This window comes from Candidatus Sphingomonas phytovorans, assembly GCA_029202385.1.
Lineage (GTDB): Bacteria > Pseudomonadota > Alphaproteobacteria > Sphingomonadales > Sphingomonadaceae > Sphingomonas > Sphingomonas phytovorans.
This window is the reverse complement of the sequence record CP119314.1, coordinates 60,172-117,842: the sequence shown is the minus strand read 5'-3', so window position 1 is coordinate 117,842 and position 57,671 is coordinate 60,172. Positions and strand designations below refer to the sequence as shown.

At 63.3% G+C, this 57,671-nt stretch carries 46 protein-coding genes and 2 pseudogenes (2 of these 48 only partly in view); 23 read left to right on the top strand and 25 right to left on the bottom strand.

Features of this window, described 5'->3' with window-relative positions; all coding sequences use genetic code 11:
• Positions 1 to 73: the 5' portion of an oleate hydratase gene (locus P0Y59_00490; protein WEK00213.1), read on the bottom strand. 1,703 nt of this gene lie to the left of the window's left edge; the window shows 73 of its 1,776 coding nt (coding positions 1–73); it begins with the start codon at positions 71 to 73; the stop codon falls past the left edge of the window.
• 188 nt (positions 74 to 261) lie between these two features.
• A complete protein-coding gene (locus P0Y59_00485) occupies positions 262 to 960 on the bottom strand; it encodes an alpha/beta hydrolase (protein WEK00212.1) in 699 nt (232 codons plus the stop codon).
• Positions 961 to 1,009: 49 nt separating this feature from the next.
• Between P0Y59_00485 and P0Y59_00480 the strand changes: the two genes are divergently transcribed.
• From P0Y59_00480 to P0Y59_00460, 5 genes are all read left to right on the top strand, one after another.
• Positions 1,010 to 2,056, top strand: a complete 1,047-nt coding sequence (locus tag P0Y59_00480) for a LysR family transcriptional regulator (GenBank protein WEK00211.1) — start codon at positions 1,010 to 1,012, stop codon at positions 2,054 to 2,056.
• A gap of 624 nt (positions 2,057 to 2,680) precedes the next feature.
• Positions 2,681 to 3,808 (top strand): NAD(P) transhydrogenase subunit alpha, encoded by a 1,128-nt coding sequence (locus P0Y59_00475; protein ID WEK00210.1) that lies wholly within the window; start codon positions 2,681 to 2,683, stop codon positions 3,806 to 3,808.
• Between the two features lie 11 nt (positions 3,809 to 3,819).
• Positions 3,820 to 4,119 (top strand): proton-translocating transhydrogenase family protein, encoded by a 300-nt coding sequence (locus P0Y59_00470; protein ID WEK00209.1) that lies wholly within the window; start codon positions 3,820 to 3,822, stop codon positions 4,117 to 4,119.
• 30 nt (positions 4,120 to 4,149) lie between these two features.
• On the top strand, positions 4,150 to 5,562 hold the full coding sequence (locus P0Y59_00465) for an NAD(P)(+) transhydrogenase (Re/Si-specific) subunit beta (GenBank protein ID WEK00208.1): 1,413 nt from the start codon (positions 4,150 to 4,152) through the stop codon (positions 5,560 to 5,562).
• A 343-nt stretch (positions 5,563 to 5,905) separates the two neighbouring features.
• Positions 5,906 to 6,136 (top strand): hypothetical protein, encoded by a 231-nt coding sequence (locus P0Y59_00460; protein WEK00207.1) that lies wholly within the window; start codon positions 5,906 to 5,908, stop codon positions 6,134 to 6,136.
• A 192-nt stretch (positions 6,137 to 6,328) separates the two neighbouring features.
• Here P0Y59_00460 and P0Y59_00455 read toward each other — a convergent pair whose 3' ends face one another.
• A complete protein-coding gene (locus P0Y59_00455) occupies positions 6,329 to 7,768 on the bottom strand; it encodes an integrase (protein WEK00206.1) in 1,440 nt (479 codons plus the stop codon).
• Between the two features lie 640 nt (positions 7,769 to 8,408).
• On the opposite strand from P0Y59_00455, the gene P0Y59_00450 reads away from it, so the two are divergent.
• The 3 genes from P0Y59_00450 to P0Y59_00440 all read left to right on the top strand — a co-directional run bounded on the left by P0Y59_00450 (position 8,409) and on the right by P0Y59_00440 (position 11,250).
• Positions 8,409 to 9,194 (top strand): Fic family protein, encoded by a 786-nt coding sequence (locus P0Y59_00450; protein ID WEK00205.1) that lies wholly within the window; start codon positions 8,409 to 8,411, stop codon positions 9,192 to 9,194.
• Positions 9,195 to 9,222: 28 nt separating this feature from the next.
• The gene (locus tag P0Y59_00445) at positions 9,223 to 10,209 is read left to right on the top strand and encodes a hypothetical protein (protein ID WEK00204.1); all 987 of its coding nucleotides are present in this window, start codon (positions 9,223 to 9,225) and stop codon (positions 10,207 to 10,209) included.
• Positions 10,210 to 10,293: 84 nt separating this feature from the next.
• The gene (locus P0Y59_00440; protein WEK00203.1) at positions 10,294 to 11,250 is read left to right on the top strand and encodes an IS630 family transposase; all 957 of its coding nucleotides are present in this window, start codon (positions 10,294 to 10,296) and stop codon (positions 11,248 to 11,250) included.
• Between the two features lie 131 nt (positions 11,251 to 11,381).
• Here P0Y59_00440 and P0Y59_00435 read toward each other — a convergent pair.
• A pseudogene (locus P0Y59_00435) lies at positions 11,382 to 11,882 on the bottom strand (Ti-type conjugative transfer relaxase TraA).
• A gap of 311 nt (positions 11,883 to 12,193) precedes the next feature.
• Here P0Y59_00435 and P0Y59_00430 point away from each other — a divergent pair.
• From P0Y59_00430 to P0Y59_00415, 4 genes are all read left to right on the top strand, one after another.
• Positions 12,194 to 14,668 (top strand): LuxR C-terminal-related transcriptional regulator, encoded by a 2,475-nt coding sequence (locus P0Y59_00430; GenBank protein WEK00202.1) that lies wholly within the window; start codon positions 12,194 to 12,196, stop codon positions 14,666 to 14,668.
• A gap of 122 nt (positions 14,669 to 14,790) precedes the next feature.
• Positions 14,791 to 16,359 carry a hydantoinase/oxoprolinase family protein gene (locus P0Y59_00425; GenBank protein ID WEK00201.1) on the top strand — a complete coding sequence of 523 codons (1,569 nt, stop codon included), beginning with the start codon at positions 14,791 to 14,793 and terminating at the stop codon, positions 16,357 to 16,359.
• The gene (locus tag P0Y59_00420; GenBank protein ID WEK00200.1) at positions 16,352 to 17,503 is read left to right on the top strand and encodes a DUF917 domain-containing protein; all 1,152 of its coding nucleotides are present in this window, start codon (positions 16,352 to 16,354) and stop codon (positions 17,501 to 17,503) included. The genes P0Y59_00425 and P0Y59_00420 overlap by 8 nt, the downstream gene beginning before the upstream one ends.
• Positions 17,500 to 19,647, top strand: coding sequence for a TonB-dependent receptor (locus tag P0Y59_00415; protein WEK00199.1), 2,148 nt, complete (start codon positions 17,500 to 17,502; stop codon positions 19,645 to 19,647). The genes P0Y59_00420 and P0Y59_00415 overlap by 4 nt, the downstream gene beginning before the upstream one ends.
• Before the next feature lie 542 nt (positions 19,648 to 20,189).
• On the opposite strand, the gene P0Y59_00410 is transcribed toward P0Y59_00415, so the two are convergent.
• Positions 20,190 to 20,555: a hypothetical protein gene (locus P0Y59_00410; GenBank protein ID WEK00198.1), complete on the bottom strand. Its 366-nt coding sequence runs from the start codon at positions 20,553 to 20,555 to the stop codon at positions 20,190 to 20,192.
• Positions 20,556 to 21,070: 515 nt separating this feature from the next.
• Between P0Y59_00410 and P0Y59_00405 the strand changes: the two genes are divergently transcribed.
• Positions 21,071 to 21,394, top strand: coding sequence for a hypothetical protein (locus P0Y59_00405; protein WEK00197.1), 324 nt, complete (start codon positions 21,071 to 21,073; stop codon positions 21,392 to 21,394).
• A gap of 15 nt (positions 21,395 to 21,409) precedes the next feature.
• On the opposite strand, the gene P0Y59_00400 is transcribed toward P0Y59_00405, so the two are convergent.
• The 5 genes from P0Y59_00400 to leuC form a co-directional block, all read right to left on the bottom strand.
• A complete protein-coding gene (locus P0Y59_00400) occupies positions 21,410 to 23,383 on the bottom strand; it encodes a S9 family peptidase (protein ID WEK00196.1) in 1,974 nt (657 codons plus the stop codon).
• Between the two features lie 198 nt (positions 23,384 to 23,581).
• Positions 23,582 to 25,765, bottom strand: a complete 2,184-nt coding sequence (locus P0Y59_00395; GenBank protein ID WEK00195.1) for a TonB-dependent receptor — start codon at positions 25,763 to 25,765, stop codon at positions 23,582 to 23,584.
• A gap of 404 nt (positions 25,766 to 26,169) precedes the next feature.
• Entirely contained in the window at positions 26,170 to 27,063 is an 894-nt protein-coding gene (locus P0Y59_00390; GenBank protein ID WEK00194.1) for an alpha/beta hydrolase, read from the bottom strand.
• Positions 27,060 to 27,677: a 3-isopropylmalate dehydratase small subunit gene (leuD, locus tag P0Y59_00385; protein ID WEK00193.1), complete on the bottom strand. Its 618-nt coding sequence runs from the start codon at positions 27,675 to 27,677 to the stop codon at positions 27,060 to 27,062. Before leuD ends, P0Y59_00390 begins: the two co-directional genes overlap by 4 nt.
• Positions 27,677 to 29,113 (bottom strand): 3-isopropylmalate dehydratase large subunit, encoded by a 1,437-nt coding sequence (leuC, locus tag P0Y59_00380; GenBank protein ID WEK00192.1) that lies wholly within the window; start codon positions 29,111 to 29,113, stop codon positions 27,677 to 27,679. The genes leuD and leuC overlap by 1 nt, the downstream gene beginning before the upstream one ends.
• 101 nt (positions 29,114 to 29,214) lie before the next feature.
• On the opposite strand from leuC, the gene P0Y59_00375 reads away from it, so the two are divergent.
• Entirely contained in the window at positions 29,215 to 30,120 is a 906-nt protein-coding gene (locus P0Y59_00375) for a LysR substrate-binding domain-containing protein (GenBank protein ID WEK00191.1), read from the top strand.
• Between the two features lie 33 nt (positions 30,121 to 30,153).
• On the opposite strand, the gene P0Y59_00370 is transcribed toward P0Y59_00375, so the two are convergent.
• The 5 genes from P0Y59_00370 to P0Y59_00350 form a co-directional block, all read right to left on the bottom strand.
• Positions 30,154 to 32,625, bottom strand: coding sequence for a penicillin acylase family protein (locus P0Y59_00370; protein WEK00190.1), 2,472 nt, complete (start codon positions 32,623 to 32,625; stop codon positions 30,154 to 30,156).
• A gap of 10 nt (positions 32,626 to 32,635) precedes the next feature.
• The gene (locus tag P0Y59_00365) at positions 32,636 to 33,841 is read right to left on the bottom strand and encodes a M20 family metallopeptidase (protein ID WEK00189.1); all 1,206 of its coding nucleotides are present in this window, start codon (positions 33,839 to 33,841) and stop codon (positions 32,636 to 32,638) included.
• 43 nt (positions 33,842 to 33,884) lie between these two features.
• Positions 33,885 to 35,171, bottom strand: a complete 1,287-nt coding sequence (locus P0Y59_00360; GenBank protein WEK00188.1) for an MFS transporter — start codon at positions 35,169 to 35,171, stop codon at positions 33,885 to 33,887.
• Positions 35,172 to 35,312: 141 nt separating this feature from the next.
• Positions 35,313 to 36,026 (bottom strand): SDR family oxidoreductase, encoded by a 714-nt coding sequence (locus tag P0Y59_00355; GenBank protein ID WEK00187.1) that lies wholly within the window; start codon positions 36,024 to 36,026, stop codon positions 35,313 to 35,315.
• 128 nt (positions 36,027 to 36,154) lie between these two features.
• Positions 36,155 to 36,904, bottom strand: a complete 750-nt coding sequence (locus P0Y59_00350) for an SDR family oxidoreductase (protein ID WEK00186.1) — start codon at positions 36,902 to 36,904, stop codon at positions 36,155 to 36,157.
• Between the two features lie 98 nt (positions 36,905 to 37,002).
• Here P0Y59_00350 and P0Y59_00345 point away from each other — a divergent pair, with 98 nt between their 5' ends.
• Positions 37,003 to 37,908 carry an AraC family transcriptional regulator gene (locus tag P0Y59_00345; protein ID WEK00185.1) on the top strand — a complete coding sequence of 302 codons (906 nt, stop codon included), beginning with the start codon at positions 37,003 to 37,005 and terminating at the stop codon, positions 37,906 to 37,908.
• Positions 37,909 to 38,152: 244 nt separating this feature from the next.
• Positions 38,153 to 40,039 (top strand): molecular chaperone HtpG, encoded by a 1,887-nt coding sequence (gene htpG / locus P0Y59_00340; GenBank protein WEK00184.1) that lies wholly within the window; start codon positions 38,153 to 38,155, stop codon positions 40,037 to 40,039.
• Positions 40,040 to 40,140: 101 nt separating this feature from the next.
• Here htpG and bla read toward each other — a convergent pair whose 3' ends face one another.
• The 5 genes and pseudogenes from bla to cysK form a co-directional block, all read right to left on the bottom strand.
• A complete protein-coding gene (gene bla, locus P0Y59_00335; GenBank protein WEK00183.1) occupies positions 40,141 to 41,028 on the bottom strand; it encodes a subclass B3 metallo-beta-lactamase in 888 nt (295 codons plus the stop codon).
• Positions 41,029 to 41,182: 154 nt separating this feature from the next.
• The gene (locus P0Y59_00330; protein WEK00182.1) at positions 41,183 to 41,893 is read right to left on the bottom strand and encodes a gamma-glutamyl-gamma-aminobutyrate hydrolase family protein; all 711 of its coding nucleotides are present in this window, start codon (positions 41,891 to 41,893) and stop codon (positions 41,183 to 41,185) included.
• 127 nt (positions 41,894 to 42,020) lie between these two features.
• A complete protein-coding gene (locus tag P0Y59_00325) occupies positions 42,021 to 42,662 on the bottom strand; it encodes a peroxiredoxin (protein WEK00181.1) in 642 nt (213 codons plus the stop codon).
• A 24-nt stretch (positions 42,663 to 42,686) separates the two neighbouring features.
• Entirely contained in the window at positions 42,687 to 44,027 is a 1,341-nt protein-coding gene (locus P0Y59_00320) for a dicarboxylate/amino acid:cation symporter (protein ID WEK02454.1), read from the bottom strand.
• 210 nt (positions 44,028 to 44,237) lie between these two features.
• Positions 44,238 to 45,146 (bottom strand): annotated as a pseudogene (gene cysK / locus P0Y59_00315) (cysteine synthase A).
• Positions 45,147 to 45,336: 190 nt separating this feature from the next.
• Between cysK and P0Y59_00310 the strand changes: the two are divergent.
• The 5 genes from P0Y59_00310 (at position 45,337) to P0Y59_00290 (ending at position 51,685) form a co-directional block, all read left to right on the top strand.
• The gene (locus P0Y59_00310) at positions 45,337 to 47,739 is read left to right on the top strand and encodes a TonB-dependent receptor (GenBank protein WEK00180.1); all 2,403 of its coding nucleotides are present in this window, start codon (positions 45,337 to 45,339) and stop codon (positions 47,737 to 47,739) included.
• 2 nt (positions 47,740 to 47,741) lie between these two features.
• Positions 47,742 to 49,082, top strand: a complete 1,341-nt coding sequence (locus P0Y59_00305) for an LLM class flavin-dependent oxidoreductase (protein ID WEK00179.1) — start codon at positions 47,742 to 47,744, stop codon at positions 49,080 to 49,082.
• Between the two features lie 93 nt (positions 49,083 to 49,175).
• Positions 49,176 to 50,150: an aliphatic sulfonate ABC transporter substrate-binding protein gene (locus P0Y59_00300; protein WEK00178.1), complete on the top strand. Its 975-nt coding sequence runs from the start codon at positions 49,176 to 49,178 to the stop codon at positions 50,148 to 50,150.
• A complete protein-coding gene (locus tag P0Y59_00295) occupies positions 50,147 to 50,926 on the top strand; it encodes an ABC transporter permease subunit (protein WEK00177.1) in 780 nt (259 codons plus the stop codon). The genes P0Y59_00300 and P0Y59_00295 overlap by 4 nt, the downstream gene beginning before the upstream one ends.
• A 3-nt stretch (positions 50,927 to 50,929) precedes the next feature.
• Complete coding sequence (locus tag P0Y59_00290) at positions 50,930 to 51,685, top strand: ABC transporter ATP-binding protein (protein WEK00176.1); 756 nt, start codon at positions 50,930 to 50,932, stop codon at positions 51,683 to 51,685.
• A gap of 6 nt (positions 51,686 to 51,691) precedes the next feature.
• Here the strand turns inward: P0Y59_00290 and ssuD are convergent, their stop codons facing one another.
• From ssuD to P0Y59_00270, 4 genes are all read right to left on the bottom strand, one after another.
• Positions 51,692 to 52,897, bottom strand: coding sequence for an FMNH2-dependent alkanesulfonate monooxygenase (gene ssuD, locus P0Y59_00285; protein WEK00175.1), 1,206 nt, complete (start codon positions 52,895 to 52,897; stop codon positions 51,692 to 51,694).
• An 85-nt stretch (positions 52,898 to 52,982) separates the two neighbouring features.
• Positions 52,983 to 53,411, bottom strand: a complete 429-nt coding sequence (locus P0Y59_00280; protein ID WEK00174.1) for an Rrf2 family transcriptional regulator — start codon at positions 53,409 to 53,411, stop codon at positions 52,983 to 52,985.
• A gap of 119 nt (positions 53,412 to 53,530) precedes the next feature.
• Positions 53,531 to 54,211, bottom strand: a complete 681-nt coding sequence (locus P0Y59_00275; GenBank protein ID WEK00173.1) for a DOPA 4,5-dioxygenase family protein — start codon at positions 54,209 to 54,211, stop codon at positions 53,531 to 53,533.
• A gap of 13 nt (positions 54,212 to 54,224) precedes the next feature.
• Positions 54,225 to 55,190: a serine acetyltransferase gene (locus P0Y59_00270; GenBank protein WEK00172.1), complete on the bottom strand. Its 966-nt coding sequence runs from the start codon at positions 55,188 to 55,190 to the stop codon at positions 54,225 to 54,227.
• A gap of 265 nt (positions 55,191 to 55,455) precedes the next feature.
• Here P0Y59_00270 and P0Y59_00265 point away from each other — a divergent pair, with 265 nt between their 5' ends.
• Both P0Y59_00265 and P0Y59_00260 read left to right on the top strand, forming a co-directional pair.
• Positions 55,456 to 56,241 carry a sulfite exporter TauE/SafE family protein gene (locus tag P0Y59_00265; protein ID WEK00171.1) on the top strand — a complete coding sequence of 262 codons (786 nt, stop codon included), beginning with the start codon at positions 55,456 to 55,458 and terminating at the stop codon, positions 56,239 to 56,241.
• 71 nt (positions 56,242 to 56,312) lie between these two features.
• Complete coding sequence (locus P0Y59_00260) at positions 56,313 to 57,248, top strand: formylglycine-generating enzyme family protein (GenBank protein ID WEK02453.1); 936 nt, start codon at positions 56,313 to 56,315, stop codon at positions 57,246 to 57,248.
• A 29-nt stretch (positions 57,249 to 57,277) separates the two neighbouring features.
• Here the strand turns inward: P0Y59_00260 and P0Y59_00255 are convergent, their stop codons facing one another.
• Positions 57,278 to 57,671, bottom strand: the 3' portion of a protein-coding gene (locus tag P0Y59_00255; GenBank protein ID WEK00170.1) for an arylsulfatase. Its footprint extends 1,964 nt past the window's final position; only the last 394 of its 2,358 coding nucleotides appear in the window; its start codon lies off the right edge, out of view; its stop codon occupies positions 57,278 to 57,280.

The window sequence follows — 57,671 nt, the reverse complement described above, 5'->3', positions numbered from 1 at the left end:
CCCGGCGGCCGTCGATACCCTCCGGCTTGAGAGGCCGGGCAAAGGCCTCGAAATTGCCGCTGGACCTGTACATGACAAAACCCCTTCGCAAGATCGACCATGTTCAACGCAAGATGGTTCTAGCACGAATCCGTGATGGAACGGCCCATCGATCGAGTGCCTGACAGCGAAACCACTCTCCGCAACCGAGCCCGCGGGCAGGCACACCAATCCTCCGGACGCTTTCGCATCCGGAGGGCTGGTTCGCCGGGATAGTCGGGCTTAGTCGGTCACGCCGCGCGCCGCGCTGTCGATGAAGTCAGCGACGACATCAGGCTGCGAGACATAGACCGCATGGCTGCCGGCCTGATCGATCGTCTTCGCACCGGCGCGGTTCGCCATCATGCGCTGGGCGGGAACGGGGATCATGTGATCGTCGGTCGCGACCAGATACCAGGAGGGCTTGGTCTTCCAGGCGGCCGTGGTCACCTCGCCGTTGAGGGCATCAAGGCCCCATGGCACTTGCGACTTCGCCATGAAATCCGCCTGTTCCGGTTCCACGTCGGCGGCGAACGAGGCCGCGAACTTGTCCTGATCAAGCATGAGGAAGCCATCGACCGGCGGCAGGATCGGCGGCACGGGCGCGCCCGGCGCAGGGTTGGCGATCAGCTTGCCGACGGATTCGCCGGCGTCGAGCGCAAAGGCGGTGACATAGACCAGCCCGGCGACCTTCGGATGATTGCCAGCCTCGGTGATGACCGCGCCGCCATAGGAATGGCCGACCAGGATCACGTCGCCATCGGCGGCGTCGATCACCCGCTTCGTCACGGCGACATCGTCATCGAGGGAAATGGTGGGGTTCTGAACGATGCTGACCTTGTAGCCCTTGCTGGTCAGGGCACGGTAGGTTCCTTCCCAGCCCGAGCCGTCGACGAAACCGCCATGGACCAGGACGACCGACTTGATTGCTTTGTTCGACATCTGAAATCTCCTTCGTGGTAGCGTTCTTCAACTCCCGCCAGCGCCCTGATTGACCGCCAGTGTGTTGCTGCCTCACCGAGATACGGCTGCGCACCGGTTCGCGGAAATTTCGATTTCCCATACCTTCATTCACGGTATGAATGACGACATGAAGGCCAATGCCGACCTGCGAAATATCGACCTCAACCTCCTGCTCGTGTTCGACGTGCTTCATCGCACCCGGAATACGACGCGAGCGGCCGAGCAATTGCATCTCACCCAGCCCGCGGTGAGCAACGCGCTCAAACGGCTGCGGGATCTGTTTGACGATGTGCTGTTCGTAAAGACCGCGACCGGTATGCAACCGACGCCGAGGGCGGACAGCATTGCGGCATTTCTCGACGAGGGCCTTGCCTCGATCCGCCTGGCGGTGAAGGCTGGCGAGGCATTCGATCCCGCCACCGCGACGCGCACCTTCCACTTGTACGTCAGCGACATCGGGCAATCCGTTTTCATACCCCCGCTTGCCGCCAGGCTCAGGACGGTCGCCCCCCACATCCATCTGTCCACGCACTACGTACCGCTCGAGACGGCACAGCAGATGATGAAACTCGGCCAGATAGACCTGGCCATCGGCAATTTCACGGGGCTCCACGGGGACTTCGTTCAACAAAAGCTGTTCGATGAAACCTATGCGGTGCTCGTCCGGGCGGACCATCCGGTGATCGGCGCTACGCTATCCATCGATCAATTTTTCGCCGTGGAGCATATCGACTATACACCCACCGTCGGCAGCCACGCGCGTTTCGAATCGGAACTTGAAGCGCTTTCGACCAAGTCTGGAAAGACCCGTAACGTAGCGCTGCGGCTGGCACACTCCTTCGGCATCGGCCGTATCGTGGCATCGAGCGATCTGATCGCCAGTGTCCCAAGCCGTGTCGCGAGCGCCCTTGCCAATTCGGAGGATGTTCGCGCCGTGGCCTTCCCGGTTGACATACCAACCGTCGATATCTCGCAATTCTGGCATGAACGATGCCATCGCGACGACGGGCACCAATGGCTGCGCTCGCTCATCTACGAAATATTCAACGACAAGCGGCCGAGCTCGATTCAGTAACTCGAACGCATTTGCAGGGTTCGATGCTCACTCACATCGAGGAGCGATCGCTTGTCGGATTATCCACCTTCGCCAACGCCGACAGTGACTGCCGCGTAACCACCGACAAGGACAAAAAAACGATCATGCTTCAGCGTCGATCACAGTCTCTTTATAACATCCGCTTACGACACCACCAACCGATCGGCGAAACGAGCCACGATGGCAACGTGCATACACGCGAACCCTTTTGAACGTGAGGATCGCCAATGCCCGATGTCATATCGTCGGGACCCATCAGCCACGCGCCTGAATAGGCCAGCGACGCGTATTGGCCTTCCCGCGCGTCAGCGCTCAATACGCCCTCCTGATAGGGGAAGGCTCGATCGTGCGGGATCGTAGAAACATCAGTACCAGCGGGGCATTCGTCGCGATGCAAATCGACAAGGAGGGCGTCACCAGCCGCACGCCCTTCCCGCAACCAGCTGTTCTGCCCGCTTACCAACCGCTTGCCTCGACGGGCGTGCCGGAAGCGTTTGATACGATAGCTGCGCTAACCTAGCCGCTCTTCGGTATCCCCCCGGACGACCGATCAACTACGCGCCCGCGCTTCCCACGCGGCACTCGCTCAGGGTTCTTTGAACGATGACTTTACGTATTGCTGTGCTCAAGGAGACCGCCGCCGGCGAGCGGCGTGTTTCCGCCACACCGGAAACGGTCAAGAAGTTCGCCGCGCTGGGCGCCACTATCGCGGTCGAAGCAGGTGCGGGCGACGACGCCAGCTTCCCCGATTCCGATTACGCCAATGCCGGCGCGACGTTGGGCGACCGCGCCGCGACGCTGAAGAGCGCGGATATCGTCCTCGGCGTGCAGGGGCCAGATCCGGCCGAGTTGAAGGACGCCGCCAAGGGCGTCTGGCTGGTAGCGGGCCTCAACCCATTCGGTGAGCGCGCCCGCGTCGATGCTTATGCCGCGGCCGGGATCGAGGCGCTGGCGATGGAATTCATGCCGCGCATCACGCGCGCGCAGTCGATGGACATCCTATCCAGCCAGGCGAACCTCGCCGGGTACAAGGCGGTGCTGGACGCCGCAGCCGAATATGGCCGGGCCTTCCCGATGATGATGACCGCGGCGGGCACGGTAAGCGCCGCCAGAGCGTTCGTGATGGGCGTTGGTGTCGCCGGCTTGCAAGCGATCGCCACCGCGCGGCGGCTCGGCGCCCAGGTCTCGGCAACCGATGTGCGTTCGGCGACGAAGGAGCAGATCCAGTCGCTCGGCGCCAAGCCGATCTTCGTCGAGAATGTCGTCGGCATCGAGGGCGAAGGCTCGGGCGGCTATGCGACCGAGATGTCGCCCGAATATCAGAAGGCGCAGGCCGAGTTGGTATCGTCGCACATCGCCAAGCAGGACATCGTCATCACCACGGCGCTGATCCCGGGGCGCCCCGCACCCCGACTGATCAGCGACGCGCAGATCGCGACGATGAAGCCGGGCAGCGTGATCGTCGATCTCGCGGTTGAAAGCGGCGGCAATGTCGAGGGCGCGGTCGCCGGCGAGGTGATCAAGCGCCACAACGTCAAGATCGTCGGCCACCGTAACGTCGCCAGCCGCTTGGCCTCCGACGCCTCGGCCTTGTTCGCGCGCAATCTCTATAATTTCCTGTCGACCTTCTGGGACAAGGACGCAGGTGGCCCGGTGCTCGACCAAGAGATCGGCGACGCGGTGCGGCTGACCAGGGATGGCAAGGTCGTGCAACAGCGATTGCTGGGCTGAGAAGACAGCACATGGACTTCATCTCGATCCTGTCGATTTTCGTCATGGCCTGTTTCGTGGGCTATTATGTCGTCTGGTCGGTCACGCCCGCGCTGCACACGCCGCTGATGGCGGTGACTAACGCGATTTCGTCGGTCATCATCGTCGGCGCGCTGATCGCGAGTTCGGCGGCGGCGGGCGGATCGGCCTCGTCGAAATGGCTGGGGCTGCTCGCGGTGGTGCTGGCCAGCGTGAACATCTTCGGCGGGTTCGCCGTCACCGAGCGCATGCTCGCCATGTACAAGAAGAAGGAAAAGCCCGTCGCGAAGTGAGCGGCGCGAGGCTTTTTGGGGGTTTAGCACATGCATGAAGCAGCACCGGTCAATCCCTGGGTAGCGCTGGCGTACCTGATTTCGGGCGTCTGCTTTATCCTGGCGCTACGCGGGCTGTCGTCACCGGCGAGTTCGCGGCGCGGCAATCGTTATGGCATGATCGGCATGGCGCTGGCGGTGGGCACGACGCTGTTCATCCATGAGATCGCGTCGCTGCCCGAGATATTGATCGCGATCACGATCGGTGCCGCGATCGGCCTTGTCACCGCGCGGAAGATCGCGATGACCGATATGCCGCAGCTCGTCGCCGCGTTCCATTCGCTGGTCGGCATGGCCGCGGTGCTGGTCGGCGTGGCGGCGTTCCTCAATCCCGAGGCGTTCGGGATCATGGGGGCGGACGGGGAGATCCTTACCGTCAGCCGGATCGAGATGGGGCTGGGCGTCGCGATCGGCGCGATCACTTTCTCCGGCTCGGTCATCGCCTTCCTCAAGCTCAACGGCAATATGGGCGGCAAACCGATCATGCTGCCGGGACGCCATGTCATCAATCTCGGGGTGCTGGCCGGCATCCTCGGGCTGATCGCCTGGTTCACCCAGGACCAGAGCCCGTGGATCTTCTGGACCGTGACGCTGCTCAGCTTCGCGATAGGTTTCCTGCTGATCATCCCGATCGGCGGCGCTGACATGCCGGTCGTGGTGTCGATGCTCAACAGCTATTCGGGCTGGGCGGCGGCGGCGATGGGCTTCACGCTGCACAACACTGCGATGATCATCACCGGCGCGCTGGTCGGATCGTCGGGCGCGATCCTCAGCTACATCATGTGCCGCGCGATGAACCGCAGCTTCATCAGCGTGATCGCGGGCGGCTTTGGCGGCGACAGTTCGGCCGCCGGCGCGGCGGCGGCGACCGACCGGCCGTGGAAGCGCGGCTCGGCCGAGGACGCGGCCTTCCTGATGCAGCAGGCGGAGCAGGTCATCATCGTGCCCGGTTACGGCATGGCGGTCGCCCAGGCGCAGCACGTGCTGCGCGAGATGGGCGACAAGCTGAAGGAGCACGGCGTGCGCGTGAAATACGCGATCCACCCGGTCGCGGGGCGCATGCCGGGCCATATGAACGTGCTGCTCGCCGAGGCGAACGTGCCTTATGACGAGGTGTTCGAGCTCGAGGACATCAACAGCGAGTTCGCCCAGACCGATGTCGCGTTCATCATTGGCGCCAACGACGTGGTCAATCCGGCAGCCAAGACCGACAAGTCCTCGCCGATCTACGGCATGCCGGTGTTCGACGTGAACAAGGCCAAGACCGTGCTGTTCATCAAGCGCTCGATGGGCGGTGTCGGCTATGCGGGCGTCGATAACGATGTCTTCTACCAGGACAACACGATGATGCTGCTGGCTGACGCGAAGAAGATGGTCGAGGAGATCGTCAAGGCGCTCGATTGATCCGGAGCCCGGCAGAATCTGAATTTGACGCGCCGTCCCCTGCCCATCGGGCCCGATGCAGTTGCACTGCATCACTGTCTCTCGCCGCGGTTAGACTTCCAGCTCCGCCACGATCTGGCGCAGGCACCTGACAGACTGCACGCACCCCCAGGCGAAGCGGATCGATTGCGTCCGCCTGTCGGCTGGCCCAGCCTAGCCAGCTGGCAAGATCGTCAGCGGTATCTCCCAATCCGAATGCGCCGGCCACGGCCGCGATATAGGCGCGAAGCCTTTGAGCACGCTCCCAGGCAATCGCATCCGCCTCCAACCTCTCAACCGCCTTGCGTTCGGCCACCGCCCGCGCATGTGCGTCTCGCTGCTCGTCTTCGAAGGCGTGTCGACGTTGCTTCTTCACCGCCGCTCGATGCCGCGCTTCCGCCAGATCATCCGCCCGCGTACGAACGGCGACCCAATTCGACGACTCTCCGGCGAGGTTGGCATCATGAAGCGGGAGACTCGTGCCTGGGTCAGCCAGAAGGCAAAAATCGATTCTGCTGTTCCCGGCATCGTTCGGCAAAAGAGTCGAAGTGGGTGACTTTCCGGCTTCGAGCTGCTGCCAATAGCCTCGCCCCGGAACCGGCACCGCATGACGCGCACATTTTTTGCGCAACGCGACATCGGTAATCCCAAACCTGGCTGCGATCCTCGTCATCGGCTCGCTCCACACCATTGCATGGAGTTGTTCTCGTGACAGGGACAAGATCCTCGTGTCCTGCGTCATTGGAAGTCAGGCGGCATGCGACAGGAGCGGAACGATAGCTTGAGCACCAAGCTCCTCAAGTCCGTCAGCAATCCAACGCGAATAATGCTTCTCGATCATCGCCACGCTCGTGTCGTGCATCGCCGCGACGAGCCGGATAGGGAGACCCGCCGCGATACCACGGACAATCGATGAGTGACGGAGGGAATAGGGTACGACGCTGATACCGGCGATTTCACAGATATCGCCCCAAGGCCTCAGCATCTCCGCCGACGACGTCCATGCACCCCGCCGGTCGCGTCGCCAAACCCCCGGACCGACCTGAACATGCCGCCACCGGCACAGCAGCGGTTCGTCGGGCTGGCGCCCGCGGACCGCGTTGTCGAGAGCATCGATAACGTCCATGCCCACCCGAACAGGCGTAAATCCGGCCACTTTGTTACGCCCCTTCCGGCTGCGCGGGATGAGCAGACGCCGCAGTGGAATCTGGGCGTCGCACACCTTCATCCGCTTCAACTGGGAAAACCGCGCGCCGGTTGCTGCGAGGAGCAGGACCAATAACCCGAAATCCTCGTCGACCCCGTAAGCTGCGTCGATGACGGATCGGACAGTCGCGTCATCGAGTATCTGGTTCTCGCGGGCAACCTCGGTCGGCTCGATGCCGACCTTCTCGACATCCAGCCCCAATAGAATGGTATCCCCAAGATCGGCAGGCAGGCGTCGGCGTTCGCGCCGCAATGTAGCGTTCAACGCGGCCTTGAGGTCGTTCATGATCCGGCGTTTTGTCGTTCCCTTGAGACTTGGGTCGAGCGACTGGCGCCACGCCTCGAGATCCCCTTCCGTCAACGCGTCGAGCCTGACCGAGAGGAAGCATTCGTCGTTGCGCACATGCCGGTTGAGCGTGCTGTTGGCATCGCAGCACACTTCGCGCCCTTCGCGCTCGGATTGTCTGGCGTTGCGGGCCGCAAGATAGGTTTCGAGCGCCAATCCAACGGTAAGAACCGGACCTATGGCATCGGCCGCGCGCCTTTGCCTTGCCTTGACGACCACCTCTTTCGCGACCTTGACCGCCGCTGCATAGTCGAGCGTGCCTTCGTCGACGACATCGTCGGCAACACCCAGATCGAAGCGCTGATAGCAACGATCCTCTTGAATGTACCACCGAACCAGCCAGGTGCCTCCCCGGCGTCCCTTGCGGTATCCGAGATGGATGCCGGTATCGACACCTCGCCAGTGCACGCCCTTCTTCAACGCCGCGCGGGAGGCACGCGTCGTAATCGGGCTCTCGACTAATGTCCGAGCCATGCTATAGTTATTCCATACCGTGATCGTACGCGTGACAGCTCTTGCCGAAGCAAGGAAATATTCGCGCAATAAGCACCCACGTACGATCGAAGACGACGATGGAATGATATTAAGAAAATAGAGCATTTTCAATGGCAGCGACGAACGCCAGTAAACGTCCATAGAACGAATTTACTTAGCCTATATTGCTCTCACGGCGAAAACACGAGTTCGATTCTCGTAGGGGTCACCAGTCAAGCGATTTATCGAATTGATTTTCAGTAGAAAAATCTAAAACTCGCTGATCTGGCACCACAAATGTTCCCACATCTTGCGTGGGACGGGGTGGAATGATTCGAACCTCAACGGGACGCGTTCCTGCAAAACCTCGCCTGTCGCCCAAGCCTGCCAAACTTGGAAAATAAGAAATTTGGATATGAGGACAGCTATAAAAGCGCTAACAGACCGAGTTGAAGCCGTTCGAGCGTGGCCCCTAACCTCGCCAGCATGAGCGCGAGCGCGCGGGGCCTTGCCTTGGCCGTCCCTCGTCAAGCATCGCGCTTCAACTGCCCATTTGATGGCAGGGCGCTCGGATAGGTAGATTGGGCGATAAGGCATGCTATATCCGCCCCGAACTCGATCCCTTGGTTGACTTATGGGCATTTTCAAGCTGCCGGGCAGAACGTAGCGGACCTCCCGGAATTGAGAGACGCCCTCACACCGTGATTGCGGCAGTACCGGTGTTGCTCTAGTTCTTGCTGGTATGCTCACTCATCACGGCGAATGCAGCGCACTTTCGAGCGCCTCCAAATAGAGAAGTGCTATGGCCGCAAAATTCCAAATAGATCATAACAAGCTTATTCGAATCAACACTCTCAATCTTCCCAATTTTTCCGATCTCCCTGAAAGCGCGAAATTCGACTATCGCTATATAGACAACGCATTCGAAAAATGTGGCAATGACGACGCCATTTTGCGTCAGCTCAGGTCGGTCGCGAGTCTGCAAAATGATCAAGTTCCACCTGAAATGCAGCCTTTACGACACCGACTTTCGAATCATTTCCTCCGACTAAATGAGCATCACTCCTACGAACAGAACCGGAGCGCTCTTGAAGAGCGGGCATGCCTTGCTTTGGAGGCTTATCGAACTCCAACGTCGGGAATTCTGCGCCAGCCAGCAACGCTCGCGTCAGTGTCGATCGACGATACCCCCCTCACGTGGCGCACAACCGACATCTTCATCGGCGGCGACGCTGGAGGTTATCGAGCCAAGTACCCACCGCATGAGCAAATTCAGGATAGCATCGAACGTCTGTCAGTCGCGCTCGACGACGCGATTCTGTATTCTCCCAGCTTTGGGGCGGCCTTAGCCTTCTGCGGCGTGGTCACCGCTCACCCGTTTCGCGATGGCAATGGCCGTGTTGCGCGCGTGCTCTTCAACCATGTCTTGCGAACGCACTTCGGCTCCCAATTCTATTTGCCGATTTACGAATTAGGAGCAGCTTCCGCGGGAGGGTGGCTCGTCGCGCAACGACGAGTCCAACTCGATGGAGATTGGAGCGCGCTGTCGGAATTCCTGCGCAACTGCGTTATTCTCTTCGCACGGTGAGAAGGCTTTGCCGAGCATGGATGTGAACATGAAGGCGACGAAATCCGCTATCGCCCGGTTGGCTTGGTGCGTTTTGCTCTTTCTATCGAGCGTAGCAACTCTGCCTGCGCTGGCCGCATCAACAACGGCACCAGCGAGTCCGGTAGGAACCTGGGTACTTAGGGCCGGCGGGAAATCAATCTTCCGACTTCAAATCAAAACAGCCTCAACTGGTTGGTCGGCCCTTTGGAGTCGCCCCGATCACTATGATGTTGATGGAGACTCGTTCAAGAAAGTGAGCGGTCCGACCATTACCCTCGCTTCGATATCCGGATCCGAATATCAGGGATGGATTGAATTCCGCTTTCGAACCTCATCGGAACGCGTACCAACCGAAATCTTCCGCATCCACCTGACCGATAGCGGCACTGCGGAGGTTCACTATAACGGACAGCGACTAGGCCCCCTCTATTTCGAAAGAGACTCCACAAAAGGCGTATTCGGTGGCTGGAATCCCGAAGCCGTCTATAGATACAACCGATCTCAACATATCGCTGACGATCCCTCAATGACGTTGATATTTGACGCCGATGCCAGTGCGAGATCCACCGGCATCGCGAACAACCCATCCATCAGAGAAGATGATGAAAAGCGCCGCACGCTTACGAAAGCCCTCATCGACGCGGGGAAGCTGTCGAGCGGAAACGATTTCTTCCATGCCGCCATCATCTTTCAGCATGGCTCCAGCCCCCAAGATTTTTTGCTGGCGCATATCCTTGCAAGCGCGAGCGTGGCGCGTGGGAATTCCGATGCGATTTGGATCGTAGCGGCATCCCTCGATCGCTATCTGCAAAGCATCGGACAGCCACAGGTACTGGGAACCCAATTTCGTGGTATCGGCGGCCAACCCACTCAGGAGCCATTCGACAAGGACCTGATATCGGACGCGTTACGCGCCGCCTTGCATGTGCCGTCGCTGGTGGAGCAAGAGGAGCAGCGCCAGGTGCTGGAAGACTCGACCAAATCGGCGAAGTGAGCACTACAGCATCGGGCTGATTGTTGTGAATCGGAGGATTCCCAATGTCCGCGGATTGTGATCCAACCTCGTTGGAGGTGGATCATGGGCGTATGTCGATCTGACGATTTGCGGCTTCGGGTGATTGAGGCGGTGGCGGCCGGGAGTTCGCGCCGCGCGGCGGCGGCGCGATTTTCGGTGAGCGCGAGTTCGGCGATCCGGTGGAGCGACCGGGCGGCGAAGGAGGGCAGCCCCAAGCCGCGCAAGCAGGGTCGGCCGGCGGGCAAGGGGCCGCTGGTTGAGCATCTGGAGTATCTGATAGAAGTTGTCGAAGCCGAGCCGGACATCACCATGCCGGAGCTGACGGCACGACTTCATGTCGACCGGGGTGTGACCGCGGCCCCAGCCTCGCTCTCGAAGCTGCTTTGCCGGGCGGGGTTCACATATAAAAAACAACTGATGGCATCGGAATGCGCACGCGCTGACGTAGCCGAGCGGCGCAGGGTCTGGGTCAATCACCGACAACCCTATATGCGCCGCGATCCGGGGCGACTGGTGTTCATCGATGAGACTTCGGTGAACACCAAGATGACGCGCCTGCGTGGACGGGCGGCGCGAGGAAAACGCCTCAAGGCGCGCGCGCCGTTTGGCAGATGGGGGACGCAGACCTTCATCGCAGGCCTGCGGCACGATGCGCTGACGGCGCCCTGGGTCATCCCTGGCGCGATGGATCGAGACGCCTTCAACACCTACATCGAAACCCAACTCGCCCCGACGCTGGCGCCAGGCGATATCGTGATCCTCGACAATCTGTCCGTTCACAAAAGCGCACACGCGGAGGCCGCTGTCCGCGCACGCGGCGCATGGATGCTCTTCCTGCCCCAATACTCGCCCGATCTGAACCCCATCGAAATGGCCTTTGCTAAACTCAAGGCGCATCTCAGAAAGGCCGCTGCGCGAACCTTCGACGCCCTCATCAAGACAATCGGCGACATCTGCCGACTCTTCGACCCAGACGAATGCTCACATTACTTCTTTAAGGCTGGATATGGATCATATTAACGGCACAATGCTCTAGCCGCGCACGACTGCCTGTGCGGCAAACTTATAATCGACAGGCAATCTGTCTTCCGAATTCAATTTGTCACTGAAGGAGATTGCGGCATCCCGGCCTCGGCAATGTGCCGTTGCGATCCGTCGAACATCGCCCGCACCTTCTCGGGTACGATCTTGCGGACAGCATCGACCAGACGCTCGCGGAACGTGATCCCGCGCCGCTCCGCAAATGCCTGCTCGCTGTTGTCGCGGTCCCCATAGTCGCTCGCCATATCCTTGCCGCGCTCGGGGGACAGCGTGCGCATCAGCCTGCCCTGGTCGGCAAAGTCATCCTGGCCGTAGTGCAGTTCGACACGATCGCGATGCCGGGACAGCGCGACATAGGCCGAGTGGCTGTCCATGCCAGGAGTGGCCAGCACGAACGCGCGATCGACCGTCATCCCCTGCGCCTTGTGGATCGTAGCGGCATAGCCGTGATCGATCTGGCTGTAATCCTTCACATCGAACGCGACCAAGCTGCCATCGTCGAGTTGCACAGCCATGCGAACCCGGCTGACGGTGTCGATCGTACCGAGCGTACCGTTTTTCACCCCAAGTTCTCGCTCGTTCTTGAGGAACATCACCCGGTCGCCTGCGGCGAGCGTCACGAAGCAGCAGCGCGAACGACTGGCGCGCGCTGGCTGCGCTTGGCGACGGAGGCGCGAGCGTTCAAACTGCTCTCGCAAGACCAGCGACGATCGGCACCACCGCGCTGGCAACGAGTTCGACGAGGCCTTCGGCAATGTAGCGCGAATAGTGCCGGTCAATCATCGCGACCAAGGTGACGCGAAGGGCGGCAACCAGCCGGATCGGCAGCTTGATTGAGCGCCGACTCTATTCATGTAACAGGATCATAATGACTGTGCCGTCGCATAAACCGACCTGGATCCGATGGCAGGAACGGCCGGCATTGCAGACTGGCGAATTGAGTCCCCCCTCCACGGGCGTAAGCATGCGTCTCTGCGCCCCGCCCCCCGTCACGGTCCTTCATGCCCCCGCCGGCTTCGGCAAGACCTGCGCGATGGTCAGTGAATTCGAGCGACTGCGCGAGAATGGCGTCAGGGTCGCCTGGATCGCCGGAGAGGCCCTGTCCGTTTCCGGACTGTCCAGCGTCGAGGCACTGGCAGCCATCCAGGCCCTGGTGGAAGATGCGGATGCGGTCTTTTTCGACGACGCCGATCATGTCACCCCGGCCATCCTCGCCGGGGTCGCGACAACGATACTATATTCGTCTCCCCGGAAGCGCCTGTTGGTTGGTGCTCGCAGGATAGAAGATCTTCAGATCGCGCGCCGGATCGCCCAGGGCGCGGCGGAAATCATTCCAGGCGATTTGCTCGCATTTCAGCGCCAGCGCTTGAACACGATGTGGCATCGGACCCTTGGCGCACCGCAGATTCGCGCCATTCACCACCTTGCCGAAGGATGGCCGGCACCGAGCCAGATGCTCGCGCGCTGGCTTGCCGGTGGCAACGTCCTGGACGATGCCGGGCTCTTCATCTCGCGCAGCCAAGTCGGAGATTATATCGACCAGGAGGTGCTGGGCCCGTTCCCGGGGGAAACGCATATAGCCCTCTCCGCCAGCTCATTGCATCATGAGTTTGATCAGGAACTGCTCGACAGGCTTTCCCCTGCCCGGCCGATCCAGCAACAGGACATCGCCGCGAACCTTTCGAGCCTTGTCGGCAACGGATCCGGGCCGAGCTTCCGAAGATACAATTCATTGCTCCGTCGGCACCTGCGCTGCCGTTTCGACCAGCTGCCGCGAAACCAGCGTATCGCCCTGCTGGGCCTTGTCTCGGACTGGGCGGCGGATCGTGGTGATGTGGTAAGCGCGGCCCATCTGGCATCCATTGCCGGGGATGAGACGCGTATAGTAAAAGTCATCGTTCAGGCCGGCGGGCTCAGCCTCTGGCTGGACAAGGGTTATGACAATATCCGGGCGCTGGTGGAGGTCGCCGGCGAGGCTCTCATCCGCTCGGAACCACGCCTTCAGTTGCTCCAGTGCGTCGTGCTGATGAAGGACGGGCGGGTCGGCGAGGCCGACCGCCTCTATCGCGAGACGGCAAAGTCCCTGCCCCTCGACGTGGCGATGGAGCGCGATGCCGCGCTCGTGAAGGCAACGCTTCTGATCTACGGATGCCGGGCAGCGACCATCCAGGACGATGAGCTCTTCAACCGGCTCGCTGAACTGTGCGGCGCTTCCGCCTTCAAGCCTTTCCTGCCATCCATTCAAGCGATCCGCCATTCCCAGCAGGCCGAGTTTGGTGCTGCCACGGCCGCGATCCTCGAAGGCATCAACCATGCCCGCGCTGCCGGCTCGAGCTACCCTATCCTGTTCCTTGATTTCCATACAGCCGGCATAGCGCTGGCGCAGGGCGAACTGGCTGACGCCGCGAAGATATTGTCGCGCGCACGGCGCCGGTGGCAGGCCGATTTCGCCGAGGACAAAGGCGCGGAAACGGTCATGTCAGCACTATGGGCACAGCTTGATTTCGAACGCGGCCGGACGCGGCAAGCGGCTCGACACCTGAAGCTGTCAGCACATCGCCTGCCGGATTCCGAAGCGTGGCTGGACATCTATGTCGCTGGTTTCGAGCCGATGATCCGGCTGCTCAGCGACGAGCATGGCATCACGACAGCGACGGCGGCAATCGATCGATCGCGTCAGCAACTGCGCGCGCAGAGCCTGAACAGGATCGCCGATCTGCTGACCTGTCTTGGCATGTGCATAGAGGGAGAGGCGTGGCTGTTCGGGCAGGCGGCACGCCCGGAGGGCGCCCGGATTGTCGACCTGCCGCACTCGACCGGCGAACTGGCAACATGGCAGGAACGCGAATTCGGCACGCTGGCGACTGCCTATCAGGCGCTGATCGCCGGTGACGTCGAGGCGGCACGCCGCGCGCTGGACGAACTGGTCTTCTACGCGCGAGACCATGGCCTGCGCCGCACCCTCCAACGGGGCCTGCTGCTGCGAACGGCAACCCTCGACCGCGTCGACGATCCTGTCGCAGCACAGCAGGATTTTGACGAAGCAGTCGCGATCGCGCGAAGCACGGGCTTGAGACGCGCCTTTTGCGAGTTCGGTGGCCCGAGCGTCGCAGATCGGCTGGCCGCGCTTCAGGCGCGATCGGGCGAAACGGCCGCGGACACGTTTCTCAAGGGCCTCGCACCCTCCCGGCGCGCCGCGTCGGCGTCGCCCCGACGCACCCTGACGAAGCGGGAGCGTCAAATTCTCGGCGAGCTCGCGGCCGGTGGGTCGGACAAGATCATCGCGCGGCGTCTCGACGTCACCGAACATGCCGTCCGATTCCACCTCAAGAACATCTATGTCAAACTGGGAGTCCATGATCGCGCCGGCGCGATAGAAGCATATCCTGCCGAATGATGACGGCAGAAAAAACCTACTAGATAGGAGAACCACCCTACCCAACCCGCCTGATTGCCGCAATCGAGCACCTGACCGATCCTCGCAAGGCATCACCCAACTCGGGTGAGCCTGAGAGGGGAATGAATTTGCGGATCGGGGTCGATGTCGGAGGAACCAACACGGATGCCGTGATTCTAGACGGAAAGCGGGTGCGCGCTTCGATCAAGCGACCGACTTCCGCGGATGTCAGCAGCGGTATCCGGGTCGCTATCGCCGATCTTCTTGCCCAGGCCGACCTGGCGCCCGACGCGATTGACTCGGTCATGATCGGTACGACGCACTTCACCAATGCGTTCGTGCAAGCTTCCGGCCTCGCCAGGGTGGCCGCCATCCGCATCGGCTTTCCGGCCAGCCGCAGCATTCCACCATTCGCCTCATGGCCGGCACGCCTGCGCGACAATGTTCGCGGTTTCGCGGCGATGATCGGCGGCGGTTTCCAGTTCGATGGCCGCACGCTCGGGTCTCTCGACGAGGCGGGGCTGCGCAGCCTCGCGCGTGAGATCAGCGATGCGGGCATCAGCGAGATCGCGGTCTCCTCCGTGTTCGCACAGGTCAACGCCGAACACGAACAGCGTGCAGCGGCGATTCTCCGCGAAGAAATTCCGGGCGCCAGCATCACACTCTCAAGCGAGGTCGGGCGTATCGGCCTGATCGAGCGCGAGAATGCAGCGATCATGAACGCCAGCCTCAGGCCGCTGGCGACGCGGGTTGCCGCCGCCTTCGCATCGGCCCTGGCGACACTTGGTATCGATGCGCCGTTTTTCGTCAGCCAGAATGACGGGACGCTGATGAACGCATCGCTGATGCAGCGCTTTCCGGTGCTGACCTTCGCTGCTGGTCCGACCAACTCGCTGCGCGGTGCCTATTTCCTGACCGGGCTCGGCAATGCGCTGGTTGTCGATATTGGCGGCACCACCAGCGACATCGGCGTCCTCACGGATGGTTTTCCGCGACAGTCGTCGATGCAAGTCGATATCGGTGGCATCCGCACCAATTTCCGTACCCCCGATATTCTGTCGATCGGTCTTGGCGGCGGCAGCCGGGTGCGCGCGCTTGACGGCCATGTCTCGATCGGTCCCGATTCGGTCGGCTTCCGGCTTCTCGAAGAAGCCCTCGTCTTCGGGGGCCGCACGCTGACCGCGACGGATGTGGCGGTGGCGGCCGGCTATGCCGCGATTGGCGACAGAGGCGCCGTCGCGGACCTCGATCCGGGGCTCCTCCAATCGGCTTCGTCGGAGATCCACCGGCTGCTGGCCGACGGGATCGACCGGATGAAGACCAGCGCCGCGCCGGTTCCACTCATCCTGGTCGGCGGCGGCGCGGCGCTGATCAACCAGCCGCTGCCCGGCACCAGCGAGACGATCCGGCCGGACGATGCCGGCGTCGCGAATGCGGTTGGCGCAGCGATCGGCCAGGTCGGCGGCGAAGTGGACCGAATCTTCCATTGCGGCGAAGGCGGGCGCGACCGGGCGCTGGACGATGCCCGAAGCCTGGCGATCGACGCCGCGATCGACGCCGGCGCCGCGCCGGACAGCATCACCATCGTCACTCTCGAGGATCTGCCACTGCAATATCTCCCGGGGGGTGCGCGTCGCATCGTCTGCCGGGCCGTTGGCGACCTCGCAACCATCGGAGGCCACCGTGGCTGACTATATCACTGTCGAGATGATCGACGACCTGGCGGCGGGCGCGGCCTTTCTCGGCACCGGCGGCGGCGGGGATCCCTTTATCGGCGCCTTGCTCTGCCGCGAGGCGCTTGAACGCTTCGGGCCGGTACGGTTGCTGCCTCTCTCCGAGGTCGAGGATGATGCTGCGATCTTCACAGCGGCGGCCATGGGCGCTCCCACCATCCTGATCGAGAAGCTGCTTTCGCTTGAAGACGCCGACAGCGCGGTGCGAGCGCTCGAGCGCCACCTGGGGAGAATCGCGACTGCTATCATCGCGGCCGAGATCGGTGGCATCAATTCGACATTGCCGATCGCCTATGCGGCAATGCGCGGGCTGCCGATCGTCGATGCCGACGGGATGGGTCGGGCATTCCCGTCTCTCCAGATGACGGCCTTCAATGCCGCCGGCGTGGCCTGCGCCCCGATCGCGCTCGCCGACGAGTTCGGCAATCGCGCGATCATCGAGACGGACTCCGCCCAGACTGCCGAAGACCTGGCGCGCCCCCTGGTGGCCGCGCTGGGGGCGAGCGCCGCCCTGTCCTGCTATCCAATGAGCGGCACCGAGGCGAAGCGCGGCGCGGTGGCAGGCAGCCTGTCGGCGGCTCTGGAAATCGGCGCGGCGATAAGCGGTCGCGGGACAAGAGGGGAACCGGTCGAACGGTTGCTCTCCGCCCTGCGGCGCCATCCGCTCTATGGCCATGCCTATCGGCTGTTCGACGGCAAGATCACCGGCCTCGAACGCGACACCAGCCGCGGCTGGGTGTTCGGGACCTGCGACTTGACTGGCCTGGAGGATGAGCGGCGCTGCTCGGTAAAATTCCAGAACGAGAATCTCTCGGTGGAAATCGATGGCGCGCTGCACGCGATCGTTCCCGACCTGATCACGATCGTCGATCGCGAGACCGGACACGCCATCCCGACCGAGAGCCTGCGATACGGCCAGCGCGTCGCCGTCATCGGCTGCAGCGCGCCGCCTCAGCTTCGTACGGCCGAAGCGATGAGGATCATGGGACCGAACGCGTTCGGCCTGGCCCAGCTTTACACGCCGATCGAAGCACTCGCGATCAGCATCGACGAACAACGCATCAGCGGCGGATCCAGCCGCGACAAAGGGGAAGAGAAATGAATGTAGCCAAGACCAGAGTCGCCGCGGCCAGGGCGCTGTTGCTGGCGAGTGCGATGACGATGCCAGCCATGGCATTCGCCCAGGCAATTGCCCCACAGACGACCGAGACGCCGCAGCCACAGGACAATGCTACGCCCGGCGATATCGTCGTCACCGCGCAGCGGCGAACCCAGAATTTGCAGGACGTGCCGATCCAGGTCACCGCGATAGGCGCCCAGACCATCGAGAAGGCGGGGATCAGGAACACCGCAGACGCGCTTGTCCTGGTGCCGAACGTCTCGTTCGACGAATCCTTCACTTATCTCAACAGTTTCGTCACGGTGCGCGGCATTTCGCAGATCAACAACGCCGATCCGCCCGTTGCGATTGTCGTTGATGGCGTGCCTCAGAACAATCAGAAACAGGCGCGGATGGACCTGTTCGACATCGAACGCGTCGAAGTACTGAAGGGACCGCAAGGCGGGCTGTACGGCCGCAACGCGCTGGGTGGTGCGATCAATATCGTGACCAAGCAGCCGTCCGACCGCTATGCGGGCTTCATCGAGGGTAGCTATGGCAACGGCAATGCAGTCGATATCAGTGCCGCCTTGTCCGGGCCGCTGGTCAAGGACCAACTGCTGTTTCGGGTGAGCGCGAGTTACAAGCATGACGACGGCCGGATCGGCAGCGCGTTCAACCCCGGCAATGTCGATTTCGTTCACCACGACTATAGCGTGCGTGGGCAACTGAATTATGTCGGCATCGACAATCTGACGCTCGACCTGCGCGGCGACTATCGGAATTTCTCGGCGGGCGGCATCTATGACAGCGTGGTCGCCAGCGGAAACGCCAACGACATCCAGCCCCCTCGCTCCAACATCGAGGGACTCACCTTCGGCCATGTTGCAAATGCCTCGTTCAAATTCGACTATGATGCCGGCCCGGTGACGCTCACGGGCATCACCAGCTATTCGGACATCATCGAGAATTATCGTGGCGACCTCGATTTCTCCAATCCCCGCGACCTTCCCGGCGGTTTTCTTGGCCTGGGCTTCCAGGCCGGCCAGGGCCAGGATCTGTCAGTCAGGCAAATCAGCCAGGAAGTACGTCTTACCTCGAAAGACACGGGACCGTTCCGCTGGATCCTGGGCGCTTATTATCTCCACACCGATCGCGACCTGTGGACCAGGGCCTTTGTTGATCTGAACGGGTCTCGATCGCAGATCGACAATCCGGCGCTGCGCATCATCAACCTGCAGGAAAGCAACAGCAACAACGCCTATGCCGGCTACGGCCAGTTCGACTATGACATCGTCGATGGCCTGACGCTCTCCGGAGCACTCCGCTACGACCGGGACAATCGCGAGCAAACCAACATCCTTACCGGCGCGGTGCGCCGGCGCGGCTTTGACAGCGTGCAACCCAAGGTCACGCTCACCTACAAGATCGATCCCCGCAAACTGATCTACGCCACCTACAGCACGGGATTCCGCTCGGGCGGCTTCAACGCGCCGACTGTCTCGATCCCGCTGTTCAAGGACGAGACCCTCCAGAATTATGAGGCCGGATTCAAGACGAGCTGGCTCAACCGGCGCCTGGTGATCAATGGGGCCCTCTATTTCGAGCGCGACAAAAATTATCAATTCTTCTTCATCGATGTCGCAACCGCATCGCAGGTCATCGGCAATCTAGATCGCGTCAATATCTGGGGTGTCGAACTCGAGGCCGAGGCGCTGGTGACCAAACAGCTTCAGTTGAGTGCCGCAATCGGCACGACCGACACGAACATCCGGCGCAGTGCGCTCTTCCCGGCGGCCATCGGCAACCACACACCCAAGACGACCCCGTGGTCGCTCAATCTTGCTGCGCAATATACGCGCCCCGTAACGAACGACCTTGATCTCGTCCTGCGCGCCGACTTCAAGCACAATGCCCGAAAATATTGGCAGATCGACAATATCGACGTGCAGAAGGCGATCAATCTGGTGAACCTTCGCGCTGGTCTCGATGGCGCGCATTGGTCCCTGTATGGTTTCGGCCGGAACGTCTTCAACGTGAAATATTATGCCGACTATAATCCAGCCAATTTCTCGGGACAGGCCTATGACATCGGCTTCCGCGCGCAGCCGGCAACCTATGGCATTGAAGCCAAGGTGAAGTTCTAGAGCCGAACATGCCAGAAACCGAAGGGTGCCGCCGGATTGTGTCGAAGCGGTCGGCGGCGCCTGTCGAACGATGTTGGTCACGGTAGCGGATGATGGGACATGCCTTCCGTTCAGGCGCCCCTCGCTGGCGCTTTTCTCCCGATCCGGCGCTGGCCACGAATATCACCTGAGGTCCCGGTATCGTGCCAGGCCCGCGGACGCTCCATCACGCCCCCTCTCTCATCCGCACCTTTTTCGGCAGGGATCGCATCGGATAGGGCCGGCATCGGGCGCAGGCCCTTCCTTGCCGCACGAATACGGGCCAGACCTGAATCAACGACCCAGCATCCCCCCAGATCCATGGGCGGCTGGAATCATGCGCTGAGTCGCACGGAGACGGGAAATACCTCAGGCCGGCAACTTGGCTTCGACTGGCGAATTGGCTTCGACTGGCGAATGATCGTCTTCCACCAATCCCGAAGGCTGGCCAGCCGGTTCAATCGGTCGAAGACGATCAGCCGCGCGCTGAAACCGGATTGCACTCTTCTTGGCCTCCGCGGTGCTCAGCGGCTCGCAACCGGGTTTGGAATTCCGGACAGCTTCGTCGACCGTAATTTTTTCAGAGCATCTTTCGCCTCTATGGGCGCTGCCTGCATGAACAGCGCGAAGAGTTCGTCATCGCCCAGTTCATCGATTGCGACTTCGGCGGAAAGCGCGACAGGCTGACGCATTCGCACTCCCCGCTGCGCTTCCAGTACAAGCGTATGCAGCGTCATTCCGGCCGGCAACTGACTTGTCACGGCGTTGAATTCCATGGGCACCGCATTCCGGATGCGAATGCGGCGGTCGGCATTACTCTCAAACCAAGCCGCGTCGCCAAGCGTCGCGAGTTCGATCACCCGCTCATTGATCGGCCGTACTTCAATCATATCGAACTCCTGAAGCGGTGCCCCTGCACGAGACGAGCCATCCTCGACAAGGTCATTGATGTGTGCCGCCGGTCACTTTTCCGAGATGGTCTTGCCTGAAGTCACGCAATCCGCCGCACCAATCTCTGTCGGCGTCGAATGGTCAGGCTCCGGCGCATCGCCACTCAGGTGCTTCGACGGGCTTCAGCGGCGCCGTGGCCGGATAGATCGCTGCCGCATCGGGCCCCGTGCACCCAGCGCCAGCCACTCGAAGCTCAACGCACCGCGCGGCTGAACGGGATCGCGCAACCGCCGGCCGCCCTGGCTTCCTGCGGTGGCCGGCGTTTTCGAAAAGGAGCGGAACATGAAGTCAGCAGCGAACGACGGATGCTATCCCCGCGATCGACCGGATCGAGGCGCAGGGGCATGCCTATCTCGCATGGGCATATCATTACCCGATTCACCTCCAGATCCTGTGGACGCCGTTCGTCATCGACGCCTCCGGCTCGCAATTCATCGCCGATCGCAGCGTCAAGATGCTCGAGAACTGGGAAGCCCTGTTCACGCAAGCGCAGCGCGACGGCGACATCGCAGCGGATCTCGACATCGGGCTCGTCGCCTTCGTGTCCCGCACGCAACTCTACGGTCTGGCGCGCATGTTCACCGACGGCGACTTCCATAGGGCAGAGTTGAAAGCCGATCCGCTGGGCGCAATGAAGCGAGCCTATTCACACCATATCGGACAGATGCGCGCGCGCTTGACGCGTCGCGCGTGCCGATACCACTTACGCCGCCAGGGCCGCGCTCGGGACAACAGCCCGTGCCCCTGGCTAGCCGCGAGCATTTTGCTGACGGTATAACGCGGGCAAACCATATCATGGTTGTCGATCATATCGGTTGAACCATCCGATGATGGCCTCGGCCCTGGCTGCGGACTGACTTGGACGTGCAGCCATTTCGTGGAACGCGTCCGGCACCCTGAGCAGGCCGGTTGCGACACCATGATACTGCAACGCGCCGTAGAATTGCTCGGCTTCCGCGATCGGCGTGCGCACGTCCTTCTCCCCAACGACCACCAGCGTCGGTGTTTTGACATTGGAGATCAGCGACAGCGGCGAATGCTTCCAATAGCTCTCCGGGTCCTCCCAGGGCGCCTTGCCGATCCAGTTGCTCATGACCTTGTAGCCGGCGTCCGAAGTCAGCGCGAGGCTGGTCCAGTTCATCGCGGGGCGCTGGGACGCCGCGGCGCGAAATCGATCCGTCTTGCCCACGATCCAGGCGGTCATGATTCCGCCTCCCGAGCCCCCGGTCACGAACAGGCGATGGGGATCGGCATATCCTTGCGCAACCGCGGCGTCCACGACGCTCATCTGGTCGCTATAGTCGATACCGGGATAGTCGCGATCAATCGCATTGGCGAATGCCTCGCCGTAGGAAGTCGAACCACGCGCATTGGCATATACGACGACGTAGCCGGCCGCTGCATAGAGTTGGTCGTCGGTCGAGAAATAGGGGCCGTAATGCAGGAACGGCCCACCATGAATCTCCAGGATCATGGGATATTGACGCGAGCGGTCGAAGCCCGGCGGCGTCAGTACCCAGGCGTCGATCGGCGTCCCGTCGGATGCGGTCACCTTCAACGGCGCCAACGCGCCCAGCGATCGCTTGTCCAGCAGCCCAGCGTTGAGCCGGGTCAACCGCTCGACCACGCCATCGCGAACGATCGCCACATCGGCCGGGTGATCGGAACCGCCCTGCGGGATGGCAACTGTGCCGTTCCGCGCGACCGAGAACGAGCCACCGCTATAGGGAAGATCGAGCCCGCTATCGGCCAGTCTTTCGGCGACGACGCGCGCGATGCCGCCCGGTTCGAACCGGACTACCTTGTTGACGCCCCGGTCCTCCAGCGCAGCGAAGAGGCTGCGCCCATCCGCTGCCCAGACCGGGGTACTCAGACTGCGGTCGAGATTTTCGTGCGCGACACGAACATGGCTGCCATCGCTATCCATGAGATAGATCTTGCGATTTTCGTACGGACGGCGGCGGCGATCGTCATAGCCGCTAAAGGCGATGGTCCGACCATCAGGCGAGACGGTCGCGGAGGCAGCCGGACCTTCAAGCTGCGTCAATCGTGTCAGTGCCCCGCCGGCAAGCGACACCCGATAAATCGCGCTGCGATAGCTGTCGCTCTCCCAACCCTTGTCGCGGCGGCCGGTGAAGACCAGTGACAGGCCGTCCGGTGTCCATGACACGGCACCGGCGTCATCAAATGGGCCGGTGGTCAGTTGCCGAAGTGTTCCTCCGACCAAGGAGGTAACGAAAACATGATCATAGCCGGGATCGAGATCGCCCTTCCCATCCTTGTGGTACATCGCGCGGGTCGTGAGCGTGATCGGCTTCGCCCAGTCAGCGCCCGCGGGCTTGACCAGGGTCGTTCCGAGCGTCTCGGGCGGCACGGACGCATGCATGATGAAGGCGATCTTCGCGCAGTCCGGCGACCAGGACACGCCCGAGGCGGGGCTGGCCAGCGTGGCGATACGCTCGATCCTGCGCGAGGCCGGCATGTAGGTGAACAAGCCGCGCGCCTGCCCCTTCGGCGTGGCCGTGAATGCCAGCAGCTTGCCGTTCGCGCACCAGCGCGGCTGCGCGCCGCCGGCGGCCGCTACGCCGCCGAGCGGCCGCTGCACGCCAGTTCGGGTGTCGACCAGCCAGATCGATTCCAGCCCCTCATCGGCCATGATATCGTTGGTGATCCGGACATAGGCGACCAGATTGCCGTCAGGGCTGATTTGCGGATCGCTTGCCTGGGTCAGGCGGAAAATGTCCTGGGCCTGGAACCTGGCTGGCACCGCTGGCGCTCCGGCCATCGCCGCCCCCGATACCACAACCAATCCCATCGCAAAGAGGGCGCGAAATACCGCCATCGATCTTCCCCTTGTATGCGGGCGTATGCGGGCAGCCCCCAATCCGAAAATATGACAGCCCGCCGCTATGAACACAGTCGGCTAAGCCCAAGGATCATAGCGATCCCCGGGCTGATTGGCCGTTCACATATCGACCTTGAGCGACAGCGAGTAGACCCGCGGCCGGATGAGATAATAATCAGCGTAACCGTCCGTCCCGCTTCCCGTCGAATAATAGCTATAAGAGGCCTGGGAGATGCCCTTCGAATTGAACAGGTTCGAAACACCCAATCCGACCTCGAAGCGCCCCTTCGACACCTTCGCGCGCAGGTCAGCCGTGGTGTAGGCGGGCAGCATGAGGGCGCTGTCGATCTGCGCCTGACGGCTGCCGGTATAGGACAGCGTGCCGGACAGGCTCAGTTGCGTGCCCGACGGCCCAGCCGTGACGAATTCAGGCTGAAAGCTTGCCTGCAGCTTCGGCGTACCCGGCAGGCGCGTGCCAGCAGGAACCTCGAAATTGCCGGTATAGCCGCCCGCGACGTCCGTGGCGAAGTTGCGTGTACTTTGGAACGGCGCCTTGGTCTTGGCATCGGTGTAGGTCATGCTGCCGTTGAACCGCAACGCCTGGACCGGGCGCCACCGTATTGCGAGTTCCGCTCCCTTTGACACCGCCTTGCCCACGTTCGAGATGATCAGGAAACCGTTCCGATCGGCCGATGTGATCTGCGGATTCTGCCAGTCGATATAAAAGGCGCCGACGTCCACGTTGAGCGTCGAGGTCGGGGCCAGCCGAATACCGGCTTCATAGTTCCAGAGATTGTCGGACTTGTATTCCGCCGCCCCCGGCGCCGTGTTCACCCCGCCGAACCGGAAGCCCTTCGCCGCCAGTGCGTAAAGCACCGTGTTGCCCGGCATCCGATATCGCGCCTCGAACTTAGGCGTAAAGCCGCTCTCGGTATGCGTCAGCGACCGGCTATTGGCGCTGGATGCGAGCGCGGCCGTCCGGACCTGATCGAAGCTGACGCTGGTATGAAAATACCGCCCGCCCGCACCGAGTTCGAGTCCACCGATATCCAGTTCGACTTCACCGAAAACGGCGCGCTCTTTCGCGATGCCCGTGCGCGAGACGTTGAAGTACAGATCGCGATAGACCGGGTCGTTCGCACCGACCAGGAAGACGTTCTGCGTCCGGTGAAAATTCACATCCTGACCGAAGACACCGACCAGCCAGTTGAACGTCCCTTTTTGCGCGGAGGCCACGCGGAATTCCTGCGAGAAGCCGTTGGAGCTTCGGGCCTCGATGTTGCGCGCTTCCTTGACCTGGGGGAACGGCCCGAAGCCCAGAAAGTCCTGTGAAGGAACATCGATGCCGGTGGTGACATCCGGCACGAGCAGTCGGGTGAGATCGCTGTTTGCGTTTCTCGTCTTGCTCTGATGCGCCGTCAACGAGGTCAGCTTCACCGGCCCGAGGAGATAGTTCACCTCGAGCTTCGCCAGGCTGAACCGAGACTCGTAGGACGAGGGGTGGCGCGAATTATAATAACGCACATCCGGCCCCACCGAGGCCGACGTATCGCCCTGATGCGACTCCTGGTAGATATACAGGGCGTCGATCGTCAGCCGATCGTCAGGCCGGTACAGCGCGAGGACGCGACCACCCTTCACCGATCGACCGTTCACGTTCTTCTCGTTCGTCCCGATATTGTCCTGATAACCGGGATCATTCTGATACTGTCCGACGAACCGCAGTGCGAATTTGTCGGTGGCGACCGGGAGATTCAGCGCGGCATAGACCGAGGCCTGGGCTTCGCCGCCCTGCGCGACGTCCCCGGTTACCATCATCGAGCCGCCGATCTTCGCAAGGTCGGGCTTCTTGAACGTGTAGTTGACCGCGCCGCCAAGAGAACCCGAACCATAGAGCGCGCCCTGCGGCCCGCGCAGCACTTTCACCGCATCGAGATCAAACGCCGAAATGTCAGGCGTCGACACATATTGGAACGGGTCGGTGAACGGCACGTCTTCGATATAGATTCCGGTCGGCAACTGCCCGACGCTGGTGTTGTCGGACGACGTGCTGGTGCCGATGCCGCGGATCGACAGCAACGAGCCATCGGCGGATCCCTTGTTGAACTGAACGCCGGGAGTCAGCTTGAAGATATCCTCGGCGTCCTTGGCACCGGTCTTTGCCAGATCCTCTGAGGAAACGATATTGACCGTACCCGCTATATCTCGGACGTTCTGGGCACGCTTGCCGACGACCACGATATCACCCTGCCCGGCCGGGGCTATGGGGTCGTCCTGACTTTGACCTGCAACATCCTGCGCCATTGCAGCGCTGCACTGCGCGAAGGCCGCCATAGCTATCGTCGAGCCGACAGCCCCAAATAACCGGACCGCATTACAGATCTTCCCTGACATCCTCAACATCCCCAATGAATTTTACCGCATGGAACGGCTATTGCCGCCACCCAATCCAGCCAGAGCACCATTATTATGGCCACTTACTTTTATTGTTACTTGCTGAATCGCATATTCTGCCGAATAAATATTATGACTTTTACTCTTCAGGTCGCAGGTTTCGGAAACTTTCACTCCCGATAAAGCATATTAGGATATGCGAGCATGTCGGCCCAATGCCGGATCGGCATATAATCATGCAGGCCATGGCTGGATTCGCTCCGGCTCGAAGCCGTCATGCGCTCTCCTTGTCGCGGCCAATCGCCGGTCCCGGATCACAGAAATGCTTCGAGCGCCTGCAACAAATCCCGGGGCGCCTCCTCCTGCGGGCTATGCCCGCAGTCGATCGGATGGCCGCTGACATCACGCGCCTTTTCACGCCAGGTGGCGAGCACATCGTATAGTGCACCAACGGTACCGCGGCGGCCCCATAGCGCCAAAAGCGGGACTTCGATCCGGCGATCGCCGTCCTCGGCATCATCCTCCAGATCGATGCCGGCGGCGGCGCGATAGTCCTCGCAGATCGCATGACGCGTGGCGGGGTCGCGATAACAGCGCCGATATTCCGCCAGGACGCGCAGATCGATGGCGCCCTCGACCTTGATCTGCCCGGCCAGATGGCGATCGAGAAAGAAGTCCGGGTCGGCGGCGATCATCCGTTCGGGGAGATCGAAGGGCTGGATCAGGAAGAACCACCAGAAATAGCGTGTCGCGAACTCCTTGTCGGTGCGATCGTACATCGTCGCGGTCGGCGCGATGTCGATCAGGACGAGGCGGGTAACCTGTCCGGGATGGTCCAGCGCCATGCGGTGCGCGACGCGTGCGCCGCGGTCGTGACCAACCACGGCGAAGTGGTAAAAACCCAGCGAGCGCATCACCGCGACCTGGTCAGCGGCCATCGTCCTTTTCGAATAGGTCGCGTGATTGCCGCCACCCGGCGGCTTTGCACTGTCGCCATAGCCGCGCAGATCCGTCGCGACCACGGTGAAGCGCTCGGCGAGTGCCGGCGCGACCTTGTGCCAGGTGAGATGGGTCTGCGGATGCCCGTGCAACAGCAGCAGCGGTGGCCCCGAACCGCCGATCGCCGCTCGGATGCGAACTCCTTCCACGTCGATGTCTTGCCAGCGGAACCCCGGCATCAGGGCCGGATACCCGATGATGTCGCTCATCGGGCCGCCGCCTCGACCAGCCAGGGATGTTCAGCGAAATAGGCCTGCTGAAAGGAATGAATTTCCGCCGCGTGAGTCAGCGTGTCGCCGATGCGATCCAGCCCGAGGAGCAGCGCACGCCGAACCTCGGGGTCGATCTCGAAATCGATCGATATTTCCCCGGCCACGATCGTCCGCTTTTCCAGGTCGATGGAAATCAGGCCGGTGTCGTTGGGCAGACAGGCCGCGAGCGACGCGATCCCAATCGGATCGAGCACGATCAGCAGCAGCCCGTTATTGGCGGCGTTGTCTGCAAATATGCCGGCAAAGCCAGTGCCGATGATGGCCCGTATTCCATATTGCAACATCCCCCACACGGCATGCTCGCGCGACGAGCCGCAGCCGAAATTCGGTCCGACCAGCAGGAAACGGGTATCCGCCATGTCAGCGCGATGCAGCAGGAACTCGGGACGCCGCCGGCCTTCCACATCGAACCGCAGATCGTGGAACAGGCCCAGGGCCAGACCGGTACGGTCGATTCCCTTCAGAAATGCCTTTGGCATGATCACGTCGGTGTCGATGTTCGCCGCCGGCATCGCCGCGATACGTCCGGTGAGCTGGGTGAAGCACTCCATCACAATGCCTCCAGCGGTGAAAAGCGTCGCACATCGGCAAGCTTGCCGGTAATCGCCGCAGCCGCCACCATTGCCGGGCTCATCAGATGGGTTCGGCCGCCAATGCCTTGCCGCCCCTCGAAATTGCGATTCGTGCTCGACGCGCAACGTTCACCGGGCGCCAGCATGTCATCATTCATCGCCAGACAAAGCGAGCATCCCGACTGCCGCCACTCGAAACCGGCATCGATGAAGATCCGGTCCAGGCCCTCGGCTTCCGCCTCGCGGCGCACGGTGCTGCTGCCCGGCGAGATCATGGCGCGGACCCCTGGCGCGACCCTCCGTCCGTTGAGGATGCGCGCGGCATCGCGCAGGTCAGTGATCCGGGCATTCGTGCAGGAACCGATAAAGGCCCGGTCAATCGATACATCCTCCAGCGGCATGTGCGGCGCCAACCCCATATAGGCGATGGCGCGTGCGGCATCCGCCCGGCGGTCGATCGGCAAATCATCGGGATGGGGCACCCGATCGCCGATCGCCAAGGCCTGATCCGGGCTTGTTCCCCAACTCACCATGGGCGGGATATCCTCGGCGCGCAGCGCGACTTCGGCGTCGAAATGCGCCGCCGCGTCAGTCGCCAACGCCACCCATTGTTCGCGCGCGCGCTCCAGCATCGCCGCCGGCGGCGTGCGCGGACGCCCCGAGATATAGTCGAATACCTTGCCGTCGGGCGCCATCAACGCCACCCGGGCCCCACATTCCACCGCCATGTTGCACATGGTCATCCGCCCCTCGACCCCCAGGCCGCGAATGGCCTCGCCGGCGAACTCCAGCGCATAGCCAGCGGCTCCGCCCGCCCCGATCAGGCGGATGACCGCCATCACCGCATCCTTTGCCGTCACCCCCGTCGGAAGCTGCCCATTAATCGTCACACGCATATTCTTCAGCCGGTGATGAATCAGTGTCTGCGTCGCCAGCAGATGCTCGATGTCCGAGGTGCCGATGCCGAACCCGACGGCCCCGAACGCGCCATAGGTCGTGGTGTGGCTATCCCCGGCGGCGATCACCAGCCCGGGCAGAACCCAACCGAGATCGGGCAAGACCACATGTTCGATCCCCTGCCGGGGATGCAGCACGTCGTAGATCTCGATGCCGAAATCGCGGCCATTCTGCACAAAATAATCGATCTGCCGCTGCGCGCCGCCATCGCTGCTGCCAGCGCCGCGCACTGGGTCGGTCGAATTGACATGATCAACGACCCCCAAGGCGGCTTCAGGCCGCCACAGCCGCCGTCCGGCATCGCGCAGTCCGCTGAACGCCTGCGGACTGGTATATTCGTTCAGCACCGTGCGATCGACATACAGGAGCATCCGTTCGCCGGCGCCCACGGCTTCGCCCAGGGACAAGATCCGATGCCGATCGATGATCTTGTCGTAGAGCGTTCGCGACGCTGGCATATCATTCCCTCTTGGCGGTTTGCGAAAGCGCGACTTACAGTGCGCGCGACGTCCGTTACCAATGCCGGGAAATCATCAAATCATGCGATCTGCGCGGTAATATGGACACGATGTGGCTCGAGGACTTCATCACGCTTGCCGACGAGATGAACTTCTCGCGGGCGGCGGAAGTGCGCAACATGACTCAGCCCGCCTTCAGCCGGCGGATCCGCGCGCTTGAAGATTGGATCGGTGCGACATTGGTGGATCGCGATACGCACCGCATCGCGCTGACCGAAGCGGGTTTCGCCTTTCGCGGCGTTGCCGAGGAAATTCTGCGCAGGCTGTCGCTCGGTCGCGATCAGGTCCGTGAAATCGGGGGCGCGCAAGTCAGCGAATTGCGGTTCGCGTCCACGCACGCGCTCTCCGTGACCTTCTTCCCATCCTGGTTTCGAGGCCTGGAGGACGGATGGGATGTGGGCACCGTCACGCTCGTTGCCGATCATATGACCGCGTGCGAGCGCTTCATGCTCGAGGGCAAGGCCGATCTTCTTCTGTGCCATCATCATCCGGCCGCATCCCACCGCCTCGATCCTTCGGGTTTTTCATCGCTTCATCTGGGTGACGATGTGCTGTTGCCTGTTTCCGCCGCGGCATCCGATGGCACTCCGATTCATCGCCTGCCGGGCACGGATGCCAATCCGCTGCCTTATCTCGAGTTCGAGGAACGGTCAGGCATGGGCCGGATCATACAGGCGGCGAAGGTGGCCGGCAGCGGGATCACCGCGCTGCAGCCGGTCTTCAGGTCGCACATGGCCAGCGTCCTGCTGACCATGGCGCGCGATGGACGCGGCATCAGCTGGACTCCACTGAGCCTGGCGGAAGCCGACCTCAAGGAAGGACGGCTGGCCTTGGCCGGCGACGATCGATGGCATATCCCGATCGAGATACGGATATTCAGGCCGCGCGCGAGACGGAGCCAAAGAGTCGAGGCGTTCTGGAATATGCTGAAAGCGCGAAGCGCATAACCGGGGCCGGGCGGGACCTGTCGCTACCCAGCCCTATTTTGCCCGCGGCCTGTACTCCAGCACCTGTGTCGAAGCAGCAGCCGCCCGCACATCGTCGGGATTCATGACGATCTTCTTCAATTCGTTGGTCTCGTGCATCATGGTCTGGTCCGACAGATGCGGGTTGCCGACCCCGCGCGGGTCGACGAACAGACTTTGCCCCCCCGCGTCCACCACCGAATAGAGTGCGGGATGATCGGGGTTGAGCTCCATCAACCCCACCCAGCCCTCGCCACCATTGTGCGGCGCCATCGTCGGCCCGATGCGAAGGATGGCGGACAGACGGTTCGACGGGTTGTCATCATCGGGAAGTTCGGGACGATCAGCCCTCTTTGCGGCTGGATCATAATATTTCCAGAAAACCGGCATCCGCCATTCGGTCATCGGTTTGCCGGGAAATTGCGGTTTGACCTGTCCGACCGTCGCCTTGATCGTCTCGATCAGCACCGCGTTGCGATCGCGGCCGTGGAAATAATCGAAGATAAGAGGGGCACCGGCCTTGTCACCCTGGAACGCGCGCAACAAGAGGCTGGTCTGATATCGCAGGTAGCGGCCCTCGTCGACCTTGCTCCACCAATTGTCGATATCCTTGCCGAAAACGATGGCGGGCGCGACGTTCAGCCATGTCCGGAACAGGGTCAGTCCGGGATTGTCATATTGATGGTCGGCATCGAGATCTTCGTAGAGGCCATTATAGCTCAGCATGAGCTCGCCTGCCTGCTTCACCTCCGGGTCATCGCTGGCAGCGATCGCGGCGCGAATATAGGGGGCAAAGAACGCCGGTGTCGTCTGCGTCCGGTCCTGCGCCCCCATGGCATTGAAAATCTTGCGGTTGAACTCCCGCATGTCCAGCAGCGTGATCGCGTTGTTCGAAGCGGCGAGCTGATTGCCGAGCCAGGTCCGGAACGTCGCACCGATGCGGGCGTCATTCCCTTCCATCGACCAGCTCGTCGCCTTGCTGTTCCAGCTATGGATATAGCTCTGGCGAGGGTTGAGCATGTGCGGCCGCTCCTGCGGCGTCAGGAAACCGGCCCATTCATACTCGCCGGTGCCCGGCGTCGGCAGGCGCGGATCCGCGCCGGGCGCCAGCTTCGGCAAATTGCCGGCTTCCCAGAACGCGATCTGGCCGTCTTCGCCACCATAGCAGATGCCCAGATTCCAGCCGACGCGATCCACGCCCTTGGTTTCGAAATCGGACAAGCTCTTCGCCCGTGCCATTTCGACGATCCCGACCCAGTTATCCAGTTCCTTGCCCCGCAGCCCGAAACGGTGGGAATAGGCGACGCCATGTTCCGCGTCCCAGTTCACGACCGGGCCATGGATCGTCCGGGCGACCTCATATGTGATCGGTTCGCCGCCCTTGACCAGAATGGTCTCGATCCGATGCTCCATGGTCTGCCAGGCGCCCTTGAACCAATATTGATATCGGTTCGCCGGGTTCAGGCGTTCGGCGAAAATCGTGTTCGCCTGCGCCACGCCGGAGGTCAGCAGCCAGCCATGCTGCACGCCACGCCCCATGAGCGGAGGCCCCCAGCCGCTGGAGCTGAAACCGGCACTATCGAACCCGCCGCCATTGAGATGGATTTCGGGCCCATCGGCAGTGGCTTCCATCATCAGCACATGACCGCTCGCCGATTTTTTCGGGCCGACGACCAGGCAACGACTGGCTTCCCTGGGCAGTTCGGATGGAACCGTCGCGATATGTCGCAGCGATCGGAGATCGACCGCGCCTGCCTGTAACGGCAAAGGGGTCGCGACGGGTATTGGCCGGGCCGGCGCGAGATCCTCCCCCTTGGGTATCGCGGTGGGTGAATCAGGGTCCGAAATCGGCACGACGTCGTCAAAAATCTGACGCCCGATCTTTTCGCCATAACGGCTTGTCATCGCGTTCAGAAACTGGAGATTTTGCAATTCGTAGCTGTCGCGCCCATTCGGAACGGACGCGATATAGGCGAGATAGTCGATCAGGCTCCACGGCGTCGGCTTGATGCCCCAATGGATGAACTCCAGCGGCATCTTGTGCTCCGGGTCAGCGTTGACCTCGGCGATCGCGCGATTGACCCCATCGACAAATGCCTGGATCATCTGCTGATGCTCGACCGGAATTGCCCGGTACATGCGCATCAACTCGGCACTGGAAAGCTGCCGATCACGGGCGGTCTTGTCCGAGTCGATTGCTGTCTTGCCCAGGACCTCGGCGCGCCGGCCGGTCGCGCCACGCCGGGCGAGCTCCATCGCCCCGAGCCGGTCCTGCGCTTCGACATAGCCCGCGCCAAACATGATTTCCGCAGAAGTCCTGGCGAAGACGTGCGGCACGCCTTTCGCGTCCCGGTAGATCGTTACCTTCTGCTCCGCGCCATCGGTATTTGCCGGTTGGCGCTGGGCATCGACTGCCGGGGCAAGGAACAGGGCGGCAAGAAGAGCAGGGCTCTTGCCGCTCAAGGTCACGAAATTCGCCAGTCGCATGGTGCGCCCTTCAGCAGGATGTTTTCGAAAGAAACCGTTCGGCAAGCGTCGCCCACAAGGCGGCGCCCACAGGTGCGACCGTGTCGTTGAATTCATAATGCGCGTTGTGCAGCATCACCGCGCCGGCCCCCTGGTCGCCGTTGCCGATCAGCAGGAAACAGCCCGGTTTCTCTTCCAGATACCGTGCAAAATCCTCGCCCCCCATCGTGGGTTCGTCGAGATCGATGAAGCCCTCTTCACCGACGAGCGAGATGGCAATCTCACGGACGCGTGCGAACATATCGGGCGGATTGTGCATCGCGGGATAGCCTCGTTCATAGGCCAGCTCAGCATGAGCCCCGAAGGTCGACGCGACGCTGGCCACGATTTCCTCCAGCCGCGACTGCACGATGTCCTGCGTCGCCTTGGACAAGGTGCGGACGGTTCCCGCCAATGCGGCAGTTTCTGGAATCACGTTGAACGCAGTGCCCGCCGCCACCTTGCAGACCGACAATACGGCGCTGTCGAGCGGATTGATCGCGCGCGACACAATGCTTTGCAGCGCGATCACCATGTGGGAAGCGACCAGCACCGGGTCGACCGCGAGATGCGGGCGAGCGGCATGACCGCCGCGACCGGTAATGACGATCTCGAAACGATCGGCCGCCGCGTACATTGGCCCCGCCCGACCGGCCAGCTTGCCGGCAGCCAGACCGGGCCGATTATGAATGCCGAAAATGGCCTGCATCGGGAAACGATCGAACAGACCGTCCCGGATCATGGCGCTGGCGCCGCCGTCGCGGTCGCCGTCCGCTCCCGAATAACCGAGCGCTTCCTCGGCGGGCTGGAAGATGAAATGAACCGCGCCATCGAAATTACGCGTTTCGGCAAGATATTTGACGGCGCCCAGCAGCATCGTGGTGTGCCCGTCATGGCCGCACGCATGCATGACCCCCGGGACGACCGACGCATGATCCGATGCGCGTAGTTCCGTCATCGGCAGCGCATCGATGTCGGCGCGGATGCCGATCGCGCGATCCGACTGCCCGGCGCGCACTGTAGCGACGATGCCGGTTCCGCCGATGCCGGTATGGATCTCTTCGATCCCGAACGCGCGCAGCTTCTCGATGATGAACGCGGCCGTGCCGTGCTCCTGAAAGCCAAGCTCGGGATGCCGATGGAGATGTTGGCGCCAGCTAGCCAGTTCCGGCTCAAGAATGGAAAGATCGATGGTCAAAGCCTTGCCTCGTCGACAATGATTTGGTGGGTGCGGACGACTATCACGCCACGACGGGCGCGCCTGCTCGTTTTTCCGGCTGACGCGCTGCTATCGGCATCGCCAGTCCCGACACGACACCCGCCACGCTGGCCGCCATCAACCACCATGCCGGCACCAGCGGGTCGCCTGTTATCTTGAGCATCCATGCGATCAGAAATTGCGCACTTCCGCCGAAGATCGACACGGCAAGCGTATAGGTCAGCGCATAGCCCAGGCTGCGACGGTCGCGACGGAATCCTTCCGCCAGGCAGACGTTGGCGGGCGCGGTGCACAGCGCGTAGAGCGTGGTCAGGATGAAGGCGCCCGTCGCAAGCGTCGTGAACGACGGATATCGCGTGATCTGAACGAAGATCGGGTAGATGAGCAGCAGCAGGGCGATCCGGGGCCAGACGATCAACGGCCGCCGGCCCAGTCGATCGGAAAGCCAGCCACCCAGCAATCCGAACACGAACAGGCAAGACCCGGTAATGGCCGTGGTGGTAAAGGCGGTGACGGTATCAAGCTTCAATATGCTGACGGTATAGGTGTTGAAATATTGCAGCGTGTAGTTGGTGATGGTCCCCGAAAGGATCAGGACCAGGCCGGCGATGACGACCCGGGCGAATGGCAAATCTTCGCTTTCCAGTTCGGAAGTGGGGCCTTGGTGAAGCGTTTCCGGAATGATCCGGCGCAAATAGAAACCGATCGGCAGCAGGATGGCGCCGAGCAGGATCGCGATGCGCCATCCCCAGTCCGTTACGGCACTGGCCGGCAGCATCCAGGATATGACAAGCCCGACAATCCCTGCGGAAAGCACCGCGACACCCTGGCTTGCGATTTGCCATGCGCCATAGGCACCTCGGCGATCGGCGGGAGCAGCCTCGATCAGCAAGGCGGTCGTGGGGCCGACTTCGCCGCCGAGTGCAAACCCCTGAACGAGGCGCGCCAGCACGACGATGATCGCACTCCCGATGCCCAGCACTGAAGCCGGCGGCGTCAACCCGATAACCAGAAGCGCCCCGCCCATCAGGGAGAAGCTGAGCAGCATGGCGGGCTTGCGGCCAGCCCGGTCGCCGTAGCGGCCGATGACCGCGGCCCCCAACGGCCTTGCGAGAAACCCCACGGCGAACGCCGCCAGGGCCGCGAGCAGGCCATCCGATTTGCCCGCGAACAGGCTGGCCCCGATCTGGGGGGCAAAGAACAGGAAGATCGTGAAGTCGTAAAACTCGAGCGTATTGCCTGCGACCAGGCCGACAAGATGGGACGTTTTCAGATTGTTCTTAGCTGGCTGGTCGAAACCCAGTCCCATTGTGTGTCTCCCCTGCCGGCTCGACGGGCCGCTCTACTCACACTCTCCAAAAACTGCCTTGCTTGTGCCAATGCCCATTCGACATAGATATATTCTCGTCGTGGAACGACGAGGTTTACCGGGATTGGTGCACATCCCTGCTCAGACCAGGCTGCCGCCGCCATCTACCCGCACGATCTGGCCCGTCACATAAGTAGCACGCATCAAGTAGAGATAGGCCTCGGCAGCCTCCTCTACCGTTCCGCCGCGTGGCAGTGGCAAGTTGACCGTGAAGCTGCTGATCGCGGCGTCGCCCAAGGCCAGCACTGGCTCGCTCATGATCAGGCCCAGGCAGACGGCGTTGACACGAACGGGAGCCAGATCACGAGCGAGGCCCATTGCCAGGCCCTCCGTTGTGTTGGCCGAGGCGGTCACCAGCGGAGCGCCCGGCATCGGCCGGTGTGCCAGCATGCCGCCAGTCAACGTAATCGAACCGGCGCTGGCGATATGCCGCATCGCATGTTTGGCGACACGCGCGGCGCCCCAGAACCTTACCTCCATCCGCGCTTTGCTGGTGTCGATGTCGAGCTCTCGAGTGGGGCCGAACATGTGGCCCCAATCGCCTGCCGTAAAAACCAGATGGTCGAACCGGCCAGCGACGTCGAAGAAAGCGGCGACCGAGCCCTCATCCTTCACGTCCACGGCCCGGCCCGTAGCCCCGTGCCCGAGCTTCTCAGCCGCCGCTTGGATGCGCGGCGCCTGGCTAGAGCCGACCACCACCTCGGCGCCAGCCGCCAGCGCCGCTGCCGCCACTGCAAAGCCGACACCAGAGGCACCGCCGATCACTATGACCTTCGTACCGCTCAACTCTGCCATTTTCCAAGTTCCTCATATGATCAGATTCGACAATGCATCCAATGGGCGGGCTCAATAGACGGCCCATGGCAACCCACCTCGCAGGTGCGGCCGCGATCAACGGTCGCCTCAAGGATTATGGGGACGGATCAACCGGCTTCGGCCATCCACTGGACCGCGTCCTCGCCTGCCGCGATCCGCAAGGGGGCGGTCGGATCGGTGGCGGCCCGCCAGACCGCCTTCGCCACATCGACCGCATGGGTGACGGGGCCCGTGTCCTCGCGGAAATGGGCGATCATGCCCTCGATCAGGGGCTTGTAGTCGGGATTGTCGAGCCCGCGCAGGTGCGGCATCGCATTCTCGCCGAAGCTGGTCTCGGGCGAACGACCCGGCAGAACAATGTGCACGCGCACGCCGAACGGCTCGACCTCGACCGCCAGCGATTCCGTGAGCGCATTCACCGCTGCCTTGCTGGCGCGGTAAACGCTGACCAACGGCAACGGCCGCAACGTAGCGGTGGACGTGACATTGATGATCGTCCCGCTGCGACGTTCGCGGAACCTGGGCAGAACCGCCTGCACCGTCGCCAGCGTGCCGAGCATGTTGGTTTCGAACAGTTGCCGCGCGGTTTCGGGCTCGATCAGTTCGATCGGAACTGCGGCGCCGAACCCGGCATTGTTGACCAGGACGTCGATCTCACCAGCCTCGCCAAACGCGCTGGCGACGCTGGCGGGATCGGTAACGTCGAGCGGGAGGATCGTGAGGTTGTCGGAAGCAGGGAGGAGATCGCGCTTTGGATTGCGCATCGTGGCGACGACCTTCCACCCCTTTTCGAGGAACAACCTGGCGGTCTCGAGGCCGAACCCCGAGGAGCAGCCGGTGATGAGAACGGTGGGCATGGAGAAACTCCGGATGATTGCTGGTGCGCTGGAGATAGCCATGGCCTGCAAGACCTTCTATGCTCCATAATCTCGAATCAATTGGCGATAGTCCTGATATGGCCACCGATCCGCTCGCCGAGATCGTCACTCTGCTGCAACCCTCGGCCAGCTTCTCCAAGCAGGTCGACTATGCCGGGCGCTGGCGCATCAACCGCGACGTTGAGGGCAAGCCCGTATATTTCGCGGTCCTGGAGGGCCAATGTCGCGTGGTCGCCGCTGGCCGCCCGCCGATCACCGTCCATGCCGGTGATTTCGTGTTGTCGCCATCGACCAGCGACCAGGTGATCGAGAGCATCGACGCACCCCCGCACGGGATCGACATGGCGCCGGCGGAGGTCGGGCCCGGCCGGTTTCGGGTCGGCGCGGCGAACGAGCCGGTCAATCTCAGGATGCAGGTCGGATTATGCAGCTTCGCTTCGCCTGACGCTGCGTTGCTCGTATCGCTTCTCCCCGCAATGGTCGTGGCCCGCGGCGAGCCACGGCTCGCGCAATTGCTTCAGCTGGTCGGCGACGAGACGCGCCAATCGCGGCCGGGGCGCGAGCTGGTGCTGGAACGGCTGCTCGAGGTGCTGCTGATCGAGGCGCTTCGGTGCGGCACGGACATCGCAGCGGTGCCGAGCGTCGCGCGCGGACTGTCGGACGATCGCCTGGTAGGTGCCTTGCGCGCCATGCATGCGCGTCCCGCGCACAACTGGACCGTCGCCGCCCTGGCCGCCGAGGCAGCGATGTCGCGTTCAGCCTTCTTCGCGCGGTTCAGCCGTGTCGTCGGGCTTCCACCGATGGAATATCTGCTCTCATGGCGCATGGCGCTCGCCAAGCGTCTGCTGCGCGGCCGCGAGGTCGCGATCCATCATGTCGCGGCGCAGGTGGGTTATGGGTCGGCCAGCACGTTTAGCACCGCCTTCACCCGCCATGTCGGAACGCCGCCGATGCGATACGCTCGGGCAGCGCTCATCGGGTGAGCCAGGCAGTTGTTACGCACGACCTCCCGCCTCGAAGAAGATCGAGCGAACGGCAGTTTGGGAATCACGCAATCGGCATTGCACGACTATAAAGGCGCGCTGCCAACCGTCCGCCCGCTCCCAGCCACGAAACGCCATTCCTTCGAGCCCGCTGATGTTGCTGGTGCTACACGCGCTTGAAAGGTTTCGGCCAGCCAGCCATCTGCTGCGTTGTTCAACCTCGGAAGGCCATTAGGAAAACTGCATGACGACGATCACCGAAGCCGTGCCCGAAACCCGTTCATTCGAAGCGGATGTCGCCAAGCTGCTGCACCTGATGGTGCATTCGGTCTATTCGGACAAAGATGTCTTCCTGCGTGAGCTGATCTCGAACGCAGCCGATGCATGTGAAAAGCTGCGCTACGAGGGACTTAGCAACGCGAGCCTCCTCGGCGAGGATGGGCAGCCCCGCATCACCGTGACGCTCGATCCCGACAACCGGCGGTTCACGATCGAGGACAATGGCATCGGCATGAGCGAGGAAGAGCTTGCCGATTCGCTCGGCACCATCGCGCGGTCCGGCACCAAGGCGTTCATGGACAAGATTGCCGGCGCGAAGGAAGCAGAAGACAGTCACCTCATCGGCCAGTTCGGCGTCGGATTCTATTCGGCCTTCATGGTCGCCGATCAGGTCGAGGTGATCTCGCGGCGCGCGGGCGCCGATACGGCCGCATCATGGTCGTCCGATGGCCTAGGCACCTACACGATTCAGCCGGTCGATCCAGCGGACGCGCCGGGGCGCGGCACACGCGTGCTGCTGCACCTCAAGGAGGAGGCATCCGGCTATACCGAGAGCTTGACGATCGAGCGCACCATCAAGACCCAGTCGGGCCACGTGCCGGTGCCGATCTTCCTCAAGGACAGGCCCGACGCGGAGCCGAAGCAGATCGCCGACGGCGCCGCGCTCTGGACCAGGCCAAAGACCGAGGTCACGGCTGAGGAATATAAGGATTTCTACCGCAGCGCCGCCGGCCAGTTCGACGAACCCGCGTTGACGCTCCACTATCGTGCCGAGGGGCTGCACGAATATTCCGTGCTGGCCTTCGTACCCGAGACCAAGCCGTTCGATCTGTTCGATCCCGATCGCGCCGGTCGGATGAAACTCTACGTCCGGCGGGTCTTCATCACCGACGACGCACAGATTCTGCCCCGCTATCTCCGTTTCGTGCGCGGCCTGGTCGATTCCAACGATCTACCCCTCAACGTGTCGCGCGAGATGATCCAGGAGAGTCCGGTCCTCGCCGCGATACAGAAAGGCATCTCCAACCGCGTGCTGTCGGAACTGGACAAGCTCACGACCGGCGACACCGAGCGCTATCTGAAGATCTGGGACAATTTCGGCCCGGTGCTGAAAGAGGGCCTCTACGAGGATTATACCCGACGCGAGGCGCTGCTGGGCCTCGCCCGTTTCAAGACCACCGCGCCGGGCAGCGAATGGCGCTCGCTCAAGGACTATGAGGCCGGTCTGAAGGAGAACCAGACGGCCATCTACTACGCCACCGGGACTGACCTCGACCGTCTTGCCGCCTCACCCCAACTTGAAGGCTTTCGCGCCCGCGGGATCGAGGTGCTGCTGCTCACTGACCAGGTCGATAGTTTCTGGGTTACATCCGGCCTCGACTATGAGGGCAAGCCGTTCAAATCGGTGACCCAAGGCCTTGCCGACCTTAGCCTGATCCCGCTCGCTGATGGCGAACAACCCGCGGTAGCTGCTTCGGATGCGGTCAACGGATTCATCGCCTTCGTGAAGGAGACCCTGGGTGATGCGGTCTCCGACGTTCGTGTGTCCGATCGCCTCATCGAGAGCGCGGCCTGCCTTGTCGCGCCGGAACATGGGATGGACCGGCAACTCGAAAAGCTGCTTGCCGGCGCTGGCCGGCTCGATACTGCGGCAAAGCCAGTGCTTGAGATCAATCCGCACCATGCTCTCGTTGAGAAACTGGGCGCGGTCGACGGCAGTGACGAGGTCATCCGTGCGGACGCAGCGCATCTTCTCTTCGACGAGGCCCGGATCGCTGACGGCGAGTTGCCTGTCGATCCGCGTGCCTTCTCCGCTCGGCTGATGCGATTGCTGGAGCGTGGAATAGGCTGAGCTCGAGATCAGCGTAGCGCGGGAGCTTTGACGGCTTCCGCGCCATCGCATTTGCCGACTCCCAGCCCGTCCGGGGCCAGCTCCCTGGCTTGGTCAGGGGCCTATATACCTATATAGGCTTCTTGATTTTGGCTGGCCAGCGCAGCCTCGAAAGCCGCCCTGGATTCTGCGACCAGCGCCGGAAGGGCGGCTGGGTCGATGAAAGCGTCCGCCTTACCGGCCTCGCGGCGCGCCTCCCGATCGAGCACGTCCGCCATTTCGGGATGACTGGTCAGGAGAATGTCCGCCCGCATCGCCGCGAGCTTCGCGAACGTCGCACGATAATCGCTGACAATCCCGGGATAGGCGCGGTTCCCGACAAGGGTATTGCCAGCAACCGTGATGCTGCACAGGAACAGGACGCGGCGCGGCCTGCCACCATCCCGGATCCTCATGCTCCAGCTCGTGCAACCCGGCGTATGCCCCGGGGTGAGATGCGCCGTCAGCATCGTGCCGCCCAGGCGGATCACCTGTCCGTCCCGGACGATCCCGTCCACCTTCACCGGTGGAAATCGCCTGACGCCATAATTGGTGTCACCGCGAGGCATGCCGTGCTCAAGCGCCCATCGATCCCCGGCGCTGGCCAGGAAACGCGCTCCCGTATCCCGCTTGATCTGCGCCAGCGCCCCGACGTGATCGTCATGGGCGTGATCGCTGATCAGCAGCCTGACATGGTGAAGCGGGACACCCAGGCTTTGGATATTGCGTTCGACCAGCGCGGCGTTCTCGGCGAGGGTCCCGTCCAGCAGAACCGCACCCTGCGTGGTGACGATGAGATAGGCCGCCAGGCCCTTCGTCCCGACATAATAGATGTCGCCCGCGATACGGAAAGGTTTGACCGGGGCAGACCATTCCGGCGGGTCAGCCGCCAGGGCCGGCGACGCAGCCACCGAGACAATGATCGCGGCAAGCATCTGGAGTCCCACGCGAAACCTGTAGCCGATTTTCATTCCGCAAGCCTCCCTGGCGCGTTCTCGGGGAGACTTGACCCCAAAAACCTGAGCGGAACAAAAGATCAAAATTTGGCCGGAGCATGAATAAATCTAGGGATCTGCGGGCTTTCGAGCCATCCACCCGGATCTGTCGGTCATTGAACGACGCCCGCTAGGCGGCCAACGCCCGGCCGACCAGTTGAAAGAAGGCGCGTCCGTCAGTGCGGTGTGCGCCGGCCCATTCGGGGTGCCACTGCACTGCCAGCACGGGCGCGCCATTGGGGCGGGCCGAAAAGGCCTCGATCAGCCCGTCTTCGTCAGCATGCGCTTCCACCGCCAGACCGCCGCCGAGTCGCTCGATACCCTGGCGATGCACCGAATTCACCGTCAGCCGCGCCACGCCGGTCGCGCCGGCGAGCATGCCGTCGGGGCTGAGCGTCACCATATGGTCGTGGGCGAACAGCGCGTCGAACGGAACCTCGTCGCCCAGATGGTGGCCCGTGAGATCACGGGTCAGGGTGCCACCGAACAGCACGTTCAGTTCCTGCAGACCCCGACAAATCCCGAAGACCGGCCTGCCCGCTTCGATCATCCGACCGGCCAGTGCGAACGCAACCTCGTCGCGTTCCTCGTCAAGCGGCGTTTCGTCGGACCAATGCCCGCCGTAACGCCGCGATGCGACATTGGATCTCGACCCGGTCAGCAAGAGGCCATCAAGCCGCTGCGCCAGCGCCGGGGCGTCAAGCACGTCGATCAGCGCAGGCACCAGCACCACCGTGGCGCCGGAGATCTGCGCGAGCGGCTGGATGAACCGGCTCGCCACGGCCTGCACCGGACGCTCCGCGATCTCGTTGCAGCAGAGCACACCGATCAGCGGCTTCATAAGTCACGCTCCCCGAATCGAGGGAGATCGGCGAAGCGCGAAAGGGCGCGCTCCCTGTCCCGGCTTTCGCACCGACCCGATCGCACCATATTCGGCGTGGAGGGCAGTTGGGCCTTCACGACAGCGGTCAGTCCGCCGGCTCGGGCTGTGGCACGGTGCGCAGATAGGGCGTGTGCTCGGTCCAGCCATCGGGGAACAGCGCGCGCGCCTCCTCGGTGCCGAGCGACGGCAGAATGATCACGTCGTCGCCCTGCTTCCAGTCGGCGGGCGTGGCGACCTTGCTTCGGTCGGTGAGCTGGAGACTGTCGATCGTGCGCAGGATCTCGTCGAAATTGCGCCCCGTCGAGGCCGGATAGGTCAGCGTCAGCCGGACCCGCTTCGCCTGATCGATCACGAACACGCTGCGCACCGTGGCCGTGTCCGACGCATTGGGATGGATGAGCCCGAGAAGATCCGCGACGCGACGGTCGACATCGGCGATCAGCGGGAAGTTGAGCGCCGTGCCTTGAGTCCGTTCGATATCCTTCGCCCACTCGATATGCCGGTCGACCGGATCGACCGACAGGCCGATCACCTTGACCCCGCGCTTGTCGAACTCTGGCTTGAGCCTGGCGACCGCGCCCAGTTCGGTGGTGCAGACCGGGGTGAAATCCTTGGGATGCGAGAAGAGCACGACCCAGTCGTTGCCGGCCCAGCGGTAGAAGTCGAGCGGCCCCTCAGTCGATTCCTGGGTGAAATTGGGGATGGTGTCGAAGAGCTTGAGGGACATGACTATTCCTCCGTTGCTTGGGGTTCAGGCCGGTACGAGACTTGTGTCCGCCTCCCCGCGGAACCGTTCCAGATCGAGGATGCCGGCACGCTTCGCCACGATCGTGGGGACCAGTGCCTGGCCGGCGACGTTGACCGCGGTCCGGCCCATGTCGAGAATAGGGTCGATCGCGAGCAACAGGCCCACCCCTTCAAGCGGCAGATGCAGCGTCGACAGAGTGAGGGTCAGCATCACCGTGGCGCCGGTGAGTCCGGCGGTGGCCGCCGAACCGATGACCGAAACGAACGCGATCAGTCCATAATCGGTGAGGCTCAGCGGCACCCCGTAAAACTGCGCGACGAAGATCGCCGAGATCGCCGGATAGATTGCCGCGCACCCGTCCATCTTCGTGGTGGCGCCAAGCGGCACTGCGAACGCCGCATAGGCGCGCGGCACGCCCAGCGCCTGTTCCGTCACTTCCTCCGTCACCGGCAGCGTGCCGACCGACGAGCGCGAGACGAAACCCAGCTGGATCGCCGGCCATGCCCCGGCGAAGAAGCGCAGCGGGTTCAGGCCATTCACCGCCAGCAGGAGCGGATAGACGACCAGCAGGACGAGGCCGAGGCCGATATAGATCGCTGCCGCGAACGATCCGAGCGCTGACAGCGCGTCCCAGCCATAGCGGATGACCGCGTCGCCGATCAGCGCGGCGCTGCCGATCGGCGTCAGCGCGATCACCCAGCGCAGCAGGCGGCGGAAGATCGAGAGCGCCGAGGCATTGAACGCGAGGAAGCTTTCACCGGGCGCCCCCACCCGAACCGCCGCCGCGCCGATCGCGATGGCGGCAACGATGATCTGCAGGATGTTGAACGACAACGCGGTCTTCGCCACCCCCGCATCGATGCTGGTGGACGCCGACAGCCCCAGGAAATTCGCCGGCACGAGCCCCTTGAGGAAATCGAGCCAGGAACCGCTCCCCGATGGCGCCCTGGCTGATGCTGCGTCGACACCGGCATGAAGGCCAGGCTGAATCACCAGGCCGAGCACGATACCGATCAGCACCGCGATCAGCGCGGTCACCGCGAACCAGGCGAGCGTCCGCGTGACCAGTCGGGCGGCATTCTCCAGATCCCGAAGCGCGGCGATCGATGCGACGATCGCGGTGAAGACCAGAGGCGGCACCAGCGCCTTGAGCAGTTGCACGAAAATCTGGCCGAGCGTGTGCAACGTTTCGCCGATCCCGGCGGCGGCGGCGCCGCTCACACCGGCACGAACGATCAGGCCAAGCGCCAGCCCGGCTGCCATGCCCAGCAGCACCTGCCCGCCAAAACCCAGCCGGCCATTGCCGCCAGCGCCAGACCTATCACCTCTTGCCGTCTCAGACACGATACTCAACCGACCAATTACAGGGACCGGGCTCACGATATCCCACTAGATTAGTAGATAAACAAATAAATGCTTCGGCGGCGCGAGATGAAGGTTGTTCCACTGCTCCCGTCGTACACGAGGCCGGCCCGCCTTGTGCGTTCAATGCCCGCGGCACGGCCCGGCCAGGACCAGCGCGGGCTCGGCCGCGGTCGCGCTCGCCTCCTCGGTCGGCAGGAAATCGGGCACTGAGAGATAGCGCTCGCCCGTGTCATAGGCGAAGCCCAGAATGCGCGCGCCGGCCAGTTCGGGAAGCTTGCGGGCGATGGCGGCGAGGGTCGCCCCCGAGCTCAGCCCAACGAGCAGCCCTTCCTCACGCGCCGCCCGGCGCGCGAATATCCGCGCCTCCTCAGCGCTCACCTGGATCACCCCGTCGAGCATGTCGGCATGGAGATTGGTGGGAATGAAACCCGCGCCGATGCCCTGGATGGGGTGAGCGCCCGGCCGTCCACCCGAGATTACCGGGGAGAGCTCGGGCTCGACGGCGAAGACCTGCAGGCCCTGCCATTCCATCTTCAGCGTCTCGGCAAGCGCTGTGATGTGGCCACCGGTGCCGACGCCGGTGATGATCGCGTCGACCGGGTCGTCCCGGAAATCGGCGAAGACCTCCTGCGCGGTAGTATGGACATGCGCATCGATATTGGCGGGATTGTCGAACTGCTGGGGCATCCAGGCCCCGGGCGTCTCCCGCACCAGTTCGAACGCGCGCTCGATGGCGCCCTTCATGCCCTTTTCGCGCGGCGTGAGATCGAAGGTCGCGCCATAGGCCAGCATCAGCCGGCGCCGTTCAAGCGACATGCTCTCAGGCATGACAAGGGTCAGCCGATAGCCCTTGACCGCGGCAACCAGCGCCAGGCCGACCCCGGTATTGCCGCTGGTCGGCTCGATAATCGTGCCTCCCGGACGCAGAAGCCCCTTGCGCTCGGCGGCCTCGATCATCGCCAGCGCGATGCGGTCCTTCATCGAGCCGCCCGGGTTCGAGCGCTCGGACTTGATCCACACTTCAGCGTCCGGGAACAACCGCTGCAGCCTGACATGCGGCGTGTTCCCGATGGTTTCGAGGATGCTGTTGGCCTTCATATGCGACTCCACTGATCGGGCCGAGCTTATATCCTATCGAATTGATGGACAATAGATCATGACGTCGCGATCGCGACGCCGGGGACCGGCCGATCCGCCCTGATAGTTTTTGCTCAGCCCTCCGAAGCGGAACTCGGGTTGCCCGCTTTAATCTCTACTAGAATGATAGAGATAAGGGAGGCACACACATATGCGCATCAGGAAAGTCAGGTTCATCGCCCTCGCGGCAACCGCATTCACCGCCCTCGTTGCGGCCCCGGCATGGGCGGAGGGCCCAGGGCCGGATCCGGCTGCCGGAGATCACGCGGCCAAGGATCCGGCTGCCAATGACGCGGCCGTCGACGATCCCGCGGCCGAGCCGCAGAGCCGCGACAATGCAGAAATCCTGGTCACGGCACGCCGTCGCGAGGAACGGCTGCAGGACGTGCCGGTGGCAATCACGGCGGTTTCGGGCAGCGCGCTCGCCGAGCAGCATCTCTACCGCGTCGCCGATTTCGCGGCCAAGCTGCCCAACTTCGCTGCCGTCCAGCAGAACACCCGGGTCTCGGGGCTCTATGTCCGCGGGCTCGGCGGCAACGCCAACAATGACGGCGCTGAATCGGGCGTCGGCCTGATCGTCGACAATGTCTTCTTCACTCATGTCGGATTCAGCTGGCTCGACTTTGTCGACCTCGATCATATCGAGCTGGTGCGCGGGCCTCAGGGCACGCTGCTCGGCAAGAACACGACGATCGGCGCGCTGATCGTCACCACCAAGCGGCCGAGCTTCGATCCAGAGCTCAATCTCGAAGCCGGGTACGGCAACCAGAACCGCTTCCAGGTACGCGCCAACGCCACGGGCCCGCTGATCGGCGATACCCTCGCCTATCGCGCGACCTTCTATGTCGACCGCTCGGACGGCTGGGCGAAAAACGCCTATGACGGGCAGAAATATCTGGACGTGAACCGCTGGGCCGCGCGCGGCCAGTTGCTGTTCCAGAGCGGCGCGGTCACCAGCCGGCTGATCGCCGAGCACTACGAGACCAACGAATACAACAACTACTACCCGTCCTTCGCCGATGCGACGACCTTCGCCAACGGCACCGTCCGCGCGGGTGCGTGGCAGAACAAGCTCCAGTCGATCTTCGGCTATACGCCCAGCTACAAGGGCAGCCAGAACGCCAACCTCAACACGCAGGATCGGATCAGCAGCAAGGTCAACGGCGCCTCCAACGAACTGACGATCGATCTGGGCGGGCCGACGCTGACCTCGGTGACCGCCTGGCGCCAGCTTCGCTTCCGGCCAAAAAACGACAGCGACGGAACTCCCTTCTCGATCCTGCGGGCCGGCTACGATGTCGATGTCGACCAATATTCACAGGAGATCAGGCTCGCGAGCCGGACTGGCGGTGCCCTTGACTGGCAAGCCGGCGGCTATTTCCTGCGCGAGGATCTGGTCAGCAACAACCGCTCGATCTTCCAGTCGGACTCGACCAGATATTTCCTGACCGGCGCGCTGCCGCCGGCGGCGCTCTCGCCCGCAATCCTCGACGGCGTCGAGTATGACCAGTACGGCAAGCTCCAGGTGACGAGCGGTGCGGCGTTCGGCCAGGCAACCTGGCATCTGACCGACCGGCTCGCCCTGACCGGGGGCGTGCGTTTCACCCGCGAAACCAAAAAGGCATCGAACACCCCGACCGTGTTCGGCGGCGCCACCCTGCCCGCGCAGCTCGCCCCGGCGCGCGCCGCGATCATCAACGCCTTTGGCGGCCTGATCGGGGTCGCCGGCAAGCGCACCACCGACAGCTGGTCCTGGCTCATCAACCCGTCGTTCAAGCTATCCGACAACGTGCTGCTCTACGCCTCGGTCAGCTATGGCGAGAAATCGGGCGCAGCGAATCTCGGTGCGACGGGAGACAAGCCGCTCATCATCGATCCCGAAAAGTCGACCGACTATGAGGCGGGCATCAAGACGACGCTGGCCGGCGGCCGCGCGACGCTCAACCTCAATTTCTACTGGAACGACATCAGGGATTTCCAGGCGACCCAGATCGATCCCACCAAGCTGACGCTCGGCAATTTCCTGGGCAACGCCGCGCGTGTCCGCCTGCGCGGCGTCGAGCTCGAAGCCTCGGCGCGGCTCGGCAGCGGCTTCTCGCTGTCGGCCAATGGCTCGTATAACGACGCGACCTTCCGTTCGTACAAGAACGCGCCTGTTCCGATCGAATTCACGTATCCGGGTGGCCCGACCTCGATCGATCTTTCCGGAACGCGCGTGCCCGGCTCGTCGAAATGGACCGGGCAGGTCAGCCTCGACTATGACGCGCCGGTCTCGGAAAAATACAATCTCATCGGCTATGCCAACCAGACCTATCGCAGCGAAACCAACCTGCTCGCTGCCTCGGCCTATGGATATCAGCAGGGCTATGGGGTGACCAATGCGGGCATCGGCATCCGCACGAGCGACAGCCGCTACTCGCTGCAGATCTGGGGCCGCAACCTGTTCGACAAGCGTTATGGGGTGGGGATCGGCCCGGCGACCGCGGTTTCGCCCTTCGTCAGGGTTCTCGGCGATCCACGCACCTTCGGCGCCACCGCCCGGGCGCGCTTCTGACCATGGCAGGCGACCGGCAGATGCGGCTTGGGGCCTTTCTGATGGGTGTCGGGCATCATGTCTCGGCCTGGCTGCACCCGTCGGCGAGCCCTCGCGCGCTCACCGACCTCCGCCACTATGTGCATCTCGCGCGGGTGGCGGAAAAGGCGAAGTTCGACGCGATCTTCTTCGCCGACAATGTCGCGATGTTCGGCCCACCGTCCGAGCTTTCCGCGCGGGGTGCGCCGGTCTATTATTTCGATCCGTTGACGCTGCTGGCGGCGCTGGCGCCGCAAACCGAACGGATCGGGCTCGTCGCCACCGTCTCCGCAACCTATCTTCCGCCCTACCATCTCGCGCGCAAATTCTCGACGCTCGATCATCTGAGCGGTGGCCGCGCGGGGTGGAATTGCGTGACGTCCGCCTCCGACGCGGAGGCGCGCAATTTCGGCCTCGATCATCAATATGAACATGCCCACCGCTATGAGCGTGCCGGCGAATATCTCGATGTCGTAAAGGCATTATGGGGCAGCTGGGAGGATGGCGCGCTGCTCGCCGATCGCGAGCACGGACGCTATTTCGATCCCGGCCGCGTCCACCCGATCAAGCATGACGGCCGCTTCTTCAAGGTCGAGGGACCGTTGCAGCTTGATCGAACCCCGCAGGGTCACCCGGTGATCGTCCAGGCCGGCTCTTCCGATGACGGCATCGCGCTTGCCGCCGCCACGGCCGAACTGGTCTTTACCGCGCAACAAGCGCGAGACGACGCGATCGCCTTTCGCCAACGGCTGCGCAACGCGACCGTCGCCAATGGCCGGAATGCCGATGACGTGCTCGTCCTTCCCGGCATCATGCCGTTCGTCGCCAGGACGCGGGAAGAAGCACTACGGCTTCACGACGAGCTTCAGGACCTGGTCGCTCCGCGGATCGGCCTGGGCCTGGCATCGGGCCTGATGGGGATCGACCTGTCCCAATATCCGCTCGACGGCCCCCTGCCCGGCCCGGCCGTCACCCAGGGCTACCAAAGCCGCCAGAAGCTCTTCATCGATACCGCGCGGGCGGACGGCCTGACCATTCGCCAGCTTGTCGCCCGCGTCGTCACCGCGCGCGGGCACAAGACGATTGTCGGCACGCCAGTCGAGGTGGCCGATCTGCTCGAGGACTGGTTCGTCGGCGGTGCCGCCGACGGTTTCAACATCATGGGACCGACCCTGCCGCAGGGCCTGGAAGGCTTTGCCGAGCTGGTCGTGCCGGAACTGCAGCGCCGGGGTCTGTTCCGTACCGACTATGCGGGCACGACGCTGCGCGAGCATCTCGGGCTGCCGATCCCCCGAACCCCGGCCTTTGCCACCGCCACCGAATGAAGCCCCGAAGAGGAGACCCGCAATGACCGTCTCTACAAATTCCAGCGCCTGTCAGGACACGCCGCATCCCGAGCCCCTGCCGGAGACCGCACAATGATCACCCGCCGTGAATCCCTCGCACTGCTCGGTGGCACCGCCGCCGCTCTCGCGCTCACCGGTTGCACGAACAAGCCTGCACGCAAGGACGTGATCTTCGCCACGCAGAAGAACGGCGTCCCCTTCCTTGCCCAGACGCGCGGCGAATTCGCCGCGCGTCTCGAAAAGCGCGGCATCGGCCCGGTCAAATGGGTCGAGTTCGCGTCGGGACCACCGCTGATCGAGGCGATCCGCGCTGGCGCGGTCGATATCGGCCTCGTCGGCAATACGCCGGTGGTCTACGCCCAGTCCGCGGGAACGGACCTGTTCTATGTCGCCGCGCAGAGCGTGCCCGGGCTGGTCGGCAGCGGCTTGCTCGTCCCGGCCAGGTCGAGCGTCACCACGCTCGCTCAGCTCAAGGGCAAGCGGATTGCCTATACCAAGGGGTCCTCATCGGAGTTCGAACTGGCGGCAGCGCTGAAACAGGTCGGCCTTGGCCTTAGCGACATCATCGTCGCCAATCTGGCGCCCGGCGACGCACAGACCGCGCTTGCCAATGGCTCGGTCGATGCGTGGGCGATCTGGGATCCCTTCTTCACCCTCGCCCAGGTCCGTGGCGGCGCGCACGAGGTACCGCTGCCCATATCGGACATCAACACCGTCGCCTTCTATGTCGCCTCGGGCGCGTTCGTGCGTGAGCGCGCCGAGATATTGCAAACGACGCTCGACGAGCTGAGGACCGAGGCGGCCTGGGGCAATGCCCATCGCACCTATTATCGCGACCAGGTCGCCAAGGCGACGCGGCTGCCGCCGCAGGTGCTCGACGGGATGCTGGCGCGCTACAAGGATTTCCTGTTCGCCGTCGATCCTGTCACGCCGGCCATCATCGCCAACCAGCAGAAGGTCTCCGACTATCTGTTCGAGGCGCGAGTGATCCCGAAAAAGATCGACGCATCCAAGGCAGCCTGGACCGACTGGAAACCCGTGACATGACCCGCGCCGCCGGCTGGAAGGACAGCCCGTTCGTCGCGGCGATCGTGCCGGTCGGGCTGCTCGCAATCTGGCAGCTCGCATCGACCGCGGGATTGCTGCCCTCGCAGATCCTGCCGGCACCCACCGCGGTAGTGAAAGCGGGCGCGGAACTGATCGCTGATGGAGAGCTGATCCATCATCTGGCGGTGAGCACCGGGCGGGCGCTGACCGGGCTCGCCATCGGCGGGTCGATCAGCTTCCTGCTCGGCCTGCTCTGCGGCCTTTCGCCCTTCGCGCGCCGGCTGCTCGATCCCACCTTGCAGATGGTGCGCACCATTCCCCATCTCGCGCTTCTGCCGCTGGTCATCCTGTGGTTCGGCATCGGCGAGCAGGCCAAGATCCTGCTCGTCGCCTGGGGCATCTTCTTCCCTATCTATCTCAACACCTATCACGGTGTGGTCTCGGTCGACCCGCAGCTGATCGAGATGGGCCGAATCTACGGCATGGACCGCTGGACGTTGTTCCGCCGCGTGATCTTCCCCGGCGCTCTGCCCTCGATCCTGGTCGGCCTGCGGTACGGACTCGGCATCATGTGGCTGACCCTGATCGTCGCCGAGACGATCGCCGCCAATTCGGGGATCGGCTATCTGGCGATCCAGGCACGCGAGTTCAGCCAGACCGACATCATCGTACTCGCGATCTTCGTCTATGCCGCGCTCGGCAAGCTCGCCGACAGCCTGACCCGCGCGCTCGAACACCGGCTGCTCAGCTGGAATCCTGCTTATGCAAAGGCCTGACTCATGAACCTTCCCGCGCTTCGCCTCGTCGAGCAGGCCGACCGCCCGGATGCCGGTGCATCCGTCGTCGTCCGCGAGCTATCGGTCGCCTTCGGGGCGAACCAGGTGCTCGACCGGCTGAGCCTGTCGATCGCGCCGGGCGAGTTCGTCGCGATCGTGGGCAGGTCGGGTTGCGGCAAGAGCACCCTGTTGCGGGCGATCATGGGCCTGGTGCCGGCCGGCGGGGGCAGCATCGAGGTCGACCGTGCAGCGGCCCGCCTGGTATTCCAGGAGCCGCGGCTGTTGCCCTGGGCCACGGTCCGGGACAATGTCGCTATCGGCGCTCCGGCCGGGCTCGACCGTGCCGAGCGCGACCGGCTGATCGACGCCCGGCTCGCCGAGGTGGGCCTTGCCGACAAGGCGGAGGAATGGCCCGGCACGCTCTCCGGCGGCCAGCGCCAGCGCGTCGCGCTCGCCCGCGCCTTGATCAGCCACCCTCGTCTGCTCGCGCTCGACGAACCGCTTGGCGCGCTCGACGCCCTGACCAGGATCGAGATGCAGGCGCTGGTAGAAACGGTCTGGACCAGTGAAGGCTTCTCCGCGTTGCTCGTCACCCATGATGTCGCGGAAGCAGTGGCGCTGGCCGATCGGGTCGTCGTGCTGGAGGCCGGAAGGGTCGCCCTCGATCTGCCGATTTCGGTCGCCCGCCCGCGCCGCCACGGCGATGCCGAGCTGGCGGCGCTCGAGGGCCTGATCCTCGACCGCCTGCTCGGCCGTTGAGCCGCTTCAGGTGAAGCGGCCGGCGGGGATCGCCTCCCTCACCTTGCCCACGCCCTGGTCTGCCGAAGGTGGCGCGAAATAGGGCCTGAGCGACGGCAGCGTCGCACCGCGGCGATGCGGCAGGTTGAGCTTCGGGAAGAGCAGTTCGGCGACCCGATAGGCTTCCTCGAGATGCGGATAGCCAGACCCGATGATCGTATCCACGCCGATATCGGCATATTCCTGCAGCCGCTCCGCTATCGTGTCGGGATCGCCGACGAGCGCGGTGCCCGCGCCGGTCCGTACCAGCCCGATCCCGGCCCAGAGATTGGGCGCGATCTCGAGGTTGGCGCGGCTGCCCTTGTGCAGTGCCTGCATGCGCGCCTGGCCGACCGAGTCGCTGCCCTTGGTGAGATAGCCCTGGAACTGGGCGATCTGCTCATCGGTCACGTAGCGGATGAGATCGCTGGCGGCATCCCAGGCCTCGGCCTCGGTCTCTCGCACGATGAAGTGAATGCGCAGACCGAAACGGATCGTGCGCCCCCGTCGCGCCGCCCGCTCGCGGACGTCGTCGATGATCTCCTTGAGTTGCGAAGGCGGCTCACCCCAGGCCAGATAGACGTCGACATGCTCGGCAGCGATCTCGCGCGCGATCTCCGAAGAGCCGCCGAACCAGATCGGCGCGTGCGGCTCCTGCACGAAAGGAAAGATCAGCCGGCCATTCTCGATGGAGAGATACTCCCCCTTCTGGCTCACGGTCTCGCCGCGCGCGAGCTTGCGCCAGATGTCGAGAAACTCGGCGGTCTGTTCATAGCGCTGGGTATGATCCAGGAAGATGCCATCCTGCGCGAGCGCTTGCGGACTGCCGCCCGTCACGACGTTCAGCAACGCACGCCCGTTCGACAGCCGGTCGAGCGCCGCCGCCTGGCGCACCGCCTCGGCGGGTGCGGTAAGCCCGGGACGAAGCGCAACCAGCAGCCTGAGATTCTCGGTGAAGGGCGCGATGGAAGCGGCGGTGATCCATGCATCGGCGCACATCGCACCGGTCGGCATCAGCACGCCATAATAGCCGAGCCGGTCGGCCGCCACCGCCACCTGGCGCAGATAGTCCGGATCGGGCGTCCGTTCGCCCTCGGGCCAGGCGAGCCGGCGATTGTCGCCGCCCGACGGTATGAACCACAGGAAATCCAGCGGGCTGCGATCCGCCGCCCCCGACCCGATGAAACCCGACATTTCCAAAACTCCTGCGCTCGTTTCCGTGGAGCACAGGCAAGCGCTTCCGCGTCGTGCCGGCAAAGCAGGATTAATTGTCTACTGATTAAGTAGAGTTTAGTCCCTCGGGCAAGGGCTGGGCCAGCGTGACGGCATCCAGGATTCGTGCCGTTTCGTCGCGCAGATGAAGCATCAGATGGTGCAGGCGACATTCAGCCTCGGTGACGCAATTGTCGCACCGTTCGTAACGGAAGCGGCTCGCACATGGTACGAGCGCGAGCGAGCCATGCGTCATCCGCACCAGATCGCCGATGCGGACCTGCGCCGGATCGACCGCGAGCATATACCCACCGTCGCGGCCACGCTGCGAAGCGACCAGGCCTTCGCGGTTCATCTCCGAAAGGATGACGGTCAGGAACTTCGCAGGGATATTCTGCTTCGCCACGATCTCGGCCAGCGGCACCGGACCCTGTCCATGCCGGTCGGCGAGATGCTGGAGCGCACGGATGGTATAGCGGGTCTTCTGCGAAAGCATGGGCGCGCTCTATGCGCGAGTGGCCCGGTTCTTTCAATCGACCCGAGTCCGCGACGAGGCATGCCGGGTGAAACGGGCTACATCCCTCCCGGCTGCCATAGCCCTGTCGGCGACGATCCTCAGGCCTCCGGGAGGATCGTCGGCCGCGTGTTGGGATAGATTTGCTCGACCCGCGGCTCGCCGGCACCGGGTCGATGCATGTCATAGGCGTTGACCGGCTGGGACCGGTTCACCCAGAGCGCGTAATAGAGATGGTCCGCGCGAGGATCTTCAGTGTTCGGATGAAGCAGGATCGTCAGCCCCAGGCTGTTGAGCTGGAGCCAGGGGATGATCACCGGCAGCAGATCGTTGGTGAAGCCGAAATAGAAGGACGGGGTCACATGGGGGCCGCGCGGGGCCAGGTTCCAGTTGCCCAGCTCGACGGAGAACCGGTCCGCGACCCATTTCCGGATCAGCGCCGCCTTCTCGTGCGTGTCCTCGTCGAAATAGATATGGGCGTGATAGCTCTCGATCTCGGTATGGCGGCGCGGCTTGACGGGCACCACCTGCTCGCCCGGACGCACCGAGGCAGGCCGCGGTGTCGGCTCCTTATAGGTTTCATATCCCCACGGGCTGACGCCCGGCCTGGACGAAAGTGGCGAGGCGGCAGGCGCAGGAGCGGTCTGGGCCAGCACGGTAGCCGGAAGACCGAGCGCGCCCAGCGCCGCAGCGCCGCCCGCGAGCAGCGCCCGGCGATCCGGCGAGACCAGGTCGGCCCACATCTGGTCGTCCCGCTCATTGAAGAAATTGGGTTCGGTCACCTGTTCCCTTTCGCTAGATCAACCCGCGCGGCGCATCCGGGTCCGCCTCCTCGACCACATGGCCGGCCGGCACCGCCGAGGCGTTCGTTCGCTCACGCTCGGCAAAGGCCTGGTGGATGACGCTGCCCGGAGGGACATCTTCGGTCAGCCAGACATTGCCGCCGATCACCGCGCCAGCGCCCACCGTGACGCGGCCCAGGATCGTCGCGCCCGCATAGATCACCACGTCGTCCTCGACGATCGGGTGCCGCGGCATGCCCTTGATCAGTGACCCGTCCTTCTCCGACGGAAAGCTGCGCGCGCCCAGCGTCACCGCCTGATAAATCCGGACTCGATTCCCCACGATCGCCGTCTCGCCGATCACGACGCCGCTGCCATGGTCGATGAAGAAGCTGTGGCCGATGCTGGCGCCGGGATGGATGTCGATGCCGGTCAGCGAATGGGCGATCTCGGCGATGATTCGGGCGACCAGCGGGGCGCCCAGCAAGTACAGGCTATGCGCAAGACGATAATGGATGACTGCCTGGATGCAGGGATAGCAGATGAGCACCTCGTCAACGCTGCGCGCAGCCGGATCGCCGGCATAAGCAGCCTCGACATCGGTATCGAGCAGACGACGGATGCCCGGCAGCTCGTGGGCGAACGCGCCGACGATCCGCCCGGCGCCATGATCCGTTTCAAGGCGCTGCTCCACCTGATGATAGCCAAGCTCCAGCCGCACCTGATCTCGCAAGGCCACCAGCGCCCGGTCCAGCGTCTCGAGAACATAGTCGGCTTCATTGTCAGCCTGCACCGAGCTGGGGCCAAGCCGCAGGGGAAAGAGCGCGCCGGACAGGTCGGCCAAAATCGCCTCCAGCTTTCGCCGGGACGGAAAGCCTGCCTGGCCATGCTCGGCGTGCCGGCGATACTCGGCGCGCCAATCCTCCCTCGCCCGAAACAGATCGCCCGCTATCTCAGCCAGGTTCCAATCGCCAGTCATCGGCCCGATACAGCCCCTTGCTCCGGCCGGCCCGGTCGATGGCCAAGCCCGGCTTCCTGTGGTCGAGGGAAGCCCCCGGCCTTCGAAGATATCAAAACTCTACTTATTCGATAGAGATAACAGCTACGCCGGATGAAAGGGGAACTTGCTTACCAGCCGGCACCCGCTGGACTATCAGTTTCGCGGGCCCGGCGCGTGATCTGCCGATCTGTATTCGCCCGCCGGCGCGGCGTCCGCGTTCGGCATCCCGATCGCGAGGCCGCCAATGACCCTGGCTGACATCCACCCGCTCTATTCGCTTGCCGGCGTGTTCGTCGGCCTGCTTGTCGGCATGACCGGCGTTGGCGGCGGATCGCTGATGACGCCGCTGCTCGTGCTCGCCTTCGGTTTCCACCCGGCGACGGCGGTCGGCACTGATCTGCTCTACGCGTCGGCGACCAAATCGGTGGGCACGGTCGTCCACGGCGCCGGCGGCACGGTCGACTGGAAGGTCGTTCGCCGCCTGGCCCTGGGAAGCGTGCCGGCGACAGTGGTAACCCTGCTGGTCCTGTCCAGGGTCGGCACCCATTTCGACGGAACCAACAGGGTCATTACCGTCACGCTCGGTATCGCCCTGCTCGCGACCGCGATCGCGATCCTCTTCCGCGGTCCCATCGTCGCCTATTTCGCGCGGACATTTCCGCCCAGGCCGGAGCGTCAGGTGCTGTCGTTGACCGTCATGCTGGGTGCGGTCCTGGGCGTTCTCGTCTCGCTCTCCTCGGTGGGGGCCGGTGCGCTCGGCATGACCGTGCTTCTCATCCTCTATCCGACCCTGCCGACCAATCGGCTCGTCGGGTCGGATATCGCTCATGCCGTCCCGCTCACCCTGATCGCCGGCACGGGCCACTGGATGATGGGATCGGTCGATTTCGGGCTGCTGGGATCCCTGCTGATCGGCTCGGTGCCGGGAATCATCGTCGGCAGCCTCGTCGCCACCCGTGTGCCCGATCGCGTGTTGCGGCCCGTCCTCGCCGGCACGCTCGCCGTCGTCGGCGGCAAGCTCTTCTTTTGAGCCTCCATCCGAAGGGCGATCCAGCGGTGATCGACCACGCGGGCAGCCTGCCTTCCATCGCGACCGCAGGCATGCGCCGCGTGCCGGGCGGTGTCTTCTCGATGGGTTCGGAGCGTTTCTATCCGGAAGAGGCGCCCGTGCGCCAGGTCCGGGTGGAGACTTTCTGGATCGATGAGACGCCAGTCACCAACGACCAGTTCGCTCGCTTCGTCGCTGAGACGGGCCATGTCACGCTTGCGGAAATCGCACCCGATCCAGCCGATTATCCCGGGCTGCTGCCCGAGCTCGCCCAGGCCGGATCGCTGGTGTTCGAGAAGACGGAGGGGCCGGTGTCGCTGACCGACGTCACCCAATGGTGGCTTTTCCTATTCGGCGCCGACTGGCGCCACCCCACCGGCCCGGAAAGCGCCATCGAGGGTATCGGTGACCATCCCGTCGTTCATATCGCCTATGCTGACGCGGTCGCCTACGCCAAATGGGCCGGCAAGGACCTCCCGACCGAGGCGGAATGGGAATTCGCCGCGCGCGGCGGGCTAGAGAATGTCGATTATGCCTGGGGCAACGACCTTGCACCGGGTGGCGCGATGCTCGGCAACTACTGGCAGGGCGACTTCCCTCACGCAAACAGCCTGCTCGACGGATGGGAGCGGACATCGCCGGTCCGACACTATCCCGCGAACGGATACGGCCTGCACGACATGATCGGCAATGTCTGGGAATGGACGCGCGACTGGTGGATGCTGCACGGCGAAGCGGCAGGAGAAGCCCCCAGGCAGGGCTGCTGCATCCCCGCCAACCCGCGCGGCGGCAGCGAGGCCGGCAGCCGCGATCCGGCCGCGCCCGACTTCAGCACCGGCCGCAAGGTGCTGAAGGGCGGCTCGCACCTCTGCGCTGAAAGCTATTGCCAACGCTATCGACCGGCGGCGCGCCATCCACAGCCGATCGATACCTCGACCAGCCATGTCGGCTTCCGCTGCGTAATTCGCGGCCACAGCCTTCCGGCGTGAAGGACCGGCAACAGCCGGCCCTCCCCCTTCTACTTCAAAAGCAGGCGAACCTCGCCCAGCGGCTGGGAATAGCGTGCCCGGCCGGCGGCATCGGCGCTCGCCTGCGATCCGCGATCCAGGCCGATGTCGAAGCCTTCGGAATAGGCTCCGGCCGCGCTCGAGAATTTGCCGATCGGACCCGAGGCAACCTGCCTTCCATTCACGAAGAGCGTCACCGTTCCCGGAACCGTGGGGTTGAGCAGCGACCCCTTCGCCGGATGATCGGGCACATATTCATAGGCGACCGTTGTCGCCCCGCTCGGCAACGCGTCGCTCGAGACGACGGTCTGGCGATCCTGCCCATAGGCATTGTTCTCGAACACCAGCCGCCCCTGCCTCACATAGAGCGCGAACCCGCCAAGCTGGCCGCCCTCCGCAAGCAGG

Coding starts and splice junctions, on each gene's coding strand:
- P0Y59_00485 (WEK00212.1), bottom strand. CDS start 960: ATGTCGAACAAAGCAATCAAGTCGGTCGTCCTGGTCCATGGCGGTTTC.
- P0Y59_00475 (WEK00210.1), top strand. CDS start 2,681: ATGACTTTACGTATTGCTGTGCTCAAGGAGACCGCCGCCGGCGAGCGG.
- P0Y59_00470 (WEK00209.1), top strand. CDS start 3,820: ATGGACTTCATCTCGATCCTGTCGATTTTCGTCATGGCCTGTTTCGTG.
- P0Y59_00465 (WEK00208.1), top strand. CDS start 4,150: ATGCATGAAGCAGCACCGGTCAATCCCTGGGTAGCGCTGGCGTACCTG.
- P0Y59_00460 (WEK00207.1), top strand. CDS start 5,906: ATGTGCGTCTCGCTGCTCGTCTTCGAAGGCGTGTCGACGTTGCTTCTT.
- P0Y59_00455 (WEK00206.1), bottom strand. CDS start 7,768: ATGGACGTTTACTGGCGTTCGTCGCTGCCATTGAAAATGCTCTATTTT.
- P0Y59_00450 (WEK00205.1), top strand. CDS start 8,409: ATGGCCGCAAAATTCCAAATAGATCATAACAAGCTTATTCGAATCAAC.
- P0Y59_00445 (WEK00204.1), top strand. CDS start 9,223: ATGAAGGCGACGAAATCCGCTATCGCCCGGTTGGCTTGGTGCGTTTTG.
- P0Y59_00440 (WEK00203.1), top strand. CDS start 10,294: ATGGGCGTATGTCGATCTGACGATTTGCGGCTTCGGGTGATTGAGGCG.
- P0Y59_00425 (WEK00201.1), top strand. CDS start 14,791: ATGAATTTGCGGATCGGGGTCGATGTCGGAGGAACCAACACGGATGCC.
- P0Y59_00415 (WEK00199.1), top strand. CDS start 17,500: ATGAATGTAGCCAAGACCAGAGTCGCCGCGGCCAGGGCGCTGTTGCTG.
- P0Y59_00410 (WEK00198.1), bottom strand. CDS start 20,555: ATGATTGAAGTACGGCCGATCAATGAGCGGGTGATCGAACTCGCGACG.
- P0Y59_00405 (WEK00197.1), top strand. CDS start 21,071: ATGCTCGAGAACTGGGAAGCCCTGTTCACGCAAGCGCAGCGCGACGGC.
- P0Y59_00395 (WEK00195.1), bottom strand. CDS start 25,765: ATGGCGCAGGATGTTGCAGGTCAAAGTCAGGACGACCCCATAGCCCCG.
- P0Y59_00390 (WEK00194.1), bottom strand. CDS start 27,063: ATGAGCGACATCATCGGGTATCCGGCCCTGATGCCGGGGTTCCGCTGG.
- leuD (WEK00193.1), bottom strand. CDS start 27,677: ATGGAGTGCTTCACCCAGCTCACCGGACGTATCGCGGCGATGCCGGCG.
- leuC (WEK00192.1), bottom strand. CDS start 29,113: ATGCCAGCGTCGCGAACGCTCTACGACAAGATCATCGATCGGCATCGG.
- P0Y59_00375 (WEK00191.1), top strand. CDS start 29,215: ATGGACACGATGTGGCTCGAGGACTTCATCACGCTTGCCGACGAGATG.
- P0Y59_00370 (WEK00190.1), bottom strand. CDS start 32,625: ATGCGACTGGCGAATTTCGTGACCTTGAGCGGCAAGAGCCCTGCTCTT.
- P0Y59_00360 (WEK00188.1), bottom strand. CDS start 35,171: ATGGGACTGGGTTTCGACCAGCCAGCTAAGAACAATCTGAAAACGTCC.
- P0Y59_00355 (WEK00187.1), bottom strand. CDS start 36,026: ATGGCAGAGTTGAGCGGTACGAAGGTCATAGTGATCGGCGGTGCCTCT.
- P0Y59_00350 (WEK00186.1), bottom strand. CDS start 36,904: ATGCCCACCGTTCTCATCACCGGCTGCTCCTCGGGGTTCGGCCTCGAG.
- P0Y59_00345 (WEK00185.1), top strand. CDS start 37,003: ATGGCCACCGATCCGCTCGCCGAGATCGTCACTCTGCTGCAACCCTCG.
- htpG (WEK00184.1), top strand. CDS start 38,153: ATGACGACGATCACCGAAGCCGTGCCCGAAACCCGTTCATTCGAAGCG.
- bla (WEK00183.1), bottom strand. CDS start 41,028: ATGAAAATCGGCTACAGGTTTCGCGTGGGACTCCAGATGCTTGCCGCG.
- P0Y59_00330 (WEK00182.1), bottom strand. CDS start 41,893: ATGAAGCCGCTGATCGGTGTGCTCTGCTGCAACGAGATCGCGGAGCGT.
- P0Y59_00325 (WEK00181.1), bottom strand. CDS start 42,662: ATGTCCCTCAAGCTCTTCGACACCATCCCCAATTTCACCCAGGAATCG.
- P0Y59_00310 (WEK00180.1), top strand. CDS start 45,337: ATGCGCATCAGGAAAGTCAGGTTCATCGCCCTCGCGGCAACCGCATTC.
- P0Y59_00305 (WEK00179.1), top strand. CDS start 47,742: ATGGCAGGCGACCGGCAGATGCGGCTTGGGGCCTTTCTGATGGGTGTC.
- P0Y59_00300 (WEK00178.1), top strand. CDS start 49,176: ATGATCACCCGCCGTGAATCCCTCGCACTGCTCGGTGGCACCGCCGCC.
- P0Y59_00295 (WEK00177.1), top strand. CDS start 50,147: ATGACCCGCGCCGCCGGCTGGAAGGACAGCCCGTTCGTCGCGGCGATC.
- P0Y59_00290 (WEK00176.1), top strand. CDS start 50,930: ATGAACCTTCCCGCGCTTCGCCTCGTCGAGCAGGCCGACCGCCCGGAT.
- ssuD (WEK00175.1), bottom strand. CDS start 52,897: ATGTCGGGTTTCATCGGGTCGGGGGCGGCGGATCGCAGCCCGCTGGAT.
- P0Y59_00280 (WEK00174.1), bottom strand. CDS start 53,411: ATGCTTTCGCAGAAGACCCGCTATACCATCCGTGCGCTCCAGCATCTC.
- P0Y59_00270 (WEK00172.1), bottom strand. CDS start 55,190: ATGACTGGCGATTGGAACCTGGCTGAGATAGCGGGCGATCTGTTTCGG.
- P0Y59_00265 (WEK00171.1), top strand. CDS start 55,456: ATGACCCTGGCTGACATCCACCCGCTCTATTCGCTTGCCGGCGTGTTC.
- P0Y59_00260 (WEK02453.1), top strand. CDS start 56,313: ATGCGCCGCGTGCCGGGCGGTGTCTTCTCGATGGGTTCGGAGCGTTTC.